Annotated in this window: 48 protein-coding genes and 2 pseudogenes; 33 read left to right on the forward strand and 17 right to left on the reverse strand. The window is 69.4% G+C overall.

Features of this window, described 5'->3' with window-relative positions; genetic code table 11:
* From FPZ12_RS33750 to FPZ12_RS33775, 7 genes and pseudogenes are all read left to right on the forward strand, one after another.
* A pseudogene (locus FPZ12_RS33750) lies at positions 1 to 132 on the forward strand (integrase core domain-containing protein); the annotation flags it as partial.
* Positions 133 to 209: 77 nt separating this feature from the next.
* Positions 210 to 773, forward strand: a complete 564-nt coding sequence (locus FPZ12_RS33755; RefSeq protein ID WP_144752451.1) for a dihydrofolate reductase family protein — start codon at positions 210 to 212, stop codon at positions 771 to 773.
* A gap of 108 nt (positions 774 to 881) precedes the next feature.
* Entirely contained in the window at positions 882 to 1,583 is a 702-nt protein-coding gene (locus FPZ12_RS33760; protein WP_144752454.1) for a hypothetical protein, read from the forward strand.
* Between the two features lie 67 nt (positions 1,584 to 1,650).
* Positions 1,651 to 3,243: a DNA polymerase Y family protein gene (locus tag FPZ12_RS33765; protein WP_208026111.1), complete on the forward strand. Its 1,593-nt coding sequence runs from the start codon at positions 1,651 to 1,653 to the stop codon at positions 3,241 to 3,243.
* On the forward strand, positions 3,243 to 3,374 hold the full coding sequence (locus tag FPZ12_RS46935) for a hypothetical protein (protein WP_279537844.1): 132 nt from the start codon (positions 3,243 to 3,245) through the stop codon (positions 3,372 to 3,374). Before FPZ12_RS33765 ends, FPZ12_RS46935 begins: the two co-directional genes overlap by 1 nt.
* Positions 3,375 to 3,376: 2 nt before the next feature.
* Positions 3,377 to 6,721 carry an error-prone DNA polymerase gene (locus FPZ12_RS33770; protein ID WP_144752456.1) on the forward strand — a complete coding sequence of 1,115 codons (3,345 nt, stop codon included), beginning with the start codon at positions 3,377 to 3,379 and terminating at the stop codon, positions 6,719 to 6,721.
* A gap of 18 nt (positions 6,722 to 6,739) precedes the next feature.
* Positions 6,740 to 7,327, forward strand: a complete 588-nt coding sequence (locus FPZ12_RS33775; protein ID WP_144752459.1) for a pentapeptide repeat-containing protein — start codon at positions 6,740 to 6,742, stop codon at positions 7,325 to 7,327.
* A gap of 49 nt (positions 7,328 to 7,376) precedes the next feature.
* On the opposite strand, the gene FPZ12_RS33780 is transcribed toward FPZ12_RS33775, so the two are convergent.
* Positions 7,377 to 10,037, reverse strand: coding sequence for a TNT domain-containing protein (locus FPZ12_RS33780; RefSeq protein WP_243770171.1), 2,661 nt, complete (start codon positions 10,035 to 10,037; stop codon positions 7,377 to 7,379).
* A gap of 138 nt (positions 10,038 to 10,175) precedes the next feature.
* On the opposite strand from FPZ12_RS33780, the gene FPZ12_RS33785 reads away from it, so the two are divergent.
* Together FPZ12_RS33785 and FPZ12_RS33790 are read left to right on the forward strand one after the other, a co-directional pair.
* Entirely contained in the window at positions 10,176 to 11,033 is an 858-nt protein-coding gene (locus FPZ12_RS33785) for a bifunctional methylenetetrahydrofolate dehydrogenase/methenyltetrahydrofolate cyclohydrolase (RefSeq protein ID WP_144752466.1), read from the forward strand.
* A 13-nt stretch (positions 11,034 to 11,046) separates the two neighbouring features.
* On the forward strand, positions 11,047 to 11,313 hold the full coding sequence (locus FPZ12_RS33790) for a DUF3017 domain-containing protein (RefSeq protein ID WP_208026113.1): 267 nt from the start codon (positions 11,047 to 11,049) through the stop codon (positions 11,311 to 11,313).
* 1 nt (position 11,314) lies between these two features.
* On the opposite strand, the gene FPZ12_RS33795 is transcribed toward FPZ12_RS33790, so the two are convergent.
* Positions 11,315 to 12,484 carry an MFS transporter gene (locus FPZ12_RS33795; RefSeq protein WP_144752472.1) on the reverse strand — a complete coding sequence of 390 codons (1,170 nt, stop codon included), beginning with the start codon at positions 12,482 to 12,484 and terminating at the stop codon, positions 11,315 to 11,317.
* Between the two features lie 165 nt (positions 12,485 to 12,649).
* Positions 12,650 to 12,838 (reverse strand): DUF1918 domain-containing protein, encoded by a 189-nt coding sequence (locus FPZ12_RS33800; protein ID WP_144752475.1) that lies wholly within the window; start codon positions 12,836 to 12,838, stop codon positions 12,650 to 12,652.
* An 83-nt stretch (positions 12,839 to 12,921) separates the two neighbouring features.
* Between FPZ12_RS33800 and asnB the strand changes: the two genes are divergently transcribed.
* Complete coding sequence (gene asnB / locus FPZ12_RS33805) at positions 12,922 to 14,457, forward strand: asparagine synthase (glutamine-hydrolyzing) (RefSeq protein ID WP_144752478.1); 1,536 nt, start codon at positions 12,922 to 12,924, stop codon at positions 14,455 to 14,457.
* Positions 14,458 to 14,478: 21 nt separating this feature from the next.
* On the opposite strand, the gene FPZ12_RS33810 is transcribed toward asnB, so the two are convergent.
* Both FPZ12_RS33810 and FPZ12_RS33815 read right to left on the reverse strand, forming a co-directional pair.
* Positions 14,479 to 15,054, reverse strand: coding sequence for an HhH-GPD-type base excision DNA repair protein (locus tag FPZ12_RS33810; RefSeq protein ID WP_144752482.1), 576 nt, complete (start codon positions 15,052 to 15,054; stop codon positions 14,479 to 14,481).
* Between the two features lie 329 nt (positions 15,055 to 15,383).
* Complete coding sequence (locus FPZ12_RS33815; protein ID WP_144752485.1) at positions 15,384 to 16,226, reverse strand: TIGR03560 family F420-dependent LLM class oxidoreductase; 843 nt, start codon at positions 16,224 to 16,226, stop codon at positions 15,384 to 15,386.
* Positions 16,227 to 16,417: 191 nt separating this feature from the next.
* Between FPZ12_RS33815 and FPZ12_RS33820 the strand changes: the two genes are divergently transcribed.
* The 3 genes from FPZ12_RS33820 to FPZ12_RS46700 all read left to right on the forward strand — a co-directional run bounded on the left by FPZ12_RS33820 (position 16,418) and on the right by FPZ12_RS46700 (position 18,800).
* Entirely contained in the window at positions 16,418 to 17,641 is a 1,224-nt protein-coding gene (locus FPZ12_RS33820; protein WP_144752488.1) for an NADP-dependent isocitrate dehydrogenase, read from the forward strand.
* A gap of 72 nt (positions 17,642 to 17,713) precedes the next feature.
* The gene (locus FPZ12_RS33825) at positions 17,714 to 18,370 is read left to right on the forward strand and encodes a hypothetical protein (RefSeq protein ID WP_144752491.1); all 657 of its coding nucleotides are present in this window, start codon (positions 17,714 to 17,716) and stop codon (positions 18,368 to 18,370) included.
* Between the two features lie 109 nt (positions 18,371 to 18,479).
* Positions 18,480 to 18,800, forward strand: a complete 321-nt coding sequence (locus tag FPZ12_RS46700) for an SH3 domain-containing protein (RefSeq protein WP_243770172.1) — start codon at positions 18,480 to 18,482, stop codon at positions 18,798 to 18,800.
* An 87-nt stretch (positions 18,801 to 18,887) separates the two neighbouring features.
* Here FPZ12_RS46700 and FPZ12_RS46705 read toward each other — a convergent pair.
* Positions 18,888 to 19,274 (reverse strand): annotated as a pseudogene (locus tag FPZ12_RS46705) (MBL fold metallo-hydrolase); the annotation flags it as partial.
* Positions 19,275 to 19,325: 51 nt separating this feature from the next.
* Between FPZ12_RS46705 and FPZ12_RS33835 the strand changes: the two are divergent.
* The gene (locus FPZ12_RS33835; protein WP_424923664.1) at positions 19,326 to 20,123 is read left to right on the forward strand and encodes an exodeoxyribonuclease III; all 798 of its coding nucleotides are present in this window, start codon (positions 19,326 to 19,328) and stop codon (positions 20,121 to 20,123) included.
* Between the two features lie 42 nt (positions 20,124 to 20,165).
* Positions 20,166 to 20,792, forward strand: coding sequence for an HD domain-containing protein (locus tag FPZ12_RS33840; RefSeq protein ID WP_144752496.1), 627 nt, complete (start codon positions 20,166 to 20,168; stop codon positions 20,790 to 20,792).
* 142 nt (positions 20,793 to 20,934) lie between these two features.
* Here the strand turns inward: FPZ12_RS33840 and FPZ12_RS33845 are convergent, their stop codons facing one another.
* The 3 genes from FPZ12_RS33845 to FPZ12_RS33855 are packed head-to-tail and all read right to left on the reverse strand — an operon-like array spanning position 20,935 to position 22,668.
* Entirely contained in the window at positions 20,935 to 21,393 is a 459-nt protein-coding gene (locus FPZ12_RS33845; protein WP_208026114.1) for an NUDIX hydrolase, read from the reverse strand.
* Positions 21,390 to 22,082: an SRPBCC family protein gene (locus FPZ12_RS33850; RefSeq protein WP_144752499.1), complete on the reverse strand. Its 693-nt coding sequence runs from the start codon at positions 22,080 to 22,082 to the stop codon at positions 21,390 to 21,392. The genes FPZ12_RS33845 and FPZ12_RS33850 overlap by 4 nt, the downstream gene beginning before the upstream one ends.
* Before the next feature lies 1 nt (position 22,083).
* A complete protein-coding gene (locus tag FPZ12_RS33855; RefSeq protein WP_144752502.1) occupies positions 22,084 to 22,668 on the reverse strand; it encodes an ArsR/SmtB family transcription factor in 585 nt (194 codons plus the stop codon).
* Between the two features lie 248 nt (positions 22,669 to 22,916).
* On the opposite strand from FPZ12_RS33855, the gene FPZ12_RS33860 reads away from it, so the two are divergent.
* The 8 genes from FPZ12_RS33860 to FPZ12_RS33895 all read left to right on the forward strand — a co-directional run bounded on the left by FPZ12_RS33860 (position 22,917) and on the right by FPZ12_RS33895 (position 30,338).
* Positions 22,917 to 23,252 carry a hypothetical protein gene (locus FPZ12_RS33860; protein WP_243770173.1) on the forward strand — a complete coding sequence of 112 codons (336 nt, stop codon included), beginning with the start codon at positions 22,917 to 22,919 and terminating at the stop codon, positions 23,250 to 23,252.
* Between the two features lie 76 nt (positions 23,253 to 23,328).
* Positions 23,329 to 23,625: a helix-turn-helix domain-containing protein gene (locus tag FPZ12_RS33865; RefSeq protein ID WP_243770174.1), complete on the forward strand. Its 297-nt coding sequence runs from the start codon at positions 23,329 to 23,331 to the stop codon at positions 23,623 to 23,625.
* Between the two features lie 59 nt (positions 23,626 to 23,684).
* Positions 23,685 to 24,707 carry a tryptophan--tRNA ligase gene (trpS, locus tag FPZ12_RS33870; protein WP_144752505.1) on the forward strand — a complete coding sequence of 341 codons (1,023 nt, stop codon included), beginning with the start codon at positions 23,685 to 23,687 and terminating at the stop codon, positions 24,705 to 24,707.
* Between the two features lie 126 nt (positions 24,708 to 24,833).
* Entirely contained in the window at positions 24,834 to 26,087 is a 1,254-nt protein-coding gene (locus FPZ12_RS33875; RefSeq protein ID WP_144752508.1) for an efflux RND transporter periplasmic adaptor subunit, read from the forward strand.
* Entirely contained in the window at positions 26,084 to 26,776 is a 693-nt protein-coding gene (locus FPZ12_RS33880) for an ABC transporter ATP-binding protein (protein ID WP_144752511.1), read from the forward strand. Before FPZ12_RS33875 ends, FPZ12_RS33880 begins: the two co-directional genes overlap by 4 nt.
* Positions 26,773 to 28,008 carry an ABC transporter permease gene (locus FPZ12_RS33885; RefSeq protein ID WP_144752514.1) on the forward strand — a complete coding sequence of 412 codons (1,236 nt, stop codon included), beginning with the start codon at positions 26,773 to 26,775 and terminating at the stop codon, positions 28,006 to 28,008. Before FPZ12_RS33880 ends, FPZ12_RS33885 begins: the two co-directional genes overlap by 4 nt.
* A gap of 13 nt (positions 28,009 to 28,021) precedes the next feature.
* Entirely contained in the window at positions 28,022 to 28,783 is a 762-nt protein-coding gene (locus tag FPZ12_RS33890; RefSeq protein ID WP_144752517.1) for a DUF5666 domain-containing protein, read from the forward strand.
* Complete coding sequence (locus FPZ12_RS33895; RefSeq protein WP_144752520.1) at positions 28,776 to 30,338, forward strand: efflux RND transporter periplasmic adaptor subunit; 1,563 nt, start codon at positions 28,776 to 28,778, stop codon at positions 30,336 to 30,338. Before FPZ12_RS33890 ends, FPZ12_RS33895 begins: the two co-directional genes overlap by 8 nt.
* A gap of 1 nt (position 30,339) precedes the next feature.
* On the opposite strand, the gene FPZ12_RS33900 is transcribed toward FPZ12_RS33895, so the two are convergent.
* A complete protein-coding gene (locus FPZ12_RS33900) occupies positions 30,340 to 30,891 on the reverse strand; it encodes a DUF4865 family protein (protein ID WP_144752523.1) in 552 nt (183 codons plus the stop codon).
* 156 nt (positions 30,892 to 31,047) lie between these two features.
* Between FPZ12_RS33900 and yhjD the strand changes: the two genes are divergently transcribed.
* Entirely contained in the window at positions 31,048 to 32,052 is a 1,005-nt protein-coding gene (gene yhjD / locus FPZ12_RS33905) for an inner membrane protein YhjD (RefSeq protein WP_144752526.1), read from the forward strand.
* Here the strand turns inward: yhjD and FPZ12_RS33910 are convergent.
* Positions 32,049 to 32,726, reverse strand: a complete 678-nt coding sequence (locus FPZ12_RS33910) for a MerR family transcriptional regulator (protein WP_144752529.1) — start codon at positions 32,724 to 32,726, stop codon at positions 32,049 to 32,051. The genes yhjD and FPZ12_RS33910 overlap by 4 nt on opposite strands.
* A 51-nt stretch (positions 32,727 to 32,777) precedes the next feature.
* Between FPZ12_RS33910 and FPZ12_RS33915 the strand changes: the two genes are divergently transcribed.
* Entirely contained in the window at positions 32,778 to 33,254 is a 477-nt protein-coding gene (locus FPZ12_RS33915; RefSeq protein WP_243770175.1) for a DUF6194 family protein, read from the forward strand.
* On the opposite strand, the gene FPZ12_RS33920 is transcribed toward FPZ12_RS33915, so the two are convergent.
* A complete protein-coding gene (locus FPZ12_RS33920) occupies positions 33,221 to 33,964 on the reverse strand; it encodes a DUF6498-containing protein (RefSeq protein ID WP_144752532.1) in 744 nt (247 codons plus the stop codon). The two genes, FPZ12_RS33915 and FPZ12_RS33920, sit on opposite strands and share 34 nt — an antisense overlap.
* A gap of 45 nt (positions 33,965 to 34,009) precedes the next feature.
* Positions 34,010 to 35,206, reverse strand: coding sequence for a D-alanyl-D-alanine carboxypeptidase family protein (locus tag FPZ12_RS33925; RefSeq protein WP_424923663.1), 1,197 nt, complete (start codon positions 35,204 to 35,206; stop codon positions 34,010 to 34,012).
* A gap of 73 nt (positions 35,207 to 35,279) precedes the next feature.
* Between FPZ12_RS33925 and FPZ12_RS33930 the strand changes: the two genes are divergently transcribed.
* Together FPZ12_RS33930 and FPZ12_RS33935 are read left to right on the forward strand one after the other, a co-directional pair.
* Positions 35,280 to 35,525 (forward strand): SCO4848 family membrane protein, encoded by a 246-nt coding sequence (locus tag FPZ12_RS33930; protein ID WP_144752535.1) that lies wholly within the window; start codon positions 35,280 to 35,282, stop codon positions 35,523 to 35,525.
* 121 nt (positions 35,526 to 35,646) lie between these two features.
* A complete protein-coding gene (locus tag FPZ12_RS33935; protein ID WP_208026115.1) occupies positions 35,647 to 37,461 on the forward strand; it encodes a vWA domain-containing protein in 1,815 nt (604 codons plus the stop codon).
* Positions 37,462 to 37,512: 51 nt separating this feature from the next.
* On the opposite strand, the gene FPZ12_RS33940 is transcribed toward FPZ12_RS33935, so the two are convergent.
* From FPZ12_RS33940 to sdhC, 4 genes are read right to left on the reverse strand one after another with little or no spacing between them, the layout of a single operon-like run.
* Positions 37,513 to 38,289: a succinate dehydrogenase iron-sulfur subunit gene (locus FPZ12_RS33940; protein WP_144760475.1), complete on the reverse strand. Its 777-nt coding sequence runs from the start codon at positions 38,287 to 38,289 to the stop codon at positions 37,513 to 37,515.
* The gene (gene sdhA / locus FPZ12_RS33945) at positions 38,289 to 40,076 is read right to left on the reverse strand and encodes a succinate dehydrogenase flavoprotein subunit (RefSeq protein ID WP_144760478.1); all 1,788 of its coding nucleotides are present in this window, start codon (positions 40,074 to 40,076) and stop codon (positions 38,289 to 38,291) included. Before sdhA ends, FPZ12_RS33940 begins: the two co-directional genes overlap by 1 nt.
* 22 nt (positions 40,077 to 40,098) lie before the next feature.
* Positions 40,099 to 40,515, reverse strand: a complete 417-nt coding sequence (locus FPZ12_RS33950) for a succinate dehydrogenase hydrophobic membrane anchor subunit (protein WP_144760481.1) — start codon at positions 40,513 to 40,515, stop codon at positions 40,099 to 40,101.
* On the reverse strand, positions 40,512 to 40,967 hold the full coding sequence (gene sdhC / locus FPZ12_RS33955; protein ID WP_144760483.1) for a succinate dehydrogenase, cytochrome b556 subunit: 456 nt from the start codon (positions 40,965 to 40,967) through the stop codon (positions 40,512 to 40,514). Before sdhC ends, FPZ12_RS33950 begins: the two co-directional genes overlap by 4 nt.
* A gap of 387 nt (positions 40,968 to 41,354) precedes the next feature.
* On the opposite strand from sdhC, the gene FPZ12_RS33960 reads away from it, so the two are divergent.
* From FPZ12_RS33960 to FPZ12_RS33985, 6 genes are all read left to right on the forward strand, one after another.
* The gene (locus FPZ12_RS33960; RefSeq protein ID WP_144760500.1) at positions 41,355 to 42,458 is read left to right on the forward strand and encodes a BMP family lipoprotein; all 1,104 of its coding nucleotides are present in this window, start codon (positions 41,355 to 41,357) and stop codon (positions 42,456 to 42,458) included.
* A gap of 74 nt (positions 42,459 to 42,532) precedes the next feature.
* Positions 42,533 to 44,062 carry an ABC transporter ATP-binding protein gene (locus tag FPZ12_RS33965; RefSeq protein WP_144760487.1) on the forward strand — a complete coding sequence of 510 codons (1,530 nt, stop codon included), beginning with the start codon at positions 42,533 to 42,535 and terminating at the stop codon, positions 44,060 to 44,062.
* Positions 44,059 to 45,150, forward strand: coding sequence for an ABC transporter permease (locus FPZ12_RS33970; protein ID WP_144760491.1), 1,092 nt, complete (start codon positions 44,059 to 44,061; stop codon positions 45,148 to 45,150). The genes FPZ12_RS33965 and FPZ12_RS33970 overlap by 4 nt, the downstream gene beginning before the upstream one ends.
* Positions 45,150 to 46,424: an ABC transporter permease gene (locus FPZ12_RS33975; protein WP_144760494.1), complete on the forward strand. Its 1,275-nt coding sequence runs from the start codon at positions 45,150 to 45,152 to the stop codon at positions 46,422 to 46,424. The genes FPZ12_RS33970 and FPZ12_RS33975 overlap by 1 nt, the downstream gene beginning before the upstream one ends.
* Entirely contained in the window at positions 46,421 to 46,816 is a 396-nt protein-coding gene (locus tag FPZ12_RS33980; protein WP_243770176.1) for a cytidine deaminase, read from the forward strand. The genes FPZ12_RS33975 and FPZ12_RS33980 overlap by 4 nt, the downstream gene beginning before the upstream one ends.
* A complete protein-coding gene (locus FPZ12_RS33985; protein ID WP_150980612.1) occupies positions 46,813 to 48,081 on the forward strand; it encodes a thymidine phosphorylase in 1,269 nt (422 codons plus the stop codon). Before FPZ12_RS33980 ends, FPZ12_RS33985 begins: the two co-directional genes overlap by 4 nt.
* The last annotated feature ends 238 nt before the right edge of the window (positions 48,082 to 48,319 follow it).

A 48,319-nucleotide genomic window follows, 5' to 3' on the forward strand; every position in this document is an offset into this window, starting at 1 on the left:
CAGTCCGAAACCCAACACCGCGAAGCGTTCCCGCGATGGCTGCACACCTACAATCACCACCGCGGCCACACCGCGCTCGGCGGCCAACCACCCGCCAGCCGCGTCCCCAACCTCACGGGTCAGTACAACTAGGCGCCGCGGGCCCAGCCGGGTCCACAGTGGACTGTCGGGGGTGGCGTGGCGCGCCCGCGTCCGGTAATAGTCGTCGAATGGCCAGGCTGAGCTATTCGGCTATCGCGTCGTTGGACGGGTACGTCGAGGACGAACAAGGCGATTTCCAGTGGGCCGCACCGGACGAGGAGGTGCACGCCTTCGTCAACGACCTCGAGCGGCCGATCGGCACCCACCTCCTCGGCCGCCGGATGTACGAGACGATGGTGTACTGGGAGACCGAGGACGGCGAATCCGAGGTCGGACGGGCTTTCGCGGAGGTCTGGCGGGCGGCCGAGAAGATCGTGTACTCGCGGACGCTGCGGTCCCCGTCGAGCGCCAGGACGCGGATCGAGCGCGAGTTCGATCCCGCGGCCGTCCGGCGGCTCAAGGAATCCTCGGCGCGGGACCTCTCGATCGGCGGCGCGGAGCTCGCCCGCGCCGCACTGGCCGCGGGCCTGGTCGACGAATGCCAGCTGTTCCTCTGCCCGGTGACGGTCGGCGGCGGCAAGCGCGCGCTCCCGGACGGAGTCCGGCTCGGGCTGGAACTGGTGGAGGAACGGCGTTTCCGGGGCGGAGTGGTGTACCTGCGGTATCGGGTGCGCCCCGGCTTGACACCCTGACCCCGCCGAGGCAGACTGAGTGAGTCGAACACCAGTTCGACTCACTGCCTTCCCCGCGGTGAATGCACGTCCTTGAGCAGGGCGTTTCTTCGTCGTGGGGAGGGGTCCGTGGTGACGGTCGAAGCACCGGTCGCGAAGCTCGCGGCCCTGCCCGGCGTGAGCACGGCGAGCGGGGTCGCCGCGGCGGCGCGGCACGACGAGGCTACCGGGCGGCTGCTGCCGGTGCGTCCGGAGCTGCGTGCGTTCCTGCCCGCCGGCGGGTTGCGCCGGGGGAGCACGGTCGCCGTCCGCGGGGCCACCTCCCTGCTGCTCGCCCTGCTCGCCGAAGCCACCGCGACCGGATCGTGGGCCGCCGCGGTGGGCCTGCCGCACCTCGGTGTGGTCGCTGCCGGGGAGTACGGGGTGGAGGTGAGCCGGCTCGCGCTGGTGCCCAAGCCGGGTGTCGAGTTCGCCTCCGTGACCGCGGCCCTCCTCGACGGGATGGATCTGGTCGCGGTCAACCCCGCCGGCAGCACCCCCGCGGTGGCGCGGCGTTTGTCCGCACGCGCGCGCCACCGCGGCGCGGTGTTGCTGTCGCTGGGGCCGTGGCCGGGCGCCGAGATCGAGTTGAGTTGCGTGCCGGGCGAGTGGACCGGGTTGCGCGCGGGCTCGGGGCAGTTGGTGGAGCGCCGCTGCGAGGTGCGCGTCGCGGGGCGGCGCGCGGCGGCGCGTGCCCGGTTCGCGGATCTGATGCTGCCGGGGCCGGTGGGAGCGGTCGCCCACCAGGCCCCGGCTCCCGAACTCGCTCCCGATCTCGGGGAGGTCGGGTGAGTCGGCTTGTGGTGGCGCGGCGCGCATCCGCCCGCCGGACTCTGGTTCCTCACAGCGGGGAGGCCGGATGAGTGACCTGCCCACGCGCATCCTCGTGCTCTGGTGTCCCGACTGGCCCGCGGTCGCGGCGGCCATGGCGGCCGGGGTATCCGCGCATCCGCCTGCCGCGGTGTTCTCCGCCAACCGCGTGGTGGCCTGCTCGGTGACGGCCCGCTCCGCCGGGGTCCGGCGTGGCATGCGCCGCCGCGACGCGCAGGCCCGCTGTCCCGAGCTGGTGGTCTTCGGCACCGACGACGGCCGGGACGCGCGGTTGTTCGAGCCGGTCGCGGCGGCCGTCGAGGAGCTGGTCGTCGGGGTCGAGGTGGTGCGGCCGGGCCTGGTCGCGGTGCCGGTCACCGGCGCCGCCGGCTACTTCGGCGGGGAGCTGAGCCTGGCCGAGCTGCTCATCGACCAGGTGGCGAGCCGGGTCGGGGTGGAGTGCCAGATCGGGGTGGCCGACGGGCTGTTCGCCGCCACGCTGGCCGCGCACCGCTCCGTTCTCGTGGACAGGGGAGCGGCACGGGAGTTCCTTGCCCCACTGGACATCACGGAACTGGACCAGCCGGACACCGAACGGGCCGAGCTCGTGGACCTGTTGCGGCGCTTGGGTTTGCGCACGCTGGGCGCGTTCGCGGAGCTGGCCGAACGGGACGTCGTCTCCCGGTTCGGCAGCGCCGGGCTGCTCGCGCACAGGCTGGCGCAGGGCCGTTCGGAACGCCCGCCGCACCGGCGCCGCCCACCACCGGAACTGACCGTGAGCAAGGAGTTCGATCCACCGCTGGACAGGGTGGACGCCGCGGCGTTCATGGCGAAGACGCTCGCCGGGCGGTTCCACGCCGGGCTCGCCGCGCACGGGCTCGCCTGCACGAGGCTGGGCATCCACGCCGTCACCGAGCGCGGCGAGGAGCTGTCCCGGGTCTGGCGGTGCGCGGAACCCCTTACCCCGCAAGGAATCGCGGACAGGGTGCGCTGGCAGTTCGAGGGCTGGCTGAAGGCGGCACCCGGTGCGCGGCCGACGTCCGGGGTCAGCAGGCTCCGGCTCGAGCCGGAAGAAACCGTCGCCGGGAACTCCCTGCAACTCGGCCTGTGGCGGGGCGGGGTGCGTGGGCTCGGCGAGGAAAACGAGCTGGCCGCGGAGAAGGCGGGCCGGGCGCTGGTGCGGGTCCAGGGCCTGCTCGGCCCGGAAAGCGTTTTCACCGCGGTGCTCGACGGCGGGCGTGGCCCGGCGGAGCGGGTCCGTCTGGTGCCGTGGGGCGACGATCGCTCCGTGCACAGCCCGCCGGAAATGCCGTGGCCGGGGCGGCTCCCTGCACCGTCCCCGGCCACGGTGTTCGCCAAGGCGCTGCCGGCGCGGGTGGTGGACTCCGCCGGCGCGGCGGTGGAGACCACCCGGCAGCGCCGGCTCACCGCGCCGCCACACGAGGTGAGCGTCAACGGCGCTGCGCCACAACGGGTTCTGGACTGGGCCGGGCCGTGGCAGGTCAGCGGCCGCTGGGGCGACGGGCCGGGCGCGTGCACCCGGATCCAGGCGCTGCTCGCCGGGGAGCCCGAGGTGGCCGTGCTGCTCACGCTCGCCGGTCAAGACCATCCACAATGGACTGTCGAAGGAGTGTACGACTGATGGACGAGGAGTACCTGCGCAGCATCCGGCAGTGGCTGCGGGCCGAGCCGGTGATCCCGCAACCGTCCGCGGGACTGGACCCGGAGCCGCCCGCGCCCTGGATCCCGTTTCCCAGAACGCCTTCGGAGTAACCGTGGGCTGGAACAACCCGCCCGTCCCCTGGCGCCAGCTGGAACGGACGCTCTCCGGCGATCCGGTACCGGCCGACGGCGGGGACAGTCCGGCGTGGAGCCGGAAGCGCGAGGGCTACCTGCGCCCGGATGATTTCCTTACGCTGCGCGGAGATGACCGCTCTGGCGGCGGCAAACGGGTGCCGTACGCCGAGCTGCACTGCCATTCCAACTTCAGTTTCCTCGACGGCGCGAGCAATCCCGAGGAACTGGTGGAGGAGGCGGCGCGGCTCGAGCTGGACGCGATCGCGCTCACCGACCACGACGGCATGTATGGGGTGGTGCGGTTCGCCGACGCGGCCAGGGAACTGGGTGTCCGCACGGTGTACGGCACTGAGCTGAGCTTCGGGCTTTCCGGGCCGCAGAACGGAATTCCCGACCCGGAAGGTCAGCATCTGTTGTTGCTGGCCAAACGGGAGGAGGGGTACGCCGCGCTCTGCCGGGCGATCACGGCGGGCCAGTTGCGCGGGCACGACGAGGAGTTGCCGCGCGAACTCCAGGCCGAGAAGGGGCGCCCGGTGTACGACCTGGAGACGGTGGCCGACGAGGTGCGCGGCAACGTCGTGGTGCTCACCGGATGCCGCAAGGGCGCGGTCCGTCAGGCGTTGCTGCGCGAAGGTGAAGACGGTGCGGCCCGCGAACTTCGCCGTCTGGTCGAACTCTTCGGCGAGGAAAGCGTTTTCGTCGAGCTGACCGACCACGGCGCCCCGGAGGACAGTCGCCGCAACGACCGGCTTTCCGCGCTGGCCGAAAAGCACGGCCTGCTCACGGTGGCGACCAACGCGGTGCACTACGCGATCCCGGAGCGGGACAGGCTCGCCGGTGCGATGGCCGCGATCCGCGCGCGGCGCGGGCTCGACGAGATGGAGGGCTGGCTGCCCGCGGCCGGGATGGCGTTCCTGCACTCCGGCGAGCAGATGGCGGCCCGCTTCCGCGACTACCCCGGCGCGGTGCAGCGCGCCGCCGCGCTGGGCCTGGAATGCGCTTTCGACCTCAAGCTGGTGGCCCCGCGACTGCCGCCGTTCGACGTCGGCGAGCACGAGAACGAGGCGGAGTTCCTGCGGGAGAAGGTGAAAGCGGGCGCGCTGGAGAAGTACGGCCCCCCGGAACGAAACCCGGAGGCGTACGCGCAGATCGAACACGAACTGCGGATCATCGAGCAGCTCGGCTTCCCCGGCTACTTCCTCATCGTCTGGGACATCGTGGAGTTCTGCCGCCGCGCGGACATCCTGTGCCAGGGCCGGGGTTCGGCCGCCAACTCCGCGGTCTGCTACGCGCTCGGCATCACCAAGGTGGACTCGGTGCGCTGGAAGCTGTTGTTCGAGCGGTTCCTGGCGCCGGACCGGGACGGCTACCCCGACATCGATCTCGACATCGAGTCCGATCGCCGCGAGGAGGCGATCCAGTACGTCTACGGCAAGTACGGGCGGCTGTGCACCGCGCAGGTGGCGAACGTGATCACCTACCGGCCCAAGTCCGCGGTACGGGACGCGGCGCGCGCGCTCGGCTACTCGCCGGGCCAGCAGGACGCGTGGAGCAAGCAGATCGACCGCTGGGGGCCGCTCGAAGTCACCAGGAACGACCACGACCACGACATCCCCGAACCGGTGCGCAGGCTCGCCACCGCGCTCGAGGACTTCCCGCGGCACCTCGGGATCCACTCCGGCGGGATGGTGATCTGCGACCGGCCGGTGAGCGAGGTCTGCCCGATCGAATGGGCCAGGATGGAGAACCGCAGCGTGCTCCAGTGGGAGAAGGACGACTGCGCCTCGGTGGGCCTGGTCAAGTTCGATCTGCTCGGGCTCGGCATGCTCTCCGCGCTGCACTACATGGTCGACCTGGTGCGCGAGCACAAGGGCATCGAGATCGATCTGTCCGATTTGGACCTCGCCGACGAGAACATCTACGACATGCTGTGCCGCGCCGACGCCATCGGGGTGTTCCAGGTGGAGAGCAGGGCGCAGCTGGCCACGCTGCCGAGGCTGAAACCGCGGGAGTTCTACGATCTCGCGATCGAGGTGGCGCTGATCCGGCCCGGGCCCATCCAGGGCGGTTCGGTGCACCCGTACATCCGCCGCAAGAACAAGGTGGAGAAATGGGAGCACGACCATCCGCTGCTGAAGAAGGCGCTGGACAAGACCGAAGGCGTGCCGCTGTTCCAGGAACAGATGATGCAGATCGCGCTCGACGTCGCGAACTTCACCGCCGCGGAGGCCGACGAGCTGCGGCACGCGATGGGCTCGAAGCGGTCCACGAAAAAGATGGAGCGGCTGAAGAAACGGTTCTACGAAGGCTGTGCCGCCAACGGGATCGAAGACGAACTGGCCGGCCGGATCTACCAGAAGATGCTGGCGTTCGCGAACTTCGGGTTCCCGGAAAGCCACGCGCTCAGCTTCGCGTACCTCGTGTTCGCGAGCGCGCACCTGAAGTACTACCACCCGGACGCGTTCTGCGCGGGGCTGCTGCGGGCGCAGCCGATGGGGTTCTACTCGCCGCAGTCGCTGGTCGCCGACGCCCGGCGGCACGGGGTGACGGTGCACGGCCCGGACGTCAACGCCAGCCTCCCGCACGCCACGCTTGAGCCGTGGGGTGCCGAGTTCGCGGTCAGGGTCGGGCTGGCCGCGGTGCGACTCATCGGGCAGGAGCTCGCCGAAAAGCTGGTGGCGGAACGGGAATCCGGCGGACCGTTCCGCGACATGGCGGACGTGGCGAGGCGCGTCCGGCTGACGAGGCCTCAGGTGGAGGCACTCGCCACGGCAGGCGCCTTCGGCTGTTTCCCGGAGGTGGCGGGGGACAGGCGCCGGGCGTTGTGGGCGGCGGGCGCGGTCGCCGAGGAGCGGCCGGAGAAACTGCCCGGCAGCGTGGTCGGTGCCGACGCGCCGGCGTTGCCGGGGATGGACGAGATCGACCTCGCGGTCGCCGACGTGTGGGCCACCGGCCTGTCCCCGGACAGCTTCCCGACGCAGTTCATCCGCGACCGGCTGGACGCGCTCGGCGTGGTACCCGCCGCGAACCTGCTCGACGTCGAGGACGGCAAACGCGTGCTGATCGGCGGCGCGGTCACCCACCGGCAGCGGCCGGCGACGGCGGGCGGGATCACGTTCCTCAACATCGAGGACGAGACGGGGATGGTCAATGTCATCTGCACGGCCGGGCTGTGGCACCGCTACCACCGGATAGCCAGGGGCAGCCCGGCGTTGCTGGTACGCGGGGTGGTCGAACGCGCCGACGGGGTGGTGAGCCTGCTCGCCGACCGCCTGCAGCACCTGCCGATGCGGGTGCCGTCGAAGTCAAGGGACTTCCGGTGATGTGACAGGCTCGCGGGTATGGAAGAGATCGGCGAGGACTACTCGGAAGCCGTGCTGCCCAAGGAGCACTGGGAGAAACGCCGGTTCGTCCGGTGCGACTTCGCCGGCGCGGATCTGCGCGGGCTGCTCAGCCAGGGCTGCACCTTCGACGAATGCGATTTCACGCGCGCCGATCTCGGGAGCTCCCGGCACGAGAACTCCGCGTTCCGCTCCTGCACCTTCGACCGGACTGTGCTCGCGGACGCGGCCTGGTACGGCAGCTCGCTGCTCGGTTCGTCCTTTGTGGACTGTGGGCTGCGCGCGATCACCGTGCGGGACACGGATTTCTCGCTGGTCAGCCTGAGCCGGGCGAACCTGCGCAAGGTGGACCTGTCGGGGCTGCGGTTCCGCGAGGCCAACCTCACCGAGGCGAACCTGACCGGGGCCCAGCTGCGTGACACCGATCTGCGCGGGGCGAGGCTGCTGGGCGCGGAGCTGGCCGACGCCGACCTGCGCGGTGCGAAGCTCGACGCGAACGGCTTGGTACAGGCGAAACTGCGGGGCGCGAAGGTGGACGTGGAAACCGCCCTGGCGTTCGCGGGCGCGCACGGATTGCTGGTGTCGTAACGGAAAAGGGCGGCGCCTCCAGTGAGGCGCCGCCCTTTTCCCTTGTGGCTCAGTCGATCGGCGGTTCGCCGGGGTCCAGCTCGATGAGGTCGCCGTCGGCCAGCAGCTCCTCGATCGACGCGGGCAGCAGGTACGCCGCGCCGCCGCCGGGCTGGTTGAACCATGGGATGGCCACACCGGCCAGCGCCTCCAGCGGCCGCTGCACCCGGTACACGTGGTACGGGCGGCCGACCCACTCCGGCACCAGCGAACGCTCCTCGAACGGGGTGCCCGCCGCGTACGTCAGGTTTCCGTTCGGGTTGCCGAACCTGTCCAGCTCGGATCCCGGCGGCAGCTCGCGCATTTCCTTGCCACGGAACAGGGTCAGCGGCGGTTCGCCGGGCAGCGGCTCGACCGGCCAGTTCTGGTTGCTGCCACCACTGCCGCCGCCGTTGTTCTGCTGCGCGGCCGGGGCCGCCGCGGCGCGCGCCGGCTCCCTGCGGGGCGGAGTGGGCGGCGGCGCGGCAGGAGGTTCACGACGCGCGGCCGGCGGCGCGACCGGGGCAGCCAGCATGGTCTGCGAGCCGTCGATGTCCACCGATGTCTCTTCGAGGGCGTCGGCCAGCGAACGCGACGCCTCGGGCGTCGGCCGGACAGGCAGCTCGGGCGCGGCCTCCTCGGACCGGGCCGCGTCGGCGCGGCCGGGCTCCCAGTTCTGGCCCTCGCCGCGGGGCGGGCCTTCCGAGCGCGCCGGGGCTTCCCAGTTCTCCCGCTGGCTTTCGGAGCGTGCCGGGGCTTCCCAGTTTTCGCGCTGGCCTTCCGGCCGCGCCGGGCTTTCCCAGTTCTCGCGCGGAACTTCCGTGCGGCCCTGTGCGGCTTCCCAGGCTTCGCGGGGCACATCGCCACGGGACTCACGGCCTGGTTCCCAGCCGTCCGAATGCGCGGCGGCGGGCTCCCAGTTCTCACGCGAGGAGTCGGCGCGGTTCTCGCGGCCCGGCTCCCAGCCCTCGCGACCGGCGTCGCGGCCTCGGCCGCCTTCCCAGCTCTCGCGGGCAACGTCGGCGCGGGTGGCTCCGCCTTCCCAGCCCTCGCGCGAGCCGCGGGGTTCCCGCACCGGTTCCCAGCTCTCCCGGCCGGGCTCCGAGATGTTCTCCCGCGTCGACTCGCCGTGACCGCCCTCGGCCCACGCTTCGCGCGGGATGTCGGTGCGGCTCTCGCGGGCCTTGTCGGCGCTCGGGCCGCCGATCACCGGCGCCGTCTCGCCCATCGCGTCCCGCTCCAGCAGGCCGGGCTCGGCCGCGGCGTCCCGGCCGCGCTGGTCCAGCAGGACCTTGCCGAGCATGAACGCGGCCGCGTCCTCGGCATCACCGAAGACCGCCGGATTGCTGAGTTCCTTGTCGTACCAGCCGACCCGCCAGCCCGACTCGACCTGCTCGACGCTCCAGCCGTACTCGGCGGGCTCGCCGATCCGGTACCGGGACTCGGGCACGCCGAGGTCGCTCAGCCTGCTCCGCAGGTTCTCGATCGCGGGCTCAGTCGGCTTCGGCGCGGGCGCGGGGGCCGAAGGAACGGGCGTCGGCGCGGCCGCGGACTGAGGCGGCGCGACCGGCGGCACCAGCCGTGTGGACGGGGCCGCCTTGGGCTCCGGCTGCACCGGCTCGGGCTCCGGTTCCGGCTCCGCGGGCACGGGCGGCTGCACCATCGTGGGCGGGCCGTCGTCGTCGAGGTCGAGCGCGGGTGTGAACGTGGTGGGCTGCTCCACGTCCATCGCGCCGGGGTGCGGCTCGGGCTCGACGGCGTGCTCGGGCTCTTCGGCCACCGGCTCGGGCTCCGGCTGCGGAGGAATCGGCGGGGGCGGCGGCGCCTGCTCCTGCATCGGACGCGGACCGCGCGGAGGGCCGGGCGGCTGGTTGCCCCGGCTCAGGTGCGCGCCCGCGGCCTGCACCGTCTGCTCGGACACCTCCGGCACCCGGAACCCGGCGGACTCGATGTGCGAGGCCAGCTCCGCCTCGGGGGCGATGCCGTACTCCTGCAAGTAGAAATTGACCGCGGCAGGCCAGATCCAGGTGCCGTCCGTGTGGAACGCCACGGGCACCTTCGGCGTGGGCGGGGACGCCAGCCTGTCCAGGTCGAGGCCACGCTCGGAGCGCACGACGGGCGCGGAGTTCAGGTACTCCAGCATCCGGTCGGCCTCGTCGTGGTCGAGCTCGGGGCGGTTGAGCACCGGACGGCCGTCGGGGCCCTGGCCGTCGAAGATGCGGGCGATGCGGAAGCGGGGGCCGGGCTGCTCCGGGCCGAGGCCGGACATCCGGCGCATCAGCCACTCCGGGATGTTCTCCTCGGAGCGCGGGAACATCCGCAGCTCGTCGGCATACGCCTGTGGCGGGGGCTGCAGGTCCCAGCGCGGCTCGTCGCGGTCGTACTCGAGGTTGTAGCTCGATGGGTGATCAAGCTGGTAGCGGGCGTTGAACCAGGTGCCGCGGCCCTCGCGGTACATGCCGCCGCGCAGTCTGCCGAAGAGCGTCGCGATGTCGTGCGTGGCCATCCACTCCGAGACGCTGCCGTCCTCGTTCAGCACCTCCCCGGTCAGCTCGTGGTAACGGCCGACGGCGCGGTACTGGGCGGTCACCCGCCGCCAGTCACGTGGAGCCGCCCGCAGCAGGGCGAGTCCGATCTGCTTGACCAGAGTGTCCTGCTCGGTTGCGTTCAGCTGGGTCGTCGCTTGGGCCACCAAACCATTTTGACTGGTGACTCTGACGAATGCACACCACCCGCACCATTACGCCCATTGACCTGTGTTTATGCCACCTGTGAGGTACGGAGCGTCTAGCTGAAGCTACGCAAAGTGGCCTCTGTCAGAATGGTTCTCGTGACGGCGACGGTTCTCGACGGCAAAGCGACCAAGGACGCCATCTACGCCGAGCTGAAGCCGCGGGTAGCGGCGCTCGCGGAGCAGGGCGTGACACCCGGGCTGGGCACGGTGCTGGTCGGTGACGATCCCGGTTCCCATTCCTATGTGCGGATGAAGCACGCGGACAGCGCGAAGGTCGGGGTCAATTCCATTCGGCGTGATCTTCCCGCCGATATCAGCCAGGACAAACTCGAAGCGGTCGTCGAGGAGCTGAATGCGGATCCCGCCTGCCACGGCTACATCGTGCAGCTGCCGCTGCCGAAGCACCTGGACACCGGCCGGATCCTGGAGCGCATCGCGCCGGAGAAGGACGCCGACGGGCTGGCCCCGATCAGCCTCGGCAGGCTGGTGCTGAACCAGCCCGGCCCGCTGCCCTGCACCCCGTTCGGCATCGTCGAACTGCTGCGCAGGCACGACGTCCCGATCGCCGGCGCGAACGTGACCGTGGTCGGCCGCGGCATCACCGTCGGCCGCACGCTGGGCCTGCTGCTGACCCGCCGCAGCGAGAACGCCACCGTCACGCTGTGCCACACCGGAACCCGTGACCTGGCCGCCGAAGTGCGCCGGGCCGACATCGTCGTGGCCGCCGCCGGCGTGCCCGGCGTGATCACCCCGGACATGGTCAAGCCCGGCGCGGCGGTGCTCGACGTCGGTGTTTCGCACGTCGACGGGAAGCTGACCGGGGACGTGGCGCCCGGGGTCGAGGAGGTCGCGGGCTGGCTTTCGCCGAACCCCGGCGGGGTCGGGCCGATGACCAGGGCGATGCTCGTCACCAACGTCGTCGAAGCGGCAGAACGTGTCGTCGCCGCGCGGTAGCCGCCGTCCGGCGATGCTGGAGCAGGTGCCGTTCGCGATCGTGCTCCTGCTGGTGGCCGTCGCCGGGCTCCGGATCTGGCAGTACCACTGGCGCCAGGGCGCGGTGATCGTCGCCGCCGCGCTGCTGGTGGCCGCCATTTTCCGCGGTGTCCTGCCGGGCGTCCGGGCCGGCCTGCTGGCCGTCCGCGGCCGCCCGGTGGACGTGCTGACCTACTCCGGGCTCGCGGTTTTGTTGCTGTTCCTGGCTTTCACGATCACCAACGGCCCGTTCGGCAGCTGACTCACGCCTCGGCCAGCGCCATCGGCGCCTCGCGCCGGTCGAGCACGCCGGACACGGTGGCGATGGACAGCCCGAGCACGGACAGCACGGCGCCGACCAGGTTCGGCGCGACGAGGCCGAACCCGCCCGCGACGACCAGGCCGCCGAGGTAGGCGCCGATCGAGTTGGCGACGTTGAACGCCGACTGCACCGCCGCCGAGACGAGCGACGGGGTGCCGCCCGCCTTCTGCATGATCCGGGTCTGCATCATCGGGCCGATCATGAACCCGGCCACGCCGACCGCGAAGATCGTGACCGCCGCGCCGATCTTGCTGTGCGCGGTGAGCGTGAAGATCGCGAGCACGGCCGCCAGCGCGAACAGCGCGACGTACAGGCTCGGCATCAGGGCCTTGTCGGCGAGCCTGCCGCCGAGCAGGTTGCCGACCGTCATGCCGACACCCGCGAGCGCCAGCAGCAGCGTGACGCTGTGCGGGGCGTAGCCCGCGACGTCGGTCAGCATCGGCGTCACGTAGGACAGCGAGGCGAACACCCCGCCCATCCCGACGGTCACGATCGCCAGCGCGAACCACACCTGTGGCCGCTTGAAGGCGCCGAGCTCGCCGCGCAGCGAAGCCTGTTCCGGTTTTCCTTGGTGTGGCACCAGTTTCGCGATCGCCGCGATGGCGAGCACGCCGATCAGCGCGACCACGCCGAAGGTCGCGCGCCAGCCGACCTGCTGACCGAGCAGGGTGCCCAGCGGCACGCCCACCACGTTCGCCAGCGTCAGCCCGAGGAACATCATCGACACGGCCTTGGCCCGGTTGCCCGGCGTGACGAGGCTGGAGGCGACCACCGCGCCCGCCCCGAAGAACGCCCCGTGCGGGAGGCCGGCCAGGAAGCGGAAGAGCACGCCGAACTGCTGGTTCGGCGAGAGGGCGAACAGCACGTTGCCCAAGGTGAACAGGGCCATCATGGCCAGCAACATGGTCTTGCGGGGCAGCCGCACGGCGAGTGCGGTCAGCGTCGGTGCCCCGACGACGACGCCGAGCGCGTACCCGGTGATGAGAAAGCCCGCGGCCGGGATGGAGATCCCGAAGTCCGCCGCGGCCTGGGGGAGCACACCCATCATGACGAACTCGGTGGTGCCGATTCCGAAAGCACCGATGGCCAGCGCGAGCAACGCGATGGGCACGGTTCTCCTCTCCTGGATCGATCAAGGGCGGGCGCACGAATAAGGACAGCCAAGTTCTTGGCGACCTCGGCTGTCCTGACGTCAATTTTCAACCGGCCGCGGCCAGGCTGTCATCCCGCCGCCGGGGTGATGATCCCCACGTAACGCCGCTGCTGGGAGATCGGTTCAGTGGTGCCGGGAGTAGACCTCACAGTCGCTGCCAGGGAACACCAGGCCTTCGTGCCCGTCGGTGAACCTGACCAGGTACGGCGGCTTCCCTTCGGTGCCGCGGACCTCGATGATCTCGCCCTGCTGCTCGCCGGATCCGACAGTGCGGCCGTGCACCCGGATCCGGTCTCCCACGGTTGCTCGCATAGCCGTCACCTCCGCCGCAATCAGCGTAGTTGTGACCAATCCCCGAGTCGAGAGCCGGGCGAATCGCTGAAAAAGCAACTAATATGAATTGTCGATCAAGGAGGTGTCCACGCATCGTGTGTGGAATCGTCGCCGCGGTTGGCGAGATCGACGTCCAGCTCTGCCGGAACATGTTGGCCAGGATCAAACATCGAGGGCCCGATGACACCGGGGAGATCCGCAGGGGAAACGTATGGCTGGGTCACCAGCGACTGTCCATTATGGACGTCGATGGTGGGAGTCAGCCGATGACCGACACCGAGGAAAAGACCTATCTCGTCGCCAATGGCGAGATCTACAACCATCGGCACATCCGCGAGGACCTCGGGCACGAGCTCTTCGAAACGGGATCGGACAGCGAGGCGGCGCTGCACGCGCTGATCGTCGACGGCCCGGTGGGATTGGCGCGGCTGCGCGGAATGTTCGCGCTCGCGTTCATGACCGCGGACGGCGAATTCCTCGTCGCCCGTGATTCCCTCGGCGTGAAGCCGCTCTACTGGGTCCGCCGGGACGACGTGACGCTGTTCGCCAGCGAGCTGCGCGCGTTCGAGCCCGCCGACCGGCCGCTGGTGGAAAGTTTCCCGCCGGGGCACTGCTGGACCCCGAACGGCGGGCTGGTCCGCTTCGCCGACGCTGTCCCGGCGCGAGTCCGGCCGGCGCGGCGCGCCGAGCAGCCGGGTGTCTGGGACGAGGCGCTCGTGAAGTCCGTGCGGGAGGCCGTCGTCACGGCGGTCGAGAACCGGATGATGAGCGATGTCGGGATCGGCGTTTTCCTTTCCGGTGGACTGGATTCGGCGATCGTCGCGGCTGTCGCGGCGGAGTACGCGAAGCGCCACGACCAGCCGCTGCCCACGTTCGCGGTGGGCGCGCCGGGCAGTTCGGACCTCGCGGCGGCGCGGGTCGTCGCCGAGTACCTGGGCACCGAGCACCACGAGATCGTGATGACCAAGGAGGCCGCGCAGGCCGCGCTGCCGAAGGCGGTCCGGGCGATCGAGCACTACGACCCGTCGCTCGTGCGCAGCTCCGTGCCGAACCTGCTGCTGGCCGAGTACGCGGCGAAGCGGGTGCACGCGGTCCTGACCGGCGAGGGCGCGGACGAGTTGTTCGCCGGCTACTCGTACTACCACGAGGCGCCGTTCACCGATCCCGACGCGCTGCAGGCCGAGCTCGTGCGGACCGTCGAGGAGCTGCATCACCTGAACCTGCAGCGCTGCGACCGGACGACGATGGCGTTCGGGATGGAGGCGCGGGTGCCGTTCCTCGATCGCGACGTGATCGAGCTGGCGTTGTCGATCCCGCCGGAGCACAAGATGCTCGCGCCCGGCCGGGTGGAGAAGCAGTTGTTGCGCGACGCGTTCGAGGGCTGGGTTCCGGACGAGATCCTGAACCGCGGCAAGGAACAGTTCGGCGACGGCTCCGGCGCGAAGGACGTGCTGGAGGCTGCCGTGCGCACTTCGCCCGACCTGCCCGAGGGCATTTCGCTGCGCTCGGACGAGGAGGCGGGCTTCTACTCGATCTGGCACTCGTCGTTCGAGGGGATCCGGCCGGAAACCACGCTCGGCCACTTCGCCACCACGTGACCCGGCGGCCGTCGCGGAGGCCTACTTGGCTTTCGCGACGGCCTTCGCGGCCTTCTTGAACGCGCGGACCTCGGCCAGCGACTCGGCGCTCGTCACGTCGGCGATGGACCGGTGCGAACCCTCCTCGCCGTACGCGCCCGCCGCCTCGCGCCAGCCCTCGGGTGTCACGCCGAGCTGTTTTCCGAGCAGCGCAACGAAAATCCGGGCCTTCTGGTCGCCGTATCCCGGCAGTGCCTTGACCCGCTTCAGTATTTCCTTGCCGTCCGGCTTGCCCTGCTTCCAGATCCGGTCGGCCTTGCCGTCGTAGTGCTCGATGATGAACTGCGCCAAAGCGTGCACGCGGCGGCCCATCGACCCTCCGTAGCGGTGGATCGCGGGCGGCTGCACACACAGCTCGACGAACTCGTCGACCGGGGTCTCGGCGATCTTGGTGATGCTGAACCCGTCCATCCGGTCGGCGATCTTCTGCGGCCCGGCGAAGGCGTGCTCCATCGGAAACTGCTGATCGAGGAGGAGCCCGGTCAGCAGCGCGAAGGGGTCGGAGCTCAGCAGCCGGTCGGCCGAGGCATTGCCGGTGAAGTGCAGTGCTTTGGGCATAGCCCTCAGCATCTCACGGCTGAGCAGCGGCTTCGACCCGTGCCGCCCTCGCCCCGCGCCGCCTCCGCCGTGTTTGCCCCTCCCGTTCACGTGTTTGCCGCTCCGGTACGCGTGTTGGCCGGTGCGGTCGGTGTGTTGGCCCGTGCCGGGCGTGTGTTGGCTCGCCGGGGTGTGTGGGTGGCGGCCGGTTGAAGCCATGGGAACGGGAAAGGCCACCACATGCCGACGGGAGTGGCCAACACGTGGACGGGAGCGGCCAACGCGTGGACGGGAGCGGCCAACGCGTGGACGGGAGCGGCCAACACGCGGTGCCGACCGCGCCGCTCGCGTCAAGCCAACGGTGCCAACGCCTCCGCCAATGGCTCCAACACCGCGGGCTTCGCGCGGTGCGGCAGGTTCAGCACCACCATGTCGACCCCGGCCTCCCGTAACGCGGCGACCTTCTCCACGGCCGGGCCGATACCGGCGTCGGGGTCGATGATCACGTTCACCGAGCACACGATGTCCGCCGGGTCGCGGCCGAGTTCGTCGCAGCGCACGAGCAGCATTTCCTTCAGGGGCAACCAGTCCGCGGGCCCGCTCACCAGGCAGTTCCACTGCTGCGCCCACCGCGCCACCGACCGCAGCGTGCGGTTCGGCCCGCGGCCGCCGATCACGATGGGCGGGTGCGGGCGCTGCACCGGCTTCGGTTCGCAGCGCGCGTCGGTCAGCCGGAAGTGCTTGCCCTCGAAGTCGGTGCTCTCCCGCGAAAGCAGCCCGATGATCACCTGCACGCCTTCGTCGAACCGGTCGAACCGCTCGCGCAGCGGCGGCAGCTCGATCCCGTACGCGTCGCATTCCCGCTGGTGCCAGCCGGCGCCGAGGCCGACCTCCAGCCGCCCCTGCGAGATCACGTCGATGGTCGCCGCCATGTTCGCCAGCACCGCCGGATGCCGGTAGGGCATCCCGGAAACCTGGCAGCCCAGCCGGATCCGCCTGGTCACCGACGCGAGCGCGGCGAGCATCGTCCAGCCCTCGAAGTTGGGGCCGCCCACGGTGTCGCCGGTCAGCGGATAGAAGTGGTCCCAGTTCCACGCGGACTCGAACAGTTCGATGTCGTCGGCCGCGACCCAGACGTCGCGCAGTTCGTTCCAGCTGGTGTGCTCGGGCCTGGTCTTGATCGCGAAACGCATCGTCCCTCACCTCCGGTAGCCGCACGCGCAACGTACGCCCAACCCGGTGACCTCGGCCACGTCCCGGGACTGCGAGACTGGTTGTTCGTCACCACCCGGTCCGCTGAACCGTTCCTAGCAGTACGCTTGTACCGCATACCACAGTGCTGAGAAACGAAGCGCGAGGATCCGCGAGAGGAGCACCGCCGCTCATGGCCAAGATCAAGGTCGAGGGCACCGTCGTCGAACTCGACGGCGATGAGATGACCCGCATCATCTGGCAGTTCATCAAGGACAAGTTGATCCATCCGTACCTGGACATCGACTTGGCGTACTACGACCTGGGCATCGAGGAGCGGGACCGCACCGACGACCAGATCACCGTCGACGCCGCGAACGCCATCAAGCAGCACGGCGTCGGCGTCAAGTGCGCCACCATCACGCCGGACGAGGCGCGGGTCGAGGAGTTCGGCCTGAAGAAGATGTGGCGGAGCCCCAACGGCACCATCCGGAACATCCTCGGCGGCGTCGTGTTCCGCGAGCCGATCATCATGTCCAACGTGCCGCGGCTGGTGCCGGGCTGGACCAAGCCGATCATCATCGGCCGCCACGCCCACGGCGACCAGTACAAGGCCACCGACTTCAAGGTCCCCGGCCCCGGCACGGTCACCATCAGCTACCAGCCGGACGACGGCTCGGAGCCGATGGAGTTCGAGGTCGCGAAGTTCCCCGAGGGCGGCGGTGTCGCGATGGGGATGTACAACTTCCGCAAGTCCATCGAGGACTTCGCGCGCGCTTCGCTGCAGTACGGCCTCGACCGAGGCTTCCCGGTGTACCTCTCCACCAAGAACACGATCCTCAAGGCCTACGACGGCATGTTCAAGGACGTGTTCCAGGAGATCTACGAGAACGAGTACAAGGCGGACTTCGACGCCAAGGGCCTGACCTACGAGCACCGGCTGATCGACGACATGGTCGCCGCGTCGTTGAAGTGGGAAGGCGGCTACGTCTGGGCCACCAAGAACTACGACGGTGACGTCCAGTCCGACACGGTCGCGCAGGGCTTCGGCTCGCTGGGCCTGATGACCTCGGTGCTCCGCACGCCGGACGGCAAGACCGTGGAGGCCGAGGCCGCGCACGGCACCGTCACCCGGCACTACCGCCAGCACCAGCAGGGCAAGCCGACCTCCACGAACCCGATCGCGTCGATCTACGCGTGGACCCGTGGCCTCGAGCACCGCGGCAAGCTGGACGGCAACTCCGAGCTGATCGGCTTCGCCAACAAGCTGGAGCAGGTCGTCATCGAGACCGTCGAGGGCGGCAAGATGACCAAGGACCTCGCGCTGCTGATCGGCAAGGACCAGCCGTTCCAGACCACCGAGGAGTTCCTCGCGACGCTGGACGAGAACCTGGCGCGCAAGATCAACCAGGGCTGAGTAGCCACCGGCCGTGAAAAGGGGCGCGGGCCGCGAAAGCGGACGTGCCCCTTTTTCGTAGGCTGTGCACCCATGCGGGTGAAAGACAGCCACGGAGAGTTCTGGCAGGCGTACCGGCGGATGACGCCGTGGCACCGGCTCGTGCAGCCGGCCAACCTCGCCCAGCTCGAGTACTCGAGGTACCGGGTCGCGCCGAAGCGGCCGAGCGTGATCGAGCAGTCGAAGCGAAGGCGAGCCGAGCGCCAGGAGCGCCAGGAGGCCAAGCGCGAGCAGCGCAAGATCACCGGCTGGCACTGGCTCTACATGGGTCCGGCGCTGGTCGTGGGCGTGCTCGTCATCGGGTTGGCTGCCCAGGCACTGGAAGCCGTGGTGTATTTCCTCGTGTTCCTCGCCTGGCTGGTGCTGATGCCGTTCTACCTCGTCGAGTTGGTGGCCCGGACCGTCGTCGGTGCCGGGCTGTGGCTCGCGAGGCTGACCGGTCTCGCCCGCAGCCGGGTGGACGTCGTCGGCGGGCTCGGGCAGGTCCAGTCGCTGACGAAGGTGCTGGTGCCGGGGTTCGGCAACGCCGGGCACCTGGTCCGCGCGGTCGTCGACCAGCGCAGGACCTCCGCGGTGCCGTTCGATCCCCGGGATCCGGCCGTCGGCCGGCTGCTCGGCGCGGCGCGGGCGGAGGTCACCGAGCACGCGAGCGTGTGGTCCGCACCGGCACCGGTGATGCCCGGGCGTTGAACTTCCGTTGGCGTCAACGGGTGTTTTCGCCCGCGCGGACTGTCGGAGCGGAACAGGGCATGGCTACCCTTACCGGAAGTCCTTCTTGTATTCGGACGAGGAGCTAGCCGTGGTTCTGGGCCTGCCGAAGAAAGTCGTGATCATCGCTGCGGTGCTGATCGGCATCGGCATCATCTACGTGATGGGTGTGGACAAGCGCGCTTCCGAGGGAGCCACCGGCGGTTCGACCGGGTGCAAGGTCACCGTCACCGCCGACGTGCTCAACGTGCGTGCCGCGCCGGACGCCGGGGCGGACGTCGTCGGGAAGTTCAACCAGAACGCCGAGACCGGGGCCGAGCCGGTGGTGCAGAACGGTTTCCGGAAGCTGGCGGACAACAAGTGGGCGTCGTCGGACTTCCTCAAGCCGGTCGAGGGCACCAACTGCGGTTAGAGCCGTAGCCCTTCGTCCGCGGCGATTACCTCGCCCGGGTAGTGAGCACGGGCCTCGGCAACTGAGACGGCCCGGTCGCTGCCAGGCCACGTGGTGGAGTAGTGGCCAGGCGTCGAGTCGGAACGGTCCGATCGTCGCGGGTTCGGCCACGTCGTGCACCTCGAACACCGTGCGGGGATGCGGCCGGGGCTCCGTGGCTTCGAGGACTCGCAGCACGCCGGGTGTGCAGTAGAGCGGGAGCCTGCCCTCGCGGGTGAACTGCTGGAGGCGGCCGAGCGCGGAGAGGTCCGCGCAGTGGTCGGGGTGCTCGTGGGTGATCACCACCGCGTCCACGGGTTCGCGCAGCCGGGAGGCGGTGCCGTAGCCGAGGTCCAGTACGAGGCGGAAACCGTTGTGGCTCAGCAGGAATCCGCTGCAGGCGCGGCCGGGCTCCGGCCAGGCCCCGCAGCTGCCGAGCACGGTGAGCCGGCTCACCCGGGCAGTCTGGCACGGGTTTTGTCGGTGGTCGCCGGTAACCTGCCCGTCGTGCTTACCGTCTCCACAGTCAACGTCAACGGCATGCGTGCCGCCGCCAAGAAGGGCTTCGTCGAGTGGCTTGCCACGAGCGAGGCCGACGTCGTGCTGTGCCAGGAGGTGCGCGCCGAGGAGAGCCAGCTGCCCGAGGAGGTCGTGGCCCCGGACGGCTGGCACGCGCGGCACGCGTCCTGCGAGGTCAAGGGGCGCAACGGCGTCTCGGTGTACAGCAGGGCGGATCCGGAGGAGGTCCGCGTCGGCTTCGGTGAGGCGGAGTTCGAGAACAGCGGGCGGTACCTGGAGGTGCACCTGCCGGGGCTCGTGGTGGCGAGCCTGTACCTGCCGAGCGGGGATGTCGGCACGCCGCGGCAGGAGGAGAAGGAGCGGTTCATGGCCGCGTTCCTGCCCTACCTTGCCGAGCTGCGGGCGAAGGCCGAGGCGGCGGGCGCGGAGGTGCTCGTCGGCGGGGACTGGAACATCGCGCACGCCGAGGTGGATCTGAAGAACTGGCGCACCAACCGGAAGAACTCGGGCTTCCTGCCGGAGGAGCGGGAGTGGCTGGGCCGCGTCTACGCCGAGGCCGGGTATGTCGACGTGCAGCGCAAGCTCGACCCGGAGGGGCCAGGGCCGTACACGTGGTGGTCGTACCGCGGCAAGGCCTTCGACAACGACGCCGGCTGGCGGATCGATCTCCAGGTCGCCACCCCGGGCCTGGCCGACCGCGCGGTCTCGGCGACGGTCGAGCGCGCCGCGACGTACGCCGAACGCTGGTCGGACCACGCGCCGCTCACGGTGACGTATCAGGACTGATCGGGCACAATCGGGCGGCCACGATCGAGACAGTGAGGTGCCGTGACTCTGCCAGAACGCAATCCGCTGCCGCCGGTCGGTGGGCGGTTGGGGGCGCAGTTCGGGTTCCTGATCGAGATCGACCGGCTGAAGACCGTGCTGCGCCAGTCGCCTCTCGCGGCCGCGGAGCGGCGCGAGAACGACGCCGAGCATTCGTGGCACCTGGCGATGATGGTCGCAGTGCTGGCCGAGTACTCGGATGAGCCGATCGACGTCGGGCACACCATCCAGCTCGTCTCGGTGCACGATCTGGTCGAGATCTACGCCGGGGACACCCCGCTCTACGACGACGAAGGCCGCGAGAGCCAAGAAGAGCGCGAGAAGGCCGCCGCAGCGAAGCTGTTCGGGTTGCTCCCAGACGATCAGGCGCGCCGGTTCCGCGCGCTGTGGGACGAGTTCGAAGCCCGCGAGACGGCCGAAGCGCGCTTCGCGAAGGCGATGGATCGGTTGCAGCCGTTGCTGTTGAACTGGATGGCCGAGGGCGGCACCTGGCGCACGCCCGGCGTGACGGCGGATACGGTGCGCGCTCGCAAGTCCGTGATCGGTGGTGCGTCGGCCGAGTTGTGGGCGGCGGCGCAGGAGATCATCGCCGAGGGGGAGCGGCGTGGGTGGGTGGCGCCGGGGACCTAGGCGATCCCGAGGCGTCGCCCGCGAGGCCGCGCCGCCGGGGGCCGATCTGGGTGGATCGCTTCGGCGGGGAGAGAGAAAGAGCGGGGTCTATCTCCGGAACCGTCGCGGGGGCATGCCGGTTCGGAAACCCTCGCGGCAATTCTCAGCCCAGCTCGGCGACCCGGTCCAGGAAAGGCCGTTGTCCCTTGACGATCTTCGCCCGGGCGGGCTCCAGTTCGAACCACTCCACGCGGTCCAGTTCCGGGAACTCCCGCATCCGGCCGGAACCTCGCGGCCACTCCATTTCGAACGTGCCCGCCACGACGGCCGCCGGGTCGACGTCGCCGCGTAGGGCCCACGCGGTCACGGTTTTCCCGCCCGACTGCCGCACTTCGCCGAGCGGGATCAGCTCACCCTCGGGCACCGGCAGGCCCAGCTCCTCCGTGAACTCCCGCCGCGCGGCGGCTTCCGGGGTCTCGTCCTCGCCGTACTCGCCCTTGGGCAGCGACCACCCGCCCTCGTCCTTACGCGCCCAGAACGGCCCGCCCATGTGTCCGAGCAGGACCTCGAGCGGACCATTTCCGGTGCGGTACAACAGAATCCCCGCGCTCTGCTTGCTCAAGCGGTGAACACCCCGTCCAGCCAGGCCCGCCAGGCCCGTTCCGTCTTCTCTCTGTCCACCTGCTCACCGAACAGGTGGTGCGCCGCATCGACAGTACGGCCGAAGTGGTTGCGCCCGAAAAACCGGTACAGCGCGTCCTCGGAGCGTAGCCCCACGAAATACGGGTTCACGTAGTCGACGACCGCGTCGACCGGGGCGACACCGGGCAGCTCCAGTCGTACCTCGTCGCCGGTCTGGTGAGCGCCGAGCGCCCGCTTCACGTCCTCCAGCGCCCGCGGCCCCGACGATCCGGCAGGCCCATCGACCGACACGTACGTCGCGGTGCGGCCGGGGAAGTACCGCAAATACTGCGCGAGGGTGTGGAAATAGAAGTCGGTGTGCTTGCTCGCGCCGTCGTACTGGTTGTCCCAGTCGTCGGTGAAGATTCCACTGTGGACATAGCGCATCGACACCGTACCACCGTCTCTGGCCTCTATCACGTACTCCAGGGCGTTGAACGTGCCGTCCGGGAAATCCATCCGGACCAGTGCGTGCCCGGGCGGCTCCCAGGCTTTGACGATCGGGTCGCCCGGCCCGACCTCCGGGGTCGGGAACATCCAGTTCCCGGTGCCGGAGGTGACGGCCTCGAACACCTGCTCCGGAGTGGCGGGCAGCACGACCTCACGGCGGATCTCGAATTCCTTGCCCATTTCACTTCTCCTTCTTCTTCGGATGCAGGGCGACGACGAGCCGGTGCCGGCGCCCGCCCTCGGCCTTATCGTCGTGGTACTTCGCGACGAGGGACTTCACGCTGGTGCCCAGTTCCTCGGCGAAAGCGGCGCGCTCGGCCGCGCTCGCGAAGCGGATTTCCGCGTCGATCGCGTACGTCGCCAATCGCTGCCGGGCGGCGGCCGCGCCGGCGATGAGGTCGCCGACCTCGCGCACCAGCCGGGCGGCCAGCGACAGCAGCCATCGCGCCGAAAGCTGATCCGGCGCGCGGCTCGGGTCCGGAGCCACGTCGGCGAGCGCGGACGGCGAAATGACGTAGGAGGCGGCGGTGGCCTGCATGACGCGCTCGGTCACGTTGCCCTTGCGACGTTCCTCGACCAGCTCGATCAGCCCGTGCCGCTCCAGCGCGCGCAGGTGGTAGTTGACCTTCTGGCGCGCCAGCCCGACCTGTGCGGCGAGGCTGGTGGCCGACCCCGGTTCGGCGAGCGCGGCGAGCAGTTTCGCGCGCACGGGATCAAGCGAAACCTCGGCCGCGGCCGGGTCTTCGATCACGGCGACTTCAAGCATGCGACCAGAGTTCTACCGACAAATAAAGTTGTCAAGACGGCTCGGGCTTTCGGTGCCGGAGGTGCGTCGCAGGTCATCCGGCGTTGTGTGGACCCGGTGTTCCGGCCACTCGGATGGGCGCTACTCTCGGCCTCCGTGATGATCGAAAACGACAGGGCTTGACACGCTCGGTAGTTTTCACGCAGGCAACTTCCACCCATTAGGGTGACGCACGTCCAACCGTCAGTCTCGTCGCGGGAGGCACCCCGGTGCGCAACCGAAGCACTCTGGCCAGGCGTTTCAGCGCGCAACTGCTGCGCGTGGGCATCGCTTTCACCGTGCTGGTGGGCGCGGGAACAGGGGTCGCGTCCGCCGCGGACACCACGACGACGGATACCACGGCGTCCTTCGGTCTGCTCGGCCCGGTCGGCCTGGCCGCGGTGCTGCTCGGCGTTGTGGGGATGGCGCTCGGAGTGGTTCGGGCCCGCCGCAAGGCGCAGGCCGAGCAGGAAGCCGCGGTCGTCGCAGAGGCCGCCGAAGTCACCGAAAACGCCGAGAGCCCCTCGCGCCCGGCACTGACCCCGTACCGCCGCCCCTCCGCGTAAGTGCCCGTATGACACCTTCGGGGGATATCGCCCTGATGGTGGTTACGGACCCCCGAAGGCTTCATAACCTGGCTTGGTGCCCTTGCCCTCGCGCGTGACCGAGCTGGCCGGGTTCGATCTGTTGTTGTCCGTGGCTCAGCTCGGCGGCATCGGCGCCGCCGCCAGGGCGCACGGCATTTCCCAGCCCGCCGCGTCCGCGCGCATCCGCCAGCTCGAAGCGCGGGTCGGAGTGGCGCTCGTCGACCGAACTCCGCGGGGTTCGTCGCTCAGCGAGGCGGGCGCGCTGGTCGCGGATTGGGCCCGCCCGGTGGTCGAAGCGGCCGCTGATCTCGAAACCGGGATAAGCGCGCTGCAGCACGCGCGTCAGGCGTAGCACCCCACGGCGGCCGACCTCGCCGCCGTCGCCGCGCGCGGGCCTGAAAGAATCGGGCCGTGGCTGACGCGATTCCGACCCGCCCCCGTGTGCTCTCCGGCATCCAGCCGACCGCCGACTCGTTCCACCTCGGGAACTACCTCGGCGCGCTGCGGCAGTGGGTCGCGTTGCAGGAAACGCACGAGACCTTCTACATGGTCGTCGACCTGCACGCCATCACGGTCGAGCAGGACCCGAAGGTGCTGCGCGAGCGCACCCGTGTCTCCGCGGCCCAGTTGCTCGCGCTCGGCGTGGACCCCGAGCGCAGCGCGCTGTTCGTGCAGAGCCAGGTGCCCGAGCACGCGCAGCTGTCCTGGGTGCTGGAGTGCCAGACCGGGTTCGGCGAGGCGAGCCGGATGACCCAGTTCAAGGACAAGGCGAGCAAACAGGGCGCCGACCACGCGAGCGTCGGGCTGTTCACGTACCCGATCCTGCAGGCCGCGGACATCCTGATCTACCAGGCGAACGCGGTGCCGGTCGGCGAGGACCAGCGCCAGCACCTGGAGCTGTCGCGCAATCTCGCGCAGCGGTTCAACCACCGCTTCGGCAAGACTTTCGTGGTGCCGGAGCCGCACATCGTCAAGGACACCGCCAAGATCTTCGATCTGCAGGACCCGACGTCGAAGATGAGCAAGTCGGCGTCCTCGCCGAACGGGCTGATCGAACTGCTCGACGAGCCCAAGAAGTCGGCGAAGAAGATCCGCTCCGCGGTCACCGACACCGGCCGCGAGATCGTGTTCGACCCGGAGCACAAAGCCGGGGTGTCGAACCTGCTGACCATCTACTCGGCGATCGGCGGGAAGAGCATTCCGGAACTGGAAGCGGAGTACGCCGACAAGGGCTACGGCAACCTGAAGGTGGATCTCGCCGAAGTACTCGTCCAGTTCGTGACTCCTTTCCAGGAGCGGGTACGGTCGTATTTGGACGACGTCACCGAACTCGACAAGGTGCTCGCCCGCGGCGCCGACCGGGCCCGCTCCGTGGCGGCCGAGACCCTTTCTGTCGTTTATGACCGGATCGGTTTCCTCCCCGCCGTTCGTTAAACAATTCTTTACCAATTTACACACCTGATTCACAGTTAATTCGGCCTTTTTCTCAGTTGTTTTTCAGAATGACCGGCGAAGCTTTCGCCGCTGGTTCGTTCTGGGGCGCACAGAGAGAGGGTCGCCGTGCTGGGCAGGCTCAAGAAACGGAGACGGTGGGCCATCGCGGCCGCGGCCGTCGTGGTGGTGGTCGCCGCCGGGGTCACGGTCTGGGTGGTGACGCGGCCGGCGGACGCGCCGTCGTACCGGCTCGTCGCGGCGAGTACGACCACACTGAAACAATCGGTTTCCTCGTCCGGGACAATCGAGCCCGCGCAACGGAGCGACCTCAATTTCGGGGTTTCCGGCCAGGTCACCGCGGTCGAGGTGACAGTGGGCCAGCAGGTGTCCGCGGGGCAGTCGTTGGCGACCGTGCAATCGGCCTCGCTTTCCGCGAGCGTGGCGCAGGCGAAATCTTCGCTGGCCTCGGATCAGGCGAAACTTTCCTCCGACCAGTCGGGAAGCGCTTCCTCGGCGCAGATCAGCGCGGACGAAGCCGCCATCACGGCCGCGCAGAACCAGCTCGACAACGCGCAGGCGGGGCTTTCGGAAGCGACGCTCACCGCCCCGATCGCGGGCACCGTCGCCGCGGTGAACCTGACTGTGGGACAACAGGTTTCGGCAGGCGGCTCGGGGTCGAACTCGAGCAGCAGCTCGTCTTCCTCCGGTGGCAACGGCGGGAACGGGCAGTCGGCCGGCGGCAGCTCGGCGACCAGTCAGAGCAACAGCAGCGGTAGCAGCAGTTCGAGTTCTTCGAGCACCGCGCAGATCACCGTGATTTCCACCGGTTCCTATGTCGTCAACGCGTCGGTGGACGACACCGAGGTCGGTCAGGTCAAGACCGGCGACCAGGCCGTGATCACGCCCAACGGGGCCACGACGCCGGTGTACGGCACCGTCACGTCGGTCGCAGTGCTGGCCTCGGGCTCGTCCTCGGTTCCCAGCTACCCGGTCACCATCAGCGTCACCGGCAGCCCCACCGGGTTGTTCGCGGGCGCGAGCGCGACAGTGTCCATTGTGGTCAAACAACTGACTGATGTGCTCGCCGTACCCAGTGCCGCGGTGCACTACACGAGTGGTGCGGCGACGGTGAGCGAAATGGTGGGCGGCAAGGAAACCAGTGTGCCGATCACCGCGGGGACCACGGTCGACGGGATGACTCAGGTCCTCAGTGGACTGTCTGAAGGGGACCAGGTGATGATCGCCGGCGCCGCTGGCGGCGCGGGGAACCGGCCGAGCGGCACCGGAAGCACCAGCGGGCGGACCGGCGGCATCGGTGGGACCGGCGGCGGTTTCGGCGGGGGTAACCGGACCGGCGGCCTCGGCGGGTTCGGGGGATGACCGTGCCCGTCATCGACGTCGAGAACGTGCGCAAGATCTACTCCACCGGCGTGGTGCAGGTGGAGGCGCTGCGAGGAGTCTCGCTGCGGGTCGAGGAAGGCGAATACGTCGCCATCATGGGGCCTTCCGGTTCCGGGAAGTCCACCCTGATGCACATCCTCGGCTGCCTGGACCTGCTTTCCACCGGCAACTACACCCTCGCCGGGGAGGACGTCGGCAACCTGACCGAGCTGGATCTGGCGCTGATCCGCAACCGCCGCATCGGGTTCGTGTTCCAGCAGTTCAACCTGCTGCCCGGGTTGTCGGCGTGGCGCAACGTGGAACTGCCGCTCTGCTACGCGGGCGTGCGGCGAGCGGAACGCAAGGCACGCGCGGTGGAACTGCTCGAACGCGTCGGGCTCGGCGACCGGATCGACCACCGGCCCAACGAACTCTCCGGCGGCCAGCAGTCCCGTGTCGCGCTGGCGCGGGCACTGGTGAACCGGCCGTCGATGGTGCTGGCCGACGAGCCGACCGGCGCCCTGGACTCCACCGCGACGGCCGAGGTGCTGTCGGTGTTCGGCGAGCTGAACGCGGCCGGGCACACCATCGTGCTGATCACGCACGAGGAAGACGTTGCCGCGCATGCGAAACGGGTCGTGCGGCTGCGGGACGGGCTGATCGAGTCCGATACCGGGGTGGGCGCATGAGCTGGCTGGAAACGCTGCGCACGAGCCTGGAGGCGATCCGCTCGCACCGGCTGCGCTCCGGGCTGACCATGCTCGGCATCCTGATCGGGATCGCCGCGGTGATCCTGACGGTCGGCCTCGGCGAGGGCGCGCAGGCGCAGGTCGCGTCCGCGATCAACTCGCTCGGCACGAACCTGCTCGTCGTTTCGCCGGGCAGCAGCACGAGCAGCACGACGGGGGTCCGCGGCGGCAGCGGCTCGGCCACCACGCTGACGGTGCACGACGCGAACGCGCTTTCCGCGCCCGGCGTCGCCCCGGACATCGCCGCCGTCGCGCCGACCACCAGCAAGAGCAGTTCGCTGGCGGCGGGCTCCACGACGTGGACGACGTCGGTGGTCGGCACCACGCCGACCTGGCTCGGCGTGCGCGCGAGAACGTTGTCGGAAGGGCGGTTCCTCACCGACGCGGACGAAACCGGTGAGGGCGCGGTGGTCGTGCTCGGGGCGACGACGGCGGAGGAACTCTTCGGCGGCACCAACGCCGTCGGCCGCAGCGTGACCATCGGGACCACGCCGTTCGAAGTGGTCGGGGTGCTCGCTTCGGCCGGGACTTCCTCGGCGCAGAACGAAGATGACCAGGCGGTGGTGCCGATCAGCACCGCGGCCGACCGGCTCATCGGCGGCACCAACCGCACCTCGGTGCAGTCGATCTACTTGGAGGCCACCACTTCGGACACGCTCTCGGCCGCATACCAGGAGGCGAACCAGGAACTCCTCGCGCTGCACCACGTGACCGACGCGACGGCCGCGGACTTCACCATCGCGAGCCAGCAGTCGCTGCTCACGACGGCCAGTTCGGTGAGCCAGACGCTCACCCTGCTGCTCGGGGGCGTCGCGGCGATTTCCTTGCTGGTGGGCGGAATCGGGGTCATGAACATCATGCTCGTCTCGGTCACCGAACGGATCCGCGAGATCGGCCTGCGCAAGGCGGTCGGCGCGAGCCCGGTGGTGATCCGGCGGCAGTTCATGGTGGAGGCGTCGGTGCTCGGCCTATCCGGCGGGATACTGGGCGCGCTGCTGGGCATCGTCGGCGCGCTGATCCTGCCGCACCTCATCGCCATCCAGATCGCCGTTTCGCCCGTGGCCACCGTGGTCGCGATCCTCACCGCGATCGCCATCGGCCTCGTTTTCGGCGTCTACCCCGCGACGCGGGCCGCCCGGCTCGCCCCGATCGACGCCTTGCGCAGTGAATAACGGAGGAAAACCCATGCGTCGCACAATTCTCGCGGTGGCCGGCGGGGCGCTCGCCCTGACGTTGGCCGCTTGTGGCTCCTCGGACACCAGCGCCACCCCCGCGGCACAGACCCCGGCCTCGGGTACTCCACGGGCCGGAGGGCCCGCCGCGTCGGGAACCGTCGCCGCCGTGGCCGCGTCGAGCATCGAGGTGCAGAGCACCAGCAACGGCCAGGTCACGGTGAACTTCTCGGACACGACCACGTTCACCGACCGCGTCGCCGCGACGCTGGCCGACGTCACCGCCGGCTCTTGTGTCTCGGTCACCGGGACCGGCACGCCGGTCGCCGCGCAGACGGTGGAAATCAGTGCTGCCAACGGAAACACCTGTTCCTTTGGTGGCCAGGCCGGCGGGATGCGGCCGCAGGGCGACAGCAGCTCGCGACCGTCGCGCCCCTCCGGCAGCGCGCGTCCGTCCGGAACGCAGAACGGCGGTGGCGGGCGCGCGTTCGGGAAGGTGTCGGCGGTGAGCGGTACCGGTTTCACGGTGCAGGAGGACAACCAGCAGACCGGCGCGACGACGGACGTGCAGGTGACGGTGAGTTCGACGACCACGTACACGAAGAGCCAGCCGGCGAACTCTTCGGCGTTGAAGGTCGGGGAATGCGTGAGCGCGCAAGGGAAAGCGGACGACACCGGCGCAGTGACCGCGCAGAGCATCTCGATCAGCCAGGCGACCGCGAACGGGTGTGACACGTTCGAGGGCAGGCAGCGCAACGGAGGCGGGAATGGTTAAGCGGTCCAGGGTGCTCGCCGTGGCCGGTGCTGTCGTGGTCGTGGCGGGCGGGGCGGTGTTCTGGGCGACTTCGGGATCCGCCTCGGCCGGGTACCGGACGGCCGTCGCGGGGCCGGCCAAGGTCACCGCGACGCTCGACACCACCGGCACCATCGAGCCGGTGCAGAACGCGACGGTGTCGTTTCCCTCCAGTGGCCAGGTTGCTTCGATTCCGGTGCAGGTCGGGCAGAGCGTCACGGCAGGGCAGACGCTCGCGCAACTGGACACCACGTCGCTGGCCAGCCAGGTCGCGTCGGCACAGTCCACTTTGGCCACTGCGCAGGCGAAGCTGGCGAACGACCAGACGGGCCAGTCCACGGCCACGTCTTCGGCCGGCCGCACCACGCCGGCGCTGTTCGTCACGACGGCTTCGTCCACTTCGGACCTCAAGGCGCAGCAGGACGCTGTCACGTCGGCACAGCATCAGGTGGACGAGGACCTGACAGCGGCGTCGGCAGCCGTTGCGGCGCAACAGAAGGCGTGCAAGACGATCGTCGACGCGAGTGACGACAAGCAGCCAGAGGACCAGGACACGGTGGACGAGTGCACGGCCGCGATCCAGACGGCGCAGGACGCGCAGCGCACCACGGCGGCTGACGAGCAGAAGCTCGCCGACGCGGAGAACAAGCTGTCGGCGACACTCGCGGAGGCCGCGAGCGCCGCCGCCAAGGCGAACCCGGAACCGTCGGCGCCGTCGTCGTCGAGCGGCAAGTCCTCGACCGGCAGCAAGCCTTCGACCAGTGCCGGTTCTTCCTCCGGGAGCAAGTCGTCTTCGAGCGCGAAGACGTCGACCCCGGCTTCGGCCGAGCAGCTCGCCGCGGACCAGGCCGAGATCGACGCGGACACCGCGCAGATCGCGGTGGCGCAACAGAATCTGGCCGCGGCGACGCTGGTCAGCCCGATCACCGGGACGGTCGGCTCGATCGGCTACACGACCGGGCAGCAGGCGTCGACCTCGCAGAACATCGTGGTGTTCGGGCCCGGCGAGGACCAGGTGACCACGTCGGTCAGCGACACGCAGGCAGGGCAGATCAAGCCGGGGCAGCAGGTCACGGTGACCCCCGATGGCAGTCCGACGCCGCTGACCGGGCAGGTCACCGCCATCGGGCTGCTCGCCAGTACCACGTCGTCCGGCTCGCCGAGCTATCCGGTGACCATCTCGCTGCCCGCGTCGCAGACCCTGCACCCGGGAGCCACCGCGTCGGTCTCGATCATCACCAGTACGGCGGAAGCCGCGGTCACGGTGCCGACTTCGGCGGTCCACCTGCAGGGCGCGAATGCTTTCGTGACAACGGTTTCCGGGGACAAGACGGAGACGACGCGGATCAAGGTCGGCGTCTCCGGCGCGGCCGTGACCGAGGTGCTCTCCGGGTTGCAGGCCGGTCAGCAGGTGCTGCTCGCCGACCTCGGCCAGGCACTGCCGACGTCCAACACCAACGCGCGCGGCCTGGTCGGCGGTGGCCAGCGACCGGCGGGTGGGGCCCAAGGCGCGCAGGGCGCTCAAGGCGGTCGCTGAGCTACCACTGCCGCCCGCGCGGAAGGTCGTCCAGCTCCGGCCGGGACAGGTGCAGCAGTTCGTACCTGCCCGGCCCACGCCCGGACCACAGCACGAAGCGGATCAGCCGCCAGGCCGTCGGATCGAAGGCCAGCGCGGCCGAGTGCACGTCTTCGCGCTGCGCCAGCTCGCCGATCTCAGCGAGGGACTCGCCGAGATCGGCGGGCATCCGCGTGACGTCCTTCGAGGCGGCCACCGGCGTCTTGACAGGCCCACGCTCGAAGGCGATGCCCGTCCAGTGGTGCACCGGCGGGCGGCCGAAGTCGTCGACGAGGCCCTGGAAACCGCCGCCGCCCACGAGGAACTTGCCCATCCCGGCGACGTCGCGCCACAGGTAGAAGGGGGCGTACTGGTTCACCGGGGAGCCGGCCACCCCGCGCTCGCGGATGAGGTACGCCTTGAGCCCGAGGCCGGGGAAGTCGTCGGTGGACCCGCCGCGCGTCGCCACCCGGCGCCGGATGATGCCCATGTCGTAGTCGGCGGGCAGGGTGAGCTCGTACTGCATGGCGTACATGCCGGAAAGCCCTTTCAGGGGGTGGAGGGGTGGGGTCTTTCGGTGCTCTGTCGGCGCCCATACTATCACCGTACATACTAGTAGGTACAAAAACAAGCGTCCTTTGTGGACACTTCTCCGATTGCGGGGCCCGGCGGGGGTGGTTAACGTCAGTTCGTGGCGGAAGAGAAAGAAAAGCTGGTCCCGAGGTTGCGCCGGAAGCATCCGTGGTTCGACCACGTGATGAGAGCCAACGAGGCCTTCGGCGAGCGCTACGGCAATCACTACGCCGCCGCCATCACGTATTTCAGCGTGTTGTCGCTCTTCCCGCTGCTGATGGTGGGCTTCTCCATCGCCGGTTTCGTGCTGGCCAACAACGAGGCGGCGTTGAACGAACTGCGGGACGGGATCATCAACTCCGCGCCGCAGGGCCTGGGTGACCTGCTGAGCAAGATCGTCGACACGGCGTTGAAGTCGCGGGGCGCGACCGGCGTTCTCGGCCTGTTGCTGGCGCTGTACTCCGGGATCGGCTGGATGTCGAACCTCCGGGACGCGCTGACCGCGCAGTGGGGGCAGGAGAAGAAGAACCTGCCGAAGGTCACCACCACGCTGAAGGACCTGGCGTCGCTGGCCGGGCTCGGGCTGGCGCTCGTGGTGTCGTTCGGGCTGTCCGCGATCGGCGGTGGCGTCGGCGAATGGCTGCTGCGGCAGGCGGGGCTGGACCACCAGAGCTGGGCGGTGTTCGTGCTCAAGGTGGTGACCGTGGTGCTGTCGCTGCTGGCGAACATGCTGGTGTTCCTCTGGGTGCTTTCGCGGCTGCCGCGGGAGCGGGTCTCGGCGCGCAGCGCGGTGCGGGGCGCGCTCATCGCGGCGATCGGCTTCGAGGTGCTCAAGCAGGTCGCGACGGTGTACCTGACCACCGTCACGTCCTCGCCGAGTGGCGTGCTGTTCGGGCCGATCATCGGGCTGCTGGTGTTCGCGAACCTGGTCTCGCGGTTCCTGCTGTTCGTCACGGCGTGGACGGCGACGGCGCGCGAGAACATGATCACGGTCGTCGAACCGCCGCCGCCCGCGGTGATCCGGCCGCTGGTGGAGGTCCGCCGCGGCGCCGGCGCGGGTTCCATCGCGGGGGCGTTCGGGGTCGGTGCGGTGCTGGCCTGGATGGGGCGCCGTCGTTCCTAGACGTCCAACGCCGAGAGCGCGGCGCTCGCGTCGAGGAGTGCTTGCGAGCGGGCGGTGATCGCGGCGTCGCGAGCGTTGAGGGCTTCGCCGACGTCCGTCAGGCGGCGGGCGCGGCGGAGTTCGGGCATGAGGGCGCGCAGCGGCTCGATGCGGTAGCCGGCTTTGCGTAGCTGGTGCACGATCCGCGCGTCGCGCACCTGCGTCGGCGTGTAGCGCCGCGCGCCGCGTTCTCGTCCCGGCACCACAAGGCCTTCCGCGTCCCAGTGGCGCAACGTCGAGGCGCGCAGCCCGAGCGCGGCTGCCAGCTCGGAGACGCTCATGGAGTCCGCCGCGCGCACTTCGCCGATCGGTTCGCCGGAGATCACCTCGACCGCTTGCCGGGCCTCGCTCAGCTCCGTGCGTTCCTCGTGCAGCCGGGCGTGCGCCGCGTCGAGCATCGCGAGGAATTCCGCGCGTGGTCCCTCGTGGACAGTCCGCATGATCCGCTTCGCTTCCACCGGACCGACTCCGGTGGCCAGGGCTCGATAGGCGAGCGCGGACTGGAGGTGCGCGGGCTCGTAGGCGCGGTAGCCGGTGCCCGTGCGCGCGGCCGGCGGCAGCACACCGTCCCGTTCGAGGTTGCGCACTTGCTGCACCGAACACCCCGCCTGCCGTGCGACGTCCGCTGTCCGCATTTTGCGACCTGACACCCCGTTGTCCCTCGTCATCGCGTCGAAAGTCTCCACATGGACTTTAATGCGAAGCTCGAAGCCATGACCTTCGACGACCTCATCGCCCACGTCGCGAGCCTCGACGGAACCCTCGCCGTGCTGCCGCAACCCGGCGACGGCACACCCGAAATCGCTTGGGGCGACGCGTTCTTCTACTACGCCCCGGACGGCCTCGTCCCGGAGCGCACCCAGCCGTTCGCGACCATCGTGACGAAGAACTACCCCGGCGACGAACGTTCGCGGCTCGACCGGCCCGGTGCTTTCCGCGTGAACATCGCCGCGGGCAAGGAAACCTTCACCGCCTGGACCGGGCACGCCCCACGCGAGGGCGACACCGGCGACCCGAGCGTCACGGACACCGTGCTCGCCCACCCCGTGTACGGAACGGTCGGCTGGCTCGCCGTCGTGAACCCAGGCGCCCGCACGGAAAGCGCCGTCCGCGAGCTGCTTCGCGCGGCTTACGACCGGGCGCGGCGCCTGCGGGAGAAGTAGTACAGCGTCACTTCGAGCGCGATCTTCAGTGCGATGAGCAGACAGGCCCAGGCCAGCTCACTTCCGGTGGCGCCGAACAGGAAGAACCCGCCGATGAGGGTGAAATGCAGGACCAGCATCCGGCCGAGCGTGAAGTCGAAGACGTCCACCCGGCCGAGCTTGTCGCGCTCGCCGCGCTTGAGCCAGTCGCCGCGGAACGCGAGGCCCTGGCTGAACAGGTAGATCAGCAGCATGCCCAGGTAACCGCCCGGTGAGTGCGCGAGCACCGACGAGTTCTCCCCGAGAGACATGGTGAAATCGGCGCCGGTCAGCTTGTCCGCCAGCCACAGGTACCAAAGCAGCGGGCCTTGGCCGACGGCGCCGACCAAACCGCCTTGGACGAAGGTGAAAAACCCATACAGCGCAACGAAAAGCGGCACCGATGGCCGGGCGTGCCCTCCGGCGCGGTCGCGGATCACCGAAGGGCGTTCCGGGCCGCGCGCCGTGTGGAGCCGGAGGCACGCCCAGAAACCGATCGCGATGTTCTCCAGCCAGTAGACGACCAGCACGTCACCCGGCTGCCAGCCGCGCCACAGCACTGCCGTCAGCGGCAGCAGGTTGACCAGCACCAACGCTGTCGTGGCGACCCAAGACCGGTCGCTCTTGGTGAACTTCCGCAGCAGCGCCCCGGCGAGCGTGGCGGCGATGCCTCGCCACCGTGCCTCTGCCATGCCGCCCCCTCCGGGCATCCACGGTAGTGGCCCGGCGGCGGGGCGTCACGAGGTTCGGCGCCGCCGTGCGACCAGGAATCCGGCGATGATCAGCACCGCGACGATCAGCGTGATGACCCAGCCGGTCGCGCCGAACGGATCGTGCTGTCCCGAGGCGCTGGCTTTCCCGGCCACGGGCACCGACGCGTCACCGTGCTTCGCCGCGGTTTCCGTTTCCGCCACCGGTTCCACGAGCTTGCCGACCGGCTGCGCGCCTGCCTGCGCGAGCCCGAAGCTGTAGTCCAGCAGCTGCGTGGCCTGCGCGACGACCAGCGTCGGCCGCTGCTCCGCGCGCATCATCACCACCGCGAGGCGCGTGCCGTTGTGGTTCGCGGCGCCGACGTACGTGTGCCGGGCGTCGTCGGTGAATCCCGTTTTCCCGCCGAGGAAACCGGGGTACACGCCGAGCAGCTTGTTGTCGTTGACGATCGAGAACGCCGGTTTCCCCGCCACCGCCGGGAACTGGTAGCCCTTCGTGGCCACCACGGCGGCGAACTCCGGCTGCTGCATGGCGGAGTGGAAGATCAGGCTCAGGTCGTACGCCGACGTCGACATGCCCGGCCCGTCGAGGCCCGAAGGCGTGGCAGCGCGGGTGTCCGTGGCGCCGAGTGCCGTCGCGAGCGCGTTCATCTTCTGTGTTGCCGCGGGCACTCCGCCGAGCGCTGTCGCGAAGGCGTGCGCCACGTCGTTGCCGGAGTGCATGAGCAGTCCGTGCAACAACTGGTCGACGGTGTAGCTCTGCCCGGCGACGATGCCGACGCAGGTGCACTCCTGGCTGGCGTCCTCCGCCGTCGGGACGATCGTGTCCGTCGCCTTGAAGTTCTTCAGCACCACCAGCGCGAGCAGCGTCTTGATCAGCGACGCCGGCCGCTCGCGCGCGTGCGGGTTCTTCGCCGCGACGATCTCGCCGGTGTCGAGGTTCTGCACCACCCAGGAGGCCGCCGTGGTGTCCGGCGGGGCCGCGGCGGTGGTGGGGAAGACGACGCCGCACTCGCCCATCCGCGCCCCGCCCGCGGGCTCCGCCGGAACCGGCAACGGGGCCGGCGCGGCCTGGCCCGGCGCCGGCTGCTCCGAGGTGTCCACCGGCGGTGGCGGGGCCTGCTGGTCGGGACAGGCCTGCGCCGCGGCGGCCTGGCCGGTGCCGAGCAGCAAACCCGACAGCAGGGCAGCAACCAGGGCAAGAACTAGGGAACGGGAGCGCACCAAACGAGACTAGAGCAACACGCTCGGGGGTTCCCCGGAGTCGGCGCGATTCGATCGGGGGATACTCGGGCCCATGTCTCGACGTGTGGCGTTGTTCCTGCTGGCCTTCGGCGTGTGGTCGTGGATCATCTGGATCACCTTCGTGAAGAACCTGTCCGCCAGTGACCAGTCGTGGGCGCCGGACGGTTCGGCCACCGCGTTCTTCTACGTGCACCTCGTGCTGGCGATCGTCTCGTTCGTGCTCGGCACGATCATCGGGGTCATCGGCTGGCGCGGGCTCAAGGCGCGCAAGAAGGACCTTGCCGGACAGCGACAGTGAACCAGCCCGTTTTCCTGGCTTGACCGGGCGCCACTACGGGTCCGGTACGGGAGCGCGCCGCACCGCGCGGAACCGCCGGTGACCGGTCGCCGTCTGAGCGGCCATGTCGAGATTCGCCAGGTTGGTCCCGGTTCTCGCGATCGCGTTGTCGCTGGTCGCGGTGCCCGCGCAGGCCCAGGAGCAGGGGCCGCAGTACGCGCCGACGATGCTCGTGCTGGACGCGTCGGGCTCGATGAAGGGCGCGAAGATGGACGCGGCGAAGTCCGCCGTGCACACCTTCGTCGACTCCGTCCCGGCCCCCGCCGAGGTCGGCCTGGAGGTCTACGGAACGCACACCGGGTCCTCGGACGCCGAGAAAACGGCGGGCTGCCAGGACGTGCAGGTGTTGCAGGCGCCGCAGCGCGTCGACAAGGCGTCGCTGAACGGCGCCGTGGACGGCATCACGCCGAGCGGCTACACGCCGATCGGCGTGGCCCTCACCAAGGCCGCCGAGACGCTGCCGAAGGAAGGCCCGCGCTCGATCGTGCTGGTCTCGGACGGCCTCGACACGTGTTCCCCGCCCGACCCCTGTGAGATCGCGAAGAAGCTGACCCAGCAGGGCACCCAGATCGTCATGCACACCATCGGCTACGGCGTGGACGACCAGTCCCGCGCGCAGCTGACGTGCATCGCGCAGGCGACCGGTGGCACGTACAGCGACGCGCCTGATGGCAAGGCGCTGGAGAAGGTCCTGCCGCGGGTGAGTTCCGTTGCGCTGCGCAACTACGAGAGCGCCGGTGCGCAGATCACCGGTACCGCCGGCTGGCGGGACGCGCCCGTCGCCGGTGCGGGGCAGTACCTCGATACGTTGGGACAGAAGGAAACCCGCTACTACGCGATCGACGTGCCGCAGGGCGCGACGGCGTACTTCAGCGGCACGCTCTCGTTCCCGCGCCTCGACGGGATCAACCAGCTCGACGATTTCAACACGCTCCAACTACGCGTGTACGGCGAAAACGGGCAGGACTGCTACGCCTTCGACACGGCACAAGCCACCAAATCCAGTGACGGCGTGGCGCTGACGATCTCGAAGGCGTGGACCAAGGCGGCCGAGGAAAAGGGGAAATGCACCGGGGGCGGGCGGTATTACTTCGCGCTCACCTGGGACCGCGTTTCCGCCGGGGTGCCGGAGCGGCTGCCGGTCGAGCTGCTCGTCGGCATCGAGCCCGCCGCCACGGACCCCGGCCCCGCCGCCGTGCTGCCGAAGACGAGCTTCGCCGAACCGGCGAGTGCCGCGCAGCCCGTCATCGGCGGTGGCTCTTTCAACGTCGCGGGTTCCTTGCCCGGCAACGGGAACTACACCGACACGCTGCAACGCGGCGAGTACGTCTTCTACCGCGTGCACCTCGATTGGGGGCAGGGGCTCGCGTACAAAGTCCGATTCGGACAGACCGGCGGGCGCGGGCTGGACAACCTTTCCGCCGTGACCACGACGCTCTACAGCCCGTACCGCGACGTGATCGACCGCGACTACGGCTCCTACAACGGCAGCGAATCCACGCTGCCGAACGAGAAAGCGCTTGCCACCGTGCCCGTCCGGTACGGCAACCGGAACGCCGACGTGCAGTCGGCGCGCTCGCAGAGCATCGCGGGGACGTACTACATCGCCGTGCAGGTGGGGCCCACGACGGACGAGGGCGCGAACCAGCCGGTGCCGGTGACGCTGGAGCTGACCGTCGGCGGGAAGCAGGAGGCCGGCCCCACCTACGCGACGGCCGCCGGTCCGGGGATCTTCGGGGACAAGTCGGAGAAGCAGATGACGGAGGGCCTTGTCGTGCGGACCGACGAGAAACCGGCGTCCTCGTCGACCGGCTGGATCCTGGCCCTCGTCTTCGGTGGCCTTGTGCTGCTGGCCGCGATTTTCGGCGGGGTGCTGGTGAGCCGCAGGAGGGCCTGAAAAAAGCCGTGCGGCCACCGGGGCCGCACGGCTTCCTTCCGGAAGAAAACCTCAGACGCGCTTGAACAGCAGCGCGCGCTTGACTTCCTGGATCGCCTTCGTCACCTGGATGCCACGCGGGCACGCGTCGGTGCAGTTGAAGGTGGTGCGGCAGCGCCACACGCCTTCCTGGTCGTTCAGGATGTCGAGCCGCTCCTCCGACCCCTCGTCACGCGAGTCGAAGATGAACCGGTGCGCGTTGACGATCGCCGCCGGCCCGAAGTACGAGCCGTCGTTCCAGTACACCGGGCACGAGGACGTGCAGCAGGCGCACAGGATGCACTTGGTGGTGTCGTCGAAGCGCTCGCGGTCGGCCGCCGACTGGATGCGCTCACGCGTGGGCTCGTTGCCGTAGGCGATGAGGTACGGCTTCACCGCCCGGTAGGCCTCGAAGAAGGGCTCCATGTCGACATAGAGGTCCTTCATCGTGGGCAGGCCCTTGATCGGCGCGATCGTGACCGTGGTCTGCTTGCCCTCCTTGGCCAGCAGGTCCTTCACCAGCACCTTGCAGGCCAGCCGGTTGATCCCGTTGATCTGCATGGCGTCCGAGCCACAGATGCCGTGCGCGCAGGAACGCCGGAACGACAGCGTGCCGTCCACGTAGTTCTTGATGCTCATCAGCACGTTGAGCACGCGGTCGGTGGGCAGCGCCGGGACGTCGTAGGACTCCCAGTGCGGCTCGTCGTCGATCTCCGGGTTGAACCGGAGGATCTTCATCGTGATCGTGATCGAACCCTCGGGCGCGGGCACCTGCGACGTGTCGTGCACGGGCTCTGCTACCGCTGTCATCAGTACTTCCGCTCCATCGGCTCGTAGCGGGTGAAGGTCACCGGCTTGTAGTCAAGCCGGATGTCGGCGAGGAACCCGGTCAGGCCCAGCGGGGCGTCGGGATCCTCCTTCTCCGGCAGCATCTTGTACGACATCGAGTGCCGCATGAAGTTGACGTCGTCACGGTTCGGGTAGTCCTCGCGGGCGTGCCCGCCACGGGACTCCTTGCGCGCGAGCGCCGCGTTGACCAGCGCCTCGGCCAGGTCCAGCAGGAAGCCGAGCTCGATGGCCTCGAGCAGGTCGGTGTTGTACCGCTTGCCCTTGTCCTGCACCGAAATGCGGCCGTAGCGCTCCTTGAGCCGCTGCACGTCGGTCAGCGCCGTCTTCAGCGTGTCCTCGGTGCGGTAGACCGCCGCGTTGGTGTCCATGGTCTGCTGCAGCTCGGTGCGGATGTCCGCGACCCGCTCGCCACCGTGCACGGTGCGCAGGTGCTCGACCATGCCCAGCACCATCTTCTCCGGGTTCTCCGGCAGCTCGACGTGCTCGTGCCCGTTGGCGTACTCCGCGGCGGCGATGCCGGCGCGGCGGCCGAACACGTTGATGTCGAGCAATGAGTTGGTGCCCAGCCGGTTCGCGCCGTGCACCGACACGCAGGCGACCTCACCGGCCGCGTACATGCCCGGGATGACCTTGTCGTTGTCCTGCAAGGCTTCCCCGTGCACGTTGGTGGGGATGCCACCCATCGCGTAGTGCGCGGTCGGGTACACCGGCACCGGCTCCTTCACCGGGTCCACCCCGAGGTAGGTGCGGGCGAACTCGGTGATGTCCGGCAGCTTGGTCTCCAGCACCTCGGCACCGAGGTGGGTGCAGTCGAGGTACACGTAGTCCTTGTGCGGCCCGGCGCCGCGGCCCTCCAGCACCTCCAGCACCATCGACCGGGCGACGATGTCGCGCGGCGCGAGGTCCTTGATGGTGGGGGCGTAGCGCTCCATGAACCGCTCGCCGGACTCGTTGCGCAGGATCGCGCCCTCGCCGCGGGCACCCTCGGTGAGCAGGATGCCGAGGCCGGCCAGGCCTGTCGGGTGGAACTGGTAGAACTCGATGTCCTCCAGCGGCAGGCCCTTGCGGTAGTAGATGCCCATGCCGTCGCCGGTCAGCGTGTGCGCGTTCGAGGTGGTCTTGAAGACCTTGCCGAACCCGCCGGTGGCGAACACGATCGACTTCGCCTGGAACACGTGGATCTCGCCGGTGGCGAGCTCGTAGGCGATCGCGCCGGAGGCGACCGGGCCGTCCTCGGTGTCGGTCAGCACGACGTCCAGGACGTAGAACTCGTTGTAGAACTCGATGCCGTGCTTGACGCAGTTCTGGTACAGCGTCTGCAGGATCATGTGCCCGGTGCGGTCCGCGGCGTAGCAGGCGCGGCGCACCGCGGCCTTGCCGTGGTCGCGGGTGTGCCCGCCGAACCGGCGCTGGTCGATCTTGCCCTCGGGCGTCCGGTTGAACGGCAGGCCCATCTTCTCCAGGTCGAGCACCGCGTCGATGGCTTCCTTCGCCATGATCTCGGCCGCGTCCTGGTCGGTCAGGTAGTCACCGCCCTTGACGGTGTCGAAGGTGTGCCACTCCCAGTTGTCCTCTTCGACGTTCGCCAGCGCGGCGCACATGCCGCCCTGCGCGGCGCCGGTGTGGGAGCGCGTCGGGTAGAGCTTGGTGAGGACCGCGGTGCGGGCGCGCTGCCCGGACTCGATGGCGGCACGCATTCCGGCGCCGCCGGCGCCGACGATCACCACGTCGTACTTGTGGAACTGCATATCCGCTTCCTTGGTGGTGGTATCAGCTGGTGATGTTCGGGTCGAACGTGAAGATCACGAGCGTGCCGACGAACAGGATGATCGCCATGGCGACGTACAGCACGATCTTCAGCCAGAAACGCGTGACGTCCTTGCGCGCGTAGTCGTCGATGATGGTGCGCAGCCCGTTGCCGCCGTGGATCTCGGCCAGCCAGAGCATGGCCAGGTCCCAGAACTGCCAGAACGGCGACGCCCAGCGGCCCGCCACGAAACCGAAGTTGATCCGGTGCACGCCGCCGTCGAGGATGTTCATGATCAGCAGGTGGCCCAGCACCAGGATGATCAGCGCCATCCCGGAGATGCGCATGAACAGCCAGCTGTAGAGCTCGAAGTTGTTCCGCCGGGCCGCGGGGCGCCGCGGGGAGCGGGGCTTGTCGAGCGCCAGTGCTTCCTGGGTCACGACGCGTCACCTCCGAACATGATCGAAGCCGTCCGCCAGAGCATCGCGATCGCGCCGGGGATCATCACGACCACCCAGACCACGACGATCGTCCACAGCATCGGCTTCTGGTACTTGGGGCCCTTCGACCAGAAGTCGACGAGCATGACCCTGATGCCGTTGAGCGCGTGGAACAGCACCGCGCCGACCAGGCCCACCTCCATGAGGTTGACCAGCGGGGTCTTGTAGGTCTCGATGACCGAGTTGTAGGTGTCCGGCGAGACGCGCACCAATGCGGTGTCGAGTACGTGGACGAACAGGAAGAAGAAGGTGAGTACCCCGGTGATGCGGTGCAGGACCCAGGACCACATGCCGGGGTCGCCCCGGTAGAAGGTCCCCTTCCGGCGCGAGGCACCCCGATCGCTCTCCTCCACCGCCGCGGAATCGGCGGCAGGGCTAGCCGTGGTGGACATCGGTGAACGGCCTCCAACGTCGTGGTTGGACTGTGCCCGGTGGCATGAATACGTCAACGAGCTTGGATAAACGGATGCTAAACCCGCGCGCGGATACCCACTCAACCTCGGGTTGGCTCGTGTGATCGACCAGACACACTCCGCGTGGTGAGGATCACTCCACCAGGTGATGCATACGTGCTGTGACGGTCCGGCTGCGCTCTCGACGCCCAAGCAAACATTTAGGTTACGGGCCGTGGCAACCATATGGCGGTTTGCTCACACGACGGTACGGTTCGCCAGTCGAGCCCGGTATGTGCCGGGCTGGGGCTCGGGTCCGCTGCAAACCAGCGGGGAGGGAGAAAGAGCGTGCGTAGAACGCGTGCCGTAACGCTGGCCGCCACCGCCATGGCCGGGGTGCTCGTGCTGGCGGGGTGTGCCAAGGATTCCGGTGGCAGTGGGAGCACCAACAACGCGTCCGGGAACTCCGGCTCTTGCGTGACCGCGACCGCGCCGAGTGCGGCCGCCGCCGCGACGACGTCGAGCTCCGCGGGCGCCAAGGTCGACGCCAGCGCGCTTCGCATCGGGCTCGCGTACGACATCGGCGGGCGTGGCGACGCCTCCTTCAACGACGCGGCCGCGGCCGGCGTCGACAAGGCGAAGTCGGACCTCGGCGTCAAGGACGTCCAAGAGAGCACGGCTTCGCCCACCGAGGACGAGGCCGCCAAGGAACAGCGGCTGACCCAGCTCGCCACCAACGGCTACAACCCGATCGTGGCGGTCGGCTTCGCCTACGCCGAGGCCGTCGGCGCGGTCGCGCCGAAGTTCCCGAACATCAAGTTCGCGATCATCGACGACGACTCGGTGGTCCAGCCCAACGTCACCCCGCTGGTCTTCGCCGAGGAGCAGGGCTCGTACCTGGTCGGTATCGCCGCGGTGTACAAGAGCAAGAACTGCCACATCGGCTTCGTCGGCGGCGTGAACACCCCGCTGATCCAGAAGTTCGAGGCCGGCTACATCGCCGGGGCGAAGGCCGCGTCGAGCAAGGTCCAGATCGAGGACCAGTACCTGACCCCGGCCGGTGACAACACCGGGTTCCAGGACCCGACGAAGGGCAACGCCAAGGCCGCGGCCGAGATCGCCGCGGGCGCCGACGTGGTCTACCACGCGGCAGGCGCGTCCGGTAAGGGCGTGTTCCAGGCGGCGAAGGCGGGCAACGCGCTCGCCATCGGTGTCGACTCCGACCAGTACAACCAGCAGACGGTCGCCGAGTACAAGGACGTGATCATGACGTCCATGCTCAAGCGGGTGGATGTCGCGGTCTACGACTACATCCAGGCCGTCGCTTCGAACAACCTCTCGGCGCTGCCCAAGCGGTTCGACCTGAAGGTCGACGGCGTCGGCTACGCCACCTCGGGCGGCAAGATCGACGACATCAAGCCGGTGCTCGAGGGCTACAAGCAGCAGATCATCTCCGGCCAGGTCACAGTTCCGACCACGCCGACCAAGTAGGCAGGACACCTCGCGTGCGGGGCCCGGGAAGGCGATCCCTTCCCGGGCCCTTTACGCCATCTGCGGGAGAGAAATTGTCTGAACCACAACCCGTGGTGGAGCTGCGTGGCATCACCAAACGGTTCCCCGGCGTCGTCGCCAACTCCGATGTGAACCTCACGGTCAACGCCGGTGAGGTGCACGCGGTGTGCGGCGAGAACGGCGCCGGGAAGTCCACCCTGATGAAGATCCTCTACGGGATGCAGCAGCCGGACGAGGGCACCATCACGATCAACGGCGAGGAGATCCGGCTGCGCAACCCGCAGGACGCGATCCGCGCCGGGATCGGCATGGTGCACCAGCACTTCATGCTCGCCGACAACCTGACCGTGCGGGAGAACGTGCTGCTGGGCGCGGAAAGTCTCAACGGCATCGGGCGCAAGGCCAAGGCGCGGCTGGCGGAGCTGTCCCGGCAGACGGGGCTCAACGCGTCGCCGGACGTGCTGCTGGAGAGCCTCGGCGTCGCGGACCGGCAGCGCGTGGAGATCGTGAAGGTGCTCTACCGGGGCGCGAAGATCGTGATCCTCGACGAGCCGACCGCGGTGCTCGTCCCGCAGGAGGTCGACGCGCTGTTCGACACGGTGCGCGGGATGCAGCAGCAGGGTTTCACCTTCATCTTCATCTCGCACAAGCTCGACGAGGTGCGCGCGATCGCGGACACCGTGACGGTGATCCGGCGCGGTACCACGGTCGGCACGGTGGACCCGAAGAAGATCAGCTCGCGCGAGCTGGCCGAGATGATGGTCGGCTCCGAGCTGCCCAGCCCGGAGACCCGCGAGTCCACGGTCACCGACCGGGACGTGCTGCGCGTGCAGGATCTGCGGCTCAACGCCGAGGGCAGCGATCGCGCGGTGCTCGACGACATCTCGTTCTCCCTGCGAGCCGGGGAAGTCCTCGGTATCGCCGGGGTCGAGGGCAACGGGCAGACCGAACTCGTCGAGACGATCATGGGGATGCGCAAGGCGCACGCGGGCCGGATCGAGCTGGTCGACGCCGAGGGCAACGCCCGCGAGCTGACGAAGCTGGGCACGCTCGCGCGGCGCGAGGCGGGGATCGGGTACATCCCCGAGGACCGCACCCGGCACGGCCTGTTGCTGACACAACCGTTGTGGGCCAACAGGATTCTCGGTTACCAGACCCGCGAACCGGTGTCGCACGGGCAGTTGCTCGATATCGCGGGCGCGCGCAAGGACACCGCGCGGATCGTCGAGGAGTACGACGTGCGCACGCCGGGCATCGAGGTGCCCGCGGCGGCGCTCTCGGGCGGTAACCAGCAGAAACTCGTGGTGGGCCGGGAACTGTCCGGGAATCCGGTGCTGCTCATCGCTTCACACCCCACCCGCGGCGTGGACGTCGGGGCGCAGGCACTGATCTGGGAACAGATCCGCGTGGCCCGGCACGAGGGCCTCGCGGTGCTGCTGGTGTCCGCGGATCTCGACGAGCTGATCGGGCTGTCCGACACGATCCGCGTGATGCTGCGCGGCCGATTGGTCAGCGAAGCCGATCCGGCCACGGTCTCCCCGCAGGAGCTGGGCAGCGCGATGACGGGGGCGGAAGCGGCATGACTTCCTGGCGTACCAAGGTTCTCCCGCCGGTTCTGGCGATCGTCTTCTCGCTTCTGATCTGTTCGGTCGCGCTGCTGATCTCGGGCTCGGACCCGCTGCAGGCGTACGGCACGATGATCAAGCAGCTCGGGCAGGGCACCACCGCGGTGGACACCGTGAACCTCGCGACCGTGTACTACCTCTCGGGCCTCGCGGTCGCGATCGGGTTCCAGATGAACCTGTTCAACATCGGCGTCGAGGGCCAGTACCGGTTCGCGGCGGTGGTCGCCGCCATCGTCGGCGGCGCGGTGCACCTGCCCGCGGTGATCCACGTGGTCGTGATCCTGCTGGTCGCCGTGCTCGGCGGCGTGGCCTACGCGGCCATCCCGGCGATCCTGAAGGTGACCCGCGGCGTGTCCGAGGTGATCTCCACGATCATGCTGAACGCGATCGTCGGCGGGATCGTGGCGTTCCTGATCAACCCGGACCAGTTCGGCGTGCTCACCGGCAACAACCTGCGCACGCAGATCATCGACCCGACGGGGCGCATCCCGGGCATCCCGATCGGCGACGCCACGCTGTTCGGGTTCGTGATCATCGCGGCGGCGATCGGCTTCGGCTACTGGTTCATGCTCAACCGCAGCCGGTTCGGCTTCGACCTCAAGGCCAGCGGCGAATCGAGCACGGCGGCGGCCGCGGGCGGGGTGAACGCCAAGAAGATGACGCTGATCGCGATGCTGCTCTCCGGTGGCGTGGCCGGCCTGGTCGCGATGCCGGAACTGCTCGGCCGCGACTACAGCTACGCGATCACCTCGACCCAGGGCTACGGCTTCACCGGCATCGCGGTCGCGTTGCTCGGCCGCAACAACCCGGGCGGGATCGCGCTCGGCGCGCTGCTGTGGGCGTTCCTCGACAAGTCCGCGGTGTCACTGGAAACGGTCAACGTGCCCAAGGAGATCGCGACGATCATGCAGGGCGCGATCGTGCTCTCCGTCGTGATCGCCTACGAAGTGGTGAAACGGGCGGACCTCGCGGCGGCGCAACGTCGCGTCGGCCGGGCGTTCGGCAACGGCAAACCGGCTTCGGTCGCCGAAGGGGGTGCGGTCTGATGGCGCTCGACACGGCGAGCCAGTCCGGCGACGCGATGACCATGCCCACTCCGCCTTCGCGGCGAAGGCTGCCGGGCTGGGCGCGCGGCGCGTTGTGGGCCGTCGGCGTGATCGCCGTGCTGTCCACCGCTTCCTATGCCACCGGCGTGAACACCCTGACGTCCACCAACACCGCGCAGACGGCGCTCCGCCTGGCGCTGCCGATCCTGCTCGCCGCGCTCGGCGGGCTGTGGTCGGAACGCGCCGGTGTGATCAACATCGGGCTCGAGGGCATGATGATCCTCGGCACCTGGGGCGCGGCTTTCGGCGCGCTGCACGGCGGGCCGTGGGTGGGCCTGCTCGCGGCGATCGTGTTCGGCGCGCTCGGCGGGCTGCTGCACGCGATCGCCACGGTGACGTTCAACGTCAACCACATCGTGTCCGGTGTCGCGATCAACCTGCTGGGGCTGGGGATAGCGAAGTACCTGTCGACGTTGATCTTCCAGCCGTTGTCCGGGAACCCCCGGCAGTCGCCGACGGTGGACACCTTCGACACGTACTCGGCGACGTTCCTCTCGGATTGGCTCAGCAACCTGGAAAAGCAGCAGCGCGTGGGCATTTCGGACGCGGCCGGCCTGCTCAACGGGCTGGTCACCGGGGTCGCGCCGCTGACGATCATCGCGATCCTGCTGGTGCCGGTGAGCTACCTCGTGTTGTGGCGGACGCGGTTCGGCCTGCGCCTGCGGTCCTGCGGTGAGAACCCGGTCGCCGCGGAGTCGCTGGGCGTGAACGTCTACGCGTACAAGTACATCGGGGTGCTGTTCTCCGGTGCGCTGGCCGGGATGGGCGGTGCCGCTTTGGTGCTGCTGCAAGGCGGCGGCGGTTACCTGGAGAACCAGACCAACGGGCGCGGGTACATCGGCCTCGCGGCGATGATCTTCGGCAACTGGCGGCCGGGCGGGCTGCTCGGCGGTGCCGCGCTCTTCGGCTACGCCGATGGTCTGCAGTTGGCCGGCGGAGGCAAGGCGGTGCTGGCGCTGCTGTACGGCGCGGTGCTGCTGCTCGGCGTCATCGTTGTGGTGCAACTGTTCCGCAGGCAGTGGATCGCCGCGGGGATCGGCGTGATCGGCGCCGGGATCCTGTACTGGATCTACTGGGCGAACGACTCGCTGCCCGGCGACCTCATCCCGTACACCGCGCACGTGGTGACGCTGATCGTGCTGGCCGTCGCGTCGCAACGACTACGACCACCGAAGGCCGACGGGGCGCGTTACCGGAGAGGTGAAGGGGATTGACCACGTCCACTGTGGACTGGGATGCGCTGCGGACAGCGGCTGTCGAGGCCGCGCAGCGGGCGTACGCCCCGTACTCGGGACTGCTCGTCGGGGTGGCCGGCGTGGTGGACGACGGCCGGGTGGTCGTCGGCTGCAACGTGGAAAACGCCTCGTACGGGCTGGGTCTGTGCGCGGAATGCACGATGGTGGGCCAGCTCCGGCTGACCGGCGGCGGCCGTCTGGTGGCGGTCGCCTGCCGGTCGGGTTCCGGTGATCTGCTGATGCCGTGCGGCCGGTGTCGCCAGTTGCTGTACGAGCACGGCGGACCGGAGTGCGTTGTGGACACTCCCTCCGGGCTGATGCCGATGTCGGGCGTGCTGCCCGACGCGTTCGGCCCCGGTGATCTGCCGTGATCACAGCCGTGGACGTGATCCGCGCGAAGCGGGACGGCGGCAGGCTGAGCGAGGAGCAGATCGCCTGGGTCGTCGACTCCTACACGCGCGGAGTCGTCGCCGAGGAACAGATGTCGGCGCTGGCGATGGCGATTTTCCTGCGGGGTATGGACGCGGGTGAGATCAGCGCGTGGACCGGCGCCATGATCGATTCCGGGGAATGCCTGTCACTGAGGGTGAATCGCCCGACCGTGGACAAGCATTCGACCGGTGGCGTCGGCGACAAGATCACGCTCCCGCTGGCTCCGCTCGTCGCCGCGTGCGGGGCGGCCGTGCCCCAGTTGTCCGGGCGTGGGCTCGGCCACACCGGCGGCACGCTCGACAAGCTCGAGTCGATCCCCGGCTGGCGGGCCGAGCTGTCGACGGACGAGATTTCCCGGCAGCTCAACGAAATCGGCGCGGTGGTCTGTGCCGCGACCGAGGGCCTCGCGCCCGCCGACAAGAAGCTCTACGCGCTGCGGGACGTCACCGGCACCGTCGAGTCGATCCCGCTGATCGCGAGCTCGATCATGAGCAAGAAGATCGCCGAGGGCTCGGCCGGTCTGGTGCTCGACGTGAAGACCGGGTCCGGCGCGTTCATGAAATCCCTTGACCAGGCAAGGGAACTCGCGCGCACCCTGGTCGCGATCGGCACCGCGCACGGCGTCGCGACCACGGCTCTGCTGACCGAGATGGGCACCCCGCTGGGCCGCGCGGTCGGGAACGCCGTGGAGGTCGCCGAGGCGGTCGAGGTGCTGCGCGGTGGCGGGCCGGCGGACGTCGTCGAGCTGACCGTGGCGCTGGCGCGGGAGATGCTGGCGCTGGCCGGTCTTTCGGCGGACCCGGCCGAGGTGCTCGCTTCGGGCGCGGCTTACGAGACGTGGTGCCGGATGATCGCGGCGCAGGGCGGTGATCCGGAAGCGCCGTTGCCCAAGCCCCGGCATGTGCACGTGCTGGCGGCCCCGGCCGATGGCGTTCTGTCCGGTTTGGACGCTTACGCCGTGGGTGTCGCCGCGTGGCGCCTCGGTGCGGGGCGTGCCCGGCGCGAGGACCCGGTCCAGCACGCGGCGGGAATCCTCTTGCACGCCAAGCCGGGGGACAGGGTGACGGCGGGGGAGCCGTTGCTGGAACTGCACACGGACACACCAGACGCGGTCGCCGGTGCACTCGAGGCACTGGACGGCGCGGTGCAAGTAGGCCCACCCCCCGAGCGGCTGCCATTGGTGCACGAGATAGTGCGCAGCTAGCCCGCTCACCCGCTCGCCCCCGTCTTTGCCGCCCCGCCAGCGTGTTGGCCCCTCCCGTTGGTGTGTTGGCGGCTCGCGTTGGTGTGTTTGCCGGTCCCGTTGGTGTGTTGGCCGCTCGCGTTCGTGTTTCTGCCGTCCCTGCTGGCGTGTTTGCCGCGTTGGCGTGTTGGCCGCCGCCGTCGGTGTGTTTGCCGCCGGGGCGGGTTTTCGGAGGCCGCGCGGAGCGCGGCCTCCGAGG

This window comes from Amycolatopsis acidicola (assembly GCF_007713735.2).
GTDB lineage: Bacteria > Actinomycetota > Actinomycetes > Mycobacteriales > Pseudonocardiaceae > Amycolatopsis_E > Amycolatopsis_E acidicola.

Coding starts and splice junctions, on each gene's coding strand:
- FPZ12_RS33755 (WP_144752451.1), top strand. CDS start 210: ATGGCCAGGCTGAGCTATTCGGCTATCGCGTCGTTGGACGGGTACGTC.
- FPZ12_RS33880 (WP_144752511.1), top strand. CDS start 26,084: ATGACCGTGCCCGTCATCGACGTCGAGAACGTGCGCAAGATCTACTCC.
- FPZ12_RS33900 (WP_144752523.1), bottom strand. CDS start 30,891: ATGTACGCCATGCAGTACGAGCTCACCCTGCCCGCCGACTACGACATG.
- FPZ12_RS33820 (WP_144752488.1), top strand. CDS start 16,418: ATGGCCAAGATCAAGGTCGAGGGCACCGTCGTCGAACTCGACGGCGAT.
- FPZ12_RS33920 (WP_144752532.1), bottom strand. CDS start 33,964: ATGGCAGAGGCACGGTGGCGAGGCATCGCCGCCACGCTCGCCGGGGCG.
- FPZ12_RS33775 (WP_144752459.1), top strand. CDS start 6,740: ATGGAAGAGATCGGCGAGGACTACTCGGAAGCCGTGCTGCCCAAGGAG.
- FPZ12_RS33855 (WP_144752502.1), bottom strand. CDS start 22,668: ATGCTTGAAGTCGCCGTGATCGAAGACCCGGCCGCGGCCGAGGTTTCG.
- FPZ12_RS33940 (WP_144760475.1), bottom strand. CDS start 38,289: ATGACAGCGGTAGCAGAGCCCGTGCACGACACGTCGCAGGTGCCCGCG.
- FPZ12_RS33825 (WP_144752491.1), top strand. CDS start 17,714: ATGCGGGTGAAAGACAGCCACGGAGAGTTCTGGCAGGCGTACCGGCGG.
- FPZ12_RS33890 (WP_144752517.1), top strand. CDS start 28,022: ATGCGTCGCACAATTCTCGCGGTGGCCGGCGGGGCGCTCGCCCTGACG.
- FPZ12_RS33790 (WP_208026113.1), top strand. CDS start 11,047: ATGCTGGAGCAGGTGCCGTTCGCGATCGTGCTCCTGCTGGTGGCCGTC.
- sdhC (WP_144760483.1), bottom strand. CDS start 40,967: ATGTCCACCACGGCTAGCCCTGCCGCCGATTCCGCGGCGGTGGAGGAG.
- FPZ12_RS33960 (WP_144760500.1), top strand. CDS start 41,355: ATGGCCGGGGTGCTCGTGCTGGCGGGGTGTGCCAAGGATTCCGGTGGC.
- FPZ12_RS33915 (WP_243770175.1), top strand. CDS start 32,778: ATGGACTTTAATGCGAAGCTCGAAGCCATGACCTTCGACGACCTCATC.
- FPZ12_RS33910 (WP_144752529.1), bottom strand. CDS start 32,726: ATGCGGACAGCGGACGTCGCACGGCAGGCGGGGTGTTCGGTGCAGCAA.
- FPZ12_RS33885 (WP_144752514.1), top strand. CDS start 26,773: ATGAGCTGGCTGGAAACGCTGCGCACGAGCCTGGAGGCGATCCGCTCG.
- asnB (WP_144752478.1), top strand. CDS start 12,922: ATGAATTGTCGATCAAGGAGGTGTCCACGCATCGTGTGTGGAATCGTC.
- FPZ12_RS33815 (WP_144752485.1), bottom strand. CDS start 16,226: ATGCGTTTCGCGATCAAGACCAGGCCCGAGCACACCAGCTGGAACGAA.
- FPZ12_RS33765 (WP_208026111.1), top strand. CDS start 1,651: ATGAGTGACCTGCCCACGCGCATCCTCGTGCTCTGGTGTCCCGACTGG.
- FPZ12_RS33930 (WP_144752535.1), top strand. CDS start 35,280: ATGTCTCGACGTGTGGCGTTGTTCCTGCTGGCCTTCGGCGTGTGGTCG.
- FPZ12_RS33975 (WP_144760494.1), top strand. CDS start 45,150: ATGGCGCTCGACACGGCGAGCCAGTCCGGCGACGCGATGACCATGCCC.
- FPZ12_RS33800 (WP_144752475.1), bottom strand. CDS start 12,838: ATGCGAGCAACCGTGGGAGACCGGATCCGGGTGCACGGCCGCACTGTC.
- FPZ12_RS33810 (WP_144752482.1), bottom strand. CDS start 15,054: ATGCCCAAAGCACTGCACTTCACCGGCAATGCCTCGGCCGACCGGCTG.
- FPZ12_RS33850 (WP_144752499.1), bottom strand. CDS start 22,082: ATGGGCAAGGAATTCGAGATCCGCCGTGAGGTCGTGCTGCCCGCCACT.
- FPZ12_RS33895 (WP_144752520.1), top strand. CDS start 28,776: ATGGTTAAGCGGTCCAGGGTGCTCGCCGTGGCCGGTGCTGTCGTGGTC.
- FPZ12_RS46935 (WP_279537844.1), top strand. CDS start 3,243: ATGGACGAGGAGTACCTGCGCAGCATCCGGCAGTGGCTGCGGGCCGAG.
- FPZ12_RS33970 (WP_144760491.1), top strand. CDS start 44,059: ATGACTTCCTGGCGTACCAAGGTTCTCCCGCCGGTTCTGGCGATCGTC.
- sdhA (WP_144760478.1), bottom strand. CDS start 40,076: ATGCAGTTCCACAAGTACGACGTGGTGATCGTCGGCGCCGGCGGCGCC.